Consider the following 55,390-nt stretch of genomic DNA (forward strand, 5'->3'; position numbering starts at 1 on the left):
CTCCTATCCCTGTTACTTCCTAATTCCTTTTTAGTGGGGGAGTGTGAACAGTTACGATTGATTCTGTCTTTGTGCTTGGTTCTACAGCATTGAGTTCAATATTATTTAATAACGTCGTCACAAAGGCAAAAAGTAAAAAAGGTAGAGATAAGAGAACAACAAGACCCACTGTAGCTAAAGCGTATACTGGTCTTTTTGCGCCCATCAGTGCTAAAGCTGAAGCCAAGCTAATGGTAATCGTAATTAACCAGGCAATAATTTGACCGTAAATATCACCAAAAGTTAAGGTACAGACAAACCGATAGTTTTGAATATTATTTTTGTTCATTTTAAACCGAACCTCAATTTTATTCTATATCTTCTACCTTAAATCTATGTTTGCCTTAAGAACAATTTCTCAATATATTTCCAAGGTTTGTAATATTACTTTACAAAAAACTAATTTTCAGTCACATCCTTGAAGAAATTGTCAATTGATATATTTTATGTATAACTATTTATACTGGGAACACGGTTAACAAGAAATTCGTCCTTTTAGGATAACAAATTTATCATTACCAACTCAGCAAAATTGATTATGGGATTGTTAATGTCTGTATCATATTCTACATTTTTTGTTACAAAACTTTATCTTATTTCTGAAAAATCACAAACTTTTCATACCCAATTTTAGGTAATGCTATCACCTCAATAAAGTAATAAATGGTAATATCAATAAAGGTCAAGCATTGATAACGACTGATTTTGACATTTTCTGCCTTACTAATCACAAAAATACTAAATAATTAAACCAAGAGGATATTTAACAATGAAATTGATGTCTAAATCTCTATACTTTCTGACTTTTTTCTTAACTCTATCTTCCCAGATAGGGTTCGTAAAAGCTCAATCTTACCCAAATCTAAAACGAGAGCAAATTAGTCAAAAATTTAAGCCTCGCGTAGATAATAAACGTAATCCGGTAACAGATGGTGGTGCTACTCGCGGAAAATCTTGTTTAACAAAAAAAGAGTTACTAATACCTTTAACTCCACTCAACCTCGTGGGATTAACCGTAGCTAAACATCCCACCTTTTTCTGGAATATGCCTGATTCTATAGCGAAATCTCTCAATTTTACCATATTTGCTGATGGTGAAACTGAACCCCTGTATAAAACTAAGCTGCCCATACGGAATGCAGCGGGAATTATGAGTTTTACCCTTCCTCAAAATGCCCCCCCACTAGAAATTAATCAAACTTACAAATGGTCTGTCAATGTAATTTGTGATCCTGAAGACTCTAGTGCCAATATTCGCATGAGTGCTTGGGTAGAAAGAATAGAAGCAGATACTTCCCTCATCCAAAATCTGAAAAATTCTGATTCCCGTAATCTATCCAATGTTTATGGAGAAGCCGGAATTTGGTATGAAGGACTAAATTCTATCATCCAACAACGCTGTATTCAACCAAATAATTTAGCCGTCAAGATCAAATGGCGACAATTTTTAGAATCAGCAGGATTAAAGGATATTATTTCTCAAAAATTAATCAATTCTTGTCTAGTTAATAATAAATAGTATGCGGCAAAAGCTGACAAAAAAAATCTGGCAATGGCGAGGAATATTAATTGCGATTGCTAATGCTACATTCCTTGTCACTTTATTGAGGTTCACAGGGTTACTACAATTTATTGAATTCACCGCTTTAGATCAATTTTTTCTCCTCCGTCCCCAAGAACCAGTTGATAGCAGAATAGTGATTGTAGAAATCAATGAAACAGACATTGAAAAACAACAACAATGGCCTATTTCTGATGCTGTACTAGCTCAAGTATTAACAAAAATTAAACTGCAAAAACCTAGAGCAATTGGTTTAGATATTTATCGCAATTTACAGGTGAATCCTGGACATGAAGAACTAATCAAGATATTTTCATCTACGCCTAATTTGATTGGTATTGAAAAAGTCTTCAAAAATGAGGATAATTCACCAATTAAACCACCATTAATTTTGAAGAAAAAGCTACAAGTTGGCGGTAACGATTTACCTAGAGATGATGATGGAAAAGTGCGAAGAGGATTACTGTATCTATATTCAGAAAACGGTGATTTTTTAGAAAGCTTATCCTTAAAACTAGCATTATTATATTTAAAAGCAGAGGGAATTACCGAAGAAGCTGCCAAAAATAATCCAGATTATTTACAATTAGGTAAAAGTATTTTTCCTCGATTTATCGGTAATGATGGTGGTTATATTAGAGCAATAGATGGCAGTTATCAAATTATTTTAAATTATCGCGGAAATATAGAAAAATTTTCCCATGTTTCTTTAACAGAAATTTTAGAAAATCGGATTTCTCCAGATTTAATGCGAGGAAAGGTGGTGTTAATTGGTTCTAGCGCAGGAAGTTTAAAAGACCTCTTTTACACTCCTTATACTAATAAAATCTTTGCTAGTCCACAACGAATGCCCGGTGTGGTGATTCATGCAAATTTAATTAGTCAAATCCTCAGTACAGCATTAGATAATCGTCCATTAATTAGGTCTTGGTCTGAACCTTGGGAATATATCTGGATATTTGTTTGGTCAACTATTGGTGCTACTTTGAGTTGGCGACTACGCCATAGTAATCAACTGGTGACAGTTGGTGTTATATTCATGGGGATTATTTTAATTGGTGGTTGCTTTCTCTTGTTTTTATTTGGCTGGTGGATTCCTCTAGTTCCACCATTTTTAACATTAGGAGGTTCAGCAATTTTTATTACTCAATATGTGGCTGGTAGCGCGGCAAATATGCAAAAGACTTTTGGACGCTATTTGGAAGAAGAAGTAGTTAATAGTTTATTAGAAAATCCTGCTGGTTTGAAACTAGGGGGAGAACGCAGAAAGGTAACAATTTTAGTTTCTGATTTAAGAGGGTTTTCGGCTATTTCTGAGGAATTTAGTCCAGAAGATGTGGTCAAAATTCTCAATCTTTATTTAGAATCTATGACTGATATTATTCATCATTATAAAGGGACAATTAATGATTTTATGGGTGATGGAATTTTGGTGATGTTTGGTGCGCCAATTAGTCGAGAAGATGATTCCCAAAGAGCAATTGCTTGTGCTATGGCTATGCAATTAGCAATGAAACAAGTGAATGAAAAAAATCAAGAAATAAATTTACCAATTCTAGAAATGGGAATTGGCATAAATACAGGTGAAGTAGTTGCTGGTAATATTGGCTCTCAAAAACGGGCAGAATATACTGTTATTGGTAGTCATGTAAATTTAGCAGCGCGAATTGAGTCTTATACTGTGGGGGGACAGATTTTTATTTCTGAACATACTTATCAAGATGCGAATATTGATTTGCGAATTGATAGCGAATTACAAGTAGAAGCAAAAGGAATAAAACACCCGATTAATCTTTATGAAGTTGGTGGTATTGGTGGGAAATATCAGTTATTTTTACCCACAGAAGTAGAAAGTATGGTGAGTTTGAGTGAGGAATTATTAATTGAATATATGATTTTGCAAGGTAAGCATATAGACGGAGAATTATTCCCTGGTGCATTGGTGGGACTGTCGGAACATGGTGCAAAACTTTATTCTCAATATCCGTTGGAAAGATTAAGTAATATTAAATTCAAATTATTAACAGATACAGATATATGCGATGAAGAGCCAGATATATATGCAAAGGTAGTGAGAATACCTACTGTTGACCAAAAGTATTTTCTGATTCGATTTACAAGTTTATCACAAAAAGCGAACTGCTTGCAGCAGCGCTTCGCTATCGCTCGACTAAATACAATTCCTGACATAAATCTGTATCAATAAAAGCATTCTCATCTGGTTTTAGCAAATCAAGTTTGTACCTAAGAAGGTACTGCTGTCACCATTAAAGCTAATGGATATTTATTCATAATTAATAAAAACTTATCCCCTCTTTAAGGATATATGATATAAAAGTAAATAAAACTTAATCATTATTTATCCAAATGCTAAATGACTCCCCTCCCTTACCCAAATTTAAAGACTTACTAACCCAAAAAATCCTCTTAGGTAACGAACCTAGTGCTGAGTTAATCGCAATTCTTACCATCTATTTTGTTCAAGGTATACTGACATTATCGCGTTTAGCTGTGAGCTTTTTTCTCAAAGATGAATTACTATTAGGTCCAGTGCAGATGTCAACAATTATGGGAATCTGTACTATACCTTGGATGATTAAGCCATTATATGGGTTTATTTCCGATAGTTTACCCTTATTTGGTTATCATAGAAAACCTTACATAGTTATATCAGGAATTCTAGGCTGTGCAGCTTGGTTATGTTTAGGAACAGTGGTTCATACTAGCACAACAGCCACAATGATGATTGTACTTTCTTCTCTCTCTGTGGCTATTAGTGATGTGATAGTTGATTCCATTGTAGTTGAAAGAGCCAGAAACGAATCAGAAGCAAAAATAGGTTCTTTACAATCTCTTTGTTGGGGTAGTTCCGCCATTGGTGCTTTATGTACAGCTTACTTTAGTGGGTTACTTTTAGAATATTTTACCACCCGCACAGTATTTTTAATAACAGCATTATTTCCTTTAATTATTTCATCTGTAGCTTGGTTAATTGCTGAAAAACCTATTAATAAAGATCACAAAAAAAGCAATAACACAAAAACTCAACTATTAAAAATCCGCCAAGCAATTACTCAAAAAACAATTTGGTTGCCCACATTATTTATATTTATTTGGCACGCTACACCAAAAACCGAATCAGCATTCTTCTATTTCACAACTAATGAACTCCACTTTCAGCCAGAATTTTTAGGAAGAATCAGGTTAGTGACGAGTTTTGCTTCCCTCATTGGGGTTTGGGCTTTTCAGCGTTACTTTAAAAACATTCCCTTTAGAACAATGATTACTTCGGGGATTTTCCTATCCACAGCTTTAGGAATGACGAATTTATTATTAGTAACTCACACCAACAGACTTTTAGGCATAGATGATCATTGGTTTAGCTTAGGTGATAGTTTGATTATTACTGTGATTGGGCAAATTGTATTCATGCCCATATTAGTATTATCAACAAAGCTTTGTCCTCCCGGCATAGAAGCCACATTTTTTGCGTTAATCATGTCTGTATTTAATGTAGCAGGAACAGTTTCCTACGCATTAGGATCAATCATGATGAAATGGTTAGGAATCACAGAATATCAATTTGATTCCCTGTGGTTATTAATTATTCTCACTAACTGTGCTTCTCTGATACCTATATTTTTTATTAAATTGCTACCAGATGCTAGAATTGATAATGATGTAATTAGTTAATAGATAAAAATATCGAAACCAATTAGATTTATGTCTATATTTACATCCCTAATTTCTTGAAAAATTTTACCATAGTCAACAAAAAATGCAAATATTAGAACCTCAAGATCAGCAAAATCTCCAAAAATCCTACACTCTCAAAGATTGGCAAGGAGGATATGAATCTCTTAACCAGGAATTTGATTACTGGATTGATGATATAGAAGGGGAAATACCGCCAGAATTACAAGGGACATTATTTAGAAATGGACCCGGTTTATTCGATATTAATGGGCAAAAATTACATCATCCCTTTGATGGAGATGGGATGATTAGTCGCATTACCTTTACCAATGGCCGCGCCCATTTTCGTAACCAATTTGTGAAAACGTCAGGTTATTTAGCAGAAAAAAAAGCGGGTAAAATTCTTTATCGTGGTGTTTTTGGTACACAAAAACCGGGCGGTTGGTTAGCTAATATTTTCGATTTCAAAATTAAACATATTGCTAATACTAATGTAATTTATTGGGGTAACAAACTATTAGCACTATGGGAAGCATCCGAACCTTATTTACTTAATCCGCACACTCTAGAAACAGTAGGAAATGAATACTTTAACGGTGTTTTATCTAAAGGTGAAGCCTTTAGCGCCCACCCACGAATTGATGCAAATGGTACATTAGTTAATTTTGCTATTACACCAGGACCATCAACCACAATTAAAATATTTGAGTTAAACACCGACGGAGAAATTACCCATAAACAAAATCATAGCGTTGCTGGTTTTTGCTTCATTCATGATTTTGTAATTACCGAAAATTACTGTATTTTCTTCCAAAATCCTGTTAGTTTTAACCCCATACCTTTTGCTTTAGGAATATCTAGCGCTGCCCAATGTATTAAAGTCCAAAAAAATCAACCTACAAAAATTATCATTATTCCTCGCCAAAACCCAACTAAAAAAATCAAAGTTTTAGAAACTCAGGCAGGTTTTATTTTTCATCATGTTAATGCTTTTGAATGTGGTGATGAAATCATCATTGATTCTATTTGCTATGAATCATTAACAGAAGTTGAACCCAATAGCGATTATCGAGAAACAGATTTTGATGCCAATTCTCCTGGGCAACTTTGGCGATTTAATCTCAATTTACAAACCAATACAGTCCAAAATCATTTAATAGATGATCGGGCTTGTGAATTTCCCTCAATTCACCCTCAGAATGTCGGTAGATATTATCGTTATCTATACATGGCGGCGGCTCATCAATCAACTGGAAATGCACCCCTCCAAGCAATTCTCAGGCTTGATTTAGAGTCACAACAAAGACAATTATGGAGTGCTGCACCACGAGGTTTTATCGGTGAACCAATTTTTATTCCTCGTCCAAATTCCCAGACAGAAGATGATGGGTGGTTAATAGCGTTAGTTTATGATGCAGAACATCATCGTTCAGATGTGGTAATTCTAGATGCTGTAAATTTGGAAAAAGGGGCGATCGCACAACTACATCTCAAACATCATATTCCCTATGGTTTACACGGAAGTTTTACTTCCGCAGTATTTATGTAATTTACTTTGGAAAACTCGCTACACCGCAGGTACAAAAAAACTCTTGATGGCTGGTACTTGATTAGCGTTTATCTATTTAGTGCCTAATTTTATTACTACGTAGCTATCACTACCAATTACAGTACCAGGAAGCGATTCCTAGTAGTTCGTCAATCCAAAAATGACGGGTGAAGGCAAGCAGGGGAGCAGGGGAGCAGGGGAGGGAAGAACAAAAGTCATTATCCGTCAAAATGTCTTTGACAGACTACTAGGTCGCGCTTCGCTATCGCACCCTCCACATCCCTAAAAGCGATCGCACCTTCCAAACCCCCAACAGCGAACTGCTTGCAGCAGCGCTTCGCTATCGCACATCCTCACATCTTCCAAAAGCGATCGCATTCCCAACATCCCAAAAGCGATTCCTACGGAGCGCTTCGCTATCGCACTCCCACATCCCAAACAGCGATCGCACCCCATACACCCCCAAAACAGCGATACCTTTGGTCAGCGCTTCGCTATCGCACTCCCTACATCCCAAACAGCGATTCCTACGGATCGCTTACTCTATCGCACTCTCACACCTCCCAAAACAGCTATATCTTCCCTTGACAAAATATTTTCATACAATTAACATGAAATTATCAAATAATTTATTGAAATTATGATGTTTAGCCTAAGCGATATTCACCCCTTATCAGAATTTCAGCGCGGAGCAAAGATGTTTCTGGATAAGTTAAAAGAAACTCAATCTCCCATTGTGCTGACTGTGAATGGTAAGGCTGCTGCTGTGGTTCAAGATGCTGAAAGTTATCAAAAACTTATTGATAGACTGGAATTACTGGAATCTGTTGCTAAGATCCGTCAAAGTATAAATGAGTTTGAACAAGGTGAGGGTATGCCCTTAAATCAAGCATTTGCAGAATTTAAGGAAAAATATGGCATACCGGATTGAGATTTCACCTAGTGCTATTGCTGATATTGAGAGTATTTTCCTGTGGATAAAAGAGGATTCACAGGAAAGAGCTTTTCGTTGGGTGCGGGGATGTTATGAAATTATGCTGACGTTGGAAAATTTCCCCCAACGTTGTTCTTTAGCTATAGAAAGTAAGTATATGGGAATTGACGTTCGACAACTTCTTCACCAAAAACAATTTTTGATTTTATTTACAGTTCAAAACATTGAGGAAGAGGAAGGAGTTGTATATATTCATCGTGTTCGTCATGGTTCTCAGCAGAGATTGGAAAATATACAGGATTTATTGGGAGATGAATTATAAAATTTGACACTCAATAGCGATCGCACCCCACATTCCCAAACGCGATTCCTACGGAGCGCTTCGCTATCGCACTCCCATACCCCAAAAGCGATATAAAATTATGATATAATCAGTGGTACTATTATGTATAGTTCAATTCGGGTAAAAACTATAACTATAAAATAAGCAAAAAATGTATGTCTAATTATCAAGAATTGTTACAACAAGCTAAAAATTTAAGTGCTGAAGAACAACTTAAATTAGTAGGTGAATTAATCTCAGTGGTTCGTAATCGTGTTATAGATAAATCAAAAAAGCGTAGTATCCTAGATTTAGAGGGTTTAGGTAAGGAAATTTGGCAAGGTATTGATGCTCAAGAATATGTTAATCAGGAACGTGGAAAATGCAATGGATAGAACAGTTACAGGGTCAAACGGTTGCTTTAGACACTGCACCACTGATTTACTTTATTGAGCAAAATCCTGAATATATAGAAAGGGTAAGGCTGTTTTTCAGAGCATTAAATAATCGTGAATTTAAGGTAATTACATCTGTTGTAACTTTATTGGAAGTATTAGTTTATCCTTTGCGACGTGGAGATATAATATTATCTCAACAGTATCGTGACATCCTCTTTGAGGATGAGGAAATTTTAAAGGTTATAGAACTTTCTCCAGATATAGCGGAAATAGCAGCACAATTAAGAGCAGTATATAATTTGCATTCTTTAGATGCTATTCAAATGGCCACTGCTATTTATGGGGGTGCGTCTTTTTTCTTGACAAATGATATTCGTTTACCTTCTTTACCAGGATTAACGGTTTTGGTTTTAAATAACTTAATAATTTAATTAAATGCAGCGATCTCACTCCCAACATCCTCAAAAAGCGATTCCTACGGAGCGCTTCGCTATCGCATCCCCACATTCCCAAACAGCGATGACTATCATACAAACTCCTTCGTGTATCAAGAAGGTGAAAGAAAGGTGCTATGCTGGAAAAACGTCAAAAATAAAAACTTAAATTGTATGAAACAGAAAGTTAAACAAACTCATCAAAATGTTGCACAACTTTCTCTGGTATTAGATTACAAAGATGCACTACACCAAATCCGTAACTATTTAGCAGGCCAAATGATAGGTGCTACCCGTGATGAAACTTTACTAGAGGAAGTTATTAAGTGTTTATTTTGCAAGATTTATCTAAAAAAACACCAAAATATAGTAATTAACCCCGATACTAGATTAAGCATTCAACAACAATATCAAAAAACTTTTAGCGAAATTCAGATTTTATTACCTAACTTATTTAATTCTCAAGATAAATTACAGCTAGATAAAAATAGTTTAGAATTTATTGATCAAAAATTAGAAATACTTGATATTCATCAATGGAGTTATGATCCTTTTGGAGATGCTTATGAAGTTTTTACTAGCTCTATTGTTAAGGGAAAAGAAGGACAGTTTTTTACCCCTCAAAATGCTATTGATTTATTAGTTGAATTAATTAATCCACAACCCGGTGAAACAATTATAGATCCTGCTTGTGGTGCTGGAGGTTTTTTAAACTCAGCAGCACGTCATCTTATTAATTTAGGAATTACATCTGAAGAGGTAAATCAATATGTTTTTGGTATAGATAAAGATAATTATTTAGTTCGGCTTGCCTCAGCTAGATTATCATTATTTACTAAAACATCAGCTAATATATTTTGTAGTGATTCTTTGGCTTGGGATGTAGATAAATCATTACAGGATAAACTTGGTACTTTTGATATTGTTTTAGCAAATCCACCTTTTGGCACTCGAATTGTTGCCGCTTCTAGTAACACTCAAAGAACTTTTGAATTAGGTTATAAATGGCATTTAGATAAAAAATCAGATAATTTTATTAAATCCAATGAACTGCAATCCTCTGTACCTCCACAAGTATTATTTATTGAAAGATGTCTTTCTTTAGTTAAACCTGGAGGACGTTTAGGTATAGTAGTTCCAGAAAGTCTAATTTCTAGTAAAACTTATCGCTATGTTATTAATTATATTGAAGAAAAAGCAGATATCAAAGCGGTTATAGGAATGCCAGAAGAATTATTTAAGGTTTCAGGAAAAAGTGGTACTCATACAAAAACTTGTTTATTAGTCTTACATAAGAAAAAAGAAGCAAATATACAGCAGAAGAATAATATTTTTATGGCTGATGCTAAATTATGTGGACATGATAGCAGAGGACGGAAAAATAGTAGGGACGATCTGCCAACTATTGCCTTAAATTATCATAAATATAGACAAAATAACCTAGTTAATTCTAGTTTAGGGTACGAGGTAGAATTTAGTAAAATTACAGATTATATTCTTGCCCCTCGTTATTATAACCCAGAAATAATTAATGAATTGCAAAGATTGCATAATACCCATGATTTGATTCCCATATCTGAATTAATCTCTCAGGGTTTACTAGATGTGACAACAGGTGATGAAGTAGGTAAAGAAAATTATGGAACTGGTGATATTCCATTTGTAAGAACTTCAGATATTTCTAACTGGGAAATAAAAAGAAATCCTAAACATTGTTTAAGTGAAGAAATTTATCGTTCTCTTGCTGCTAAACAAGATGTCAGAGAAGGTGATATTCTCATGGTGAGAGACGGAACATATTTAGTAGGACACTGTGCTTATATTACGAAATATGATAAGAGAATAGTATTTCAAAGTCACATTTATAAATTGAGAATAAAAGATAATTCTAAATTATCTGCATATTTATTAATAGCAGCTTTAAGTTCCGAACCTGTAATTATGCAGATCAAGGCTAAAAGATTCACTCAAGATATTATTGATTCATTGGGTGATAGACTAGGTGAAATTATTTTACCTATTCCTAAAGACTGTGAATTAAAGGAAAAAATTACACAAATAGTAAAAAGATCCATAGATGATAGAATTGAAGCACGAGAATTAGCCAGACAAGCCTGTGTTGAATTAGTTAGTTAAAAGAGTGAAGTTTAATTTTTATAAAAGACCATTATCTTGATAGTTATTAAAAATCTTTTTTAATAACTCTCTAGTTTCATCCACTGAGCGATTTTGCTGAATTTCATTACCTTCTGAACTAATCCAGCAAATATTTTCTCCACGTTGTATTTGCATATCAATTAACCCTTTAGCTTTTCTGGGAACTATATGACCTACTTGAAACTTAGATTCACCATGAGTACAATTCAATAATTCATACTGAAAATCGGTAAATGAAAAATATTCCATTTTTATAGGACATTTACAAGATTCGGGAATAATTTCCCCTTGTTCAATTATTTTTTCTTTTTCAAGACTCTGAATAATATCTACCGGAAATCCTTTAAATTCTAAAATTTGTGTAATTAATTTGTACTCTATTTCTTGACAATCTCTTACAAAAGCAAACTCTATAGAGTCTGGATGCGCTTCCCATCTTAATTCACGATTAGTTTGATAACCCCCAGTTTGACCTCGATCTGTCAAATAAGCTTTAGTTCTTACCTTATTGTAAATCTTTTGAAATAATTTATAGTATTGTGAATTTTTAGTTTTGGTTAATAAGAATTTTTCTAATTTAAGGATTTTTAGAATTGATGGATTATCAAAACTAATAATATTTATGTTTTTAGCATCATGAATGCTACTATTATTGATATTTTTTTGCTGGTAATCAATCCAATAAAACTTACTTCTCTTTTGTCGCAAATGAATAAAATTTACTTTATTATCATCGGTAGATAAAACAGTCACAAAATCGCTTAATATTTTAATAAAAATATCTATACAATCCTTATATATATTATGTCTAGGGTCTGGAAGATTGAAATGCTCAGACCAACGTGTGGCATAATTAGCTGAACCTCCTTTCTTCCAGACAAGTTGAACAAAAAAAGAAAATCTAAAAATGTCAGTTAAACTCGTGGTTACCTGTTTTTCTGTTAACAGTCGAGAAAGTTCTAGACATTTTGATAATATTTGACTGTCTTGTCGTAAAACAGGCAAAACTTTAGTAGAAAGTGAAGCAAGGTTAAACTGCTTTTTCTTAACATTTTTATCAGATTTACTCTTTTCCTTACTGATATCAATTGCTTTCAACTCTTCATCAATAATTGTTTTTACTTGCTCAATAATACTATTCATTATTTTCAATATTATATTCTGAGAAAAGATCAGAAATAGAAATACCTAACGCTTTAGCCAACTTTTCTATATTTTTTAAGGAAGGGTTACGAGTACCTGATTCAATCCCCGAAATATAGTTACGATGAAGACCAGCTTTTTCAGCAAGCTGTTCTTGCGACAAATCTAGTTCTCGCCGTCTTCTCCGAATTGCTTTTCCAAAACGGTATTCAATTTCGTCTTTTATTTTTTCCACATCAACATCTTTAAATACTCAGCAGAGAAAGTCTATACATTATTAATGGAGTTTTGCACACTATAAGTTTATGTAGTATAATTTTTTATAAAAAAAAGGAGCTATCTAAGCTCCTTTCTATTAGTGATAATTTTTTAAGTCTGAGTGATAGATTTTACTCAATTCCCTCAATCCGGTTTTCCACCTCCTGATACAACTCACGTAACCGGTCTAAATTCTCCTCGCTAGTCTCCCAATAACCGCGTCCATTCATTTCCAACAAAGTAGAAACAATCTTGCGGAAAGAATGAGGATTGAGATTCATGAGACGCTTTTGCATTTCCTCATCTTTGATGAAAGTCTCGTTCGTGTCCTCATAAACCCAGTTATCCACAGCGCCAGCAGTCGCACTCCAACCAGTGGTATTTACCAACCGTTTAGAAAGTTCCCGCACACCTTCGTAACCGTGAGATAACATCCCCTCATACCATTTGGGATTTAACAACTTAGTCCGCGCATCTAAACGCACAGTTTCTGATAAACTTCTCACCTGTGCATTCGCAGTAGTTGTATCTGCAATATAAGATGCTGGTTTCTTGCCATCTGCACGCAGACTTGCTACTAACTTAGTCGGATCAGAGTCAAAATAATGGGAAACATCTGTTAAACTGATTTCCGAAGAATCGAGATTCTGGAAAGTTGCATCAGCAGTTTTCAAAGTAGTTTCAAAAATCTCTCTTGACTCATCCATAACCCCAGGATTATCAGAATTGAAAGAGAAAGATTTGCGCTTCAAATACATTTCCTGTAACTCAGCTTCACTATCCCAAGTGCTATTCTCCACCGCAAGGTTAATATTAGAAGAATAAGAACCGGAAGCATTAGAGAAAACGCGAGTTGCAGCTTGACGCAGATTTATGCCCATGTCCTCAGCTTGTTTCAAAGCGTGCTTGCGGACAAAGTTCATTTCCAAAGGTTCATCAGCTTCCGCAGCCATTTTCACACCTTGGTCTAGCAAGTTCATTTGGTTAATGAATAAGTCGCGGAATACACCAGAACAGTTAATTACAACGTCAATTCTGGGACGACCCAACTCTTCTAAAGGTATCAATTCCAACTTGTTCACCCGTCCCAAAGCATCGGGAACTGGACGCACACCAATCATCCACATAATTTGGGCGAGGGATTCACCGTAGGTTTTGATGTTATCTGTACCCCAGAGGACACAGGCGATGGTTTCTGGCCAGTTTCCTTCATTTTCTGACCTGTTCCGTTCCAACAACCTATCCACGACGATTTTCGCAGATTGAACTGCGGCAGAAGTGGGGATAGATTGGGGATCTAAAGCGTGAATATTTTTACCTGTGGGTAATACGTCAGGATTACGGATAGGATCTCCACCGGGACCAGGGAGAATATATTCACCGGCTAAACCTTGGAGAAGTCCACCCAGTTCGTTATCTGCACAAACTTGTTTTAAGCAGAATTCCAAATATTCAAACAGGGGTTTTAACGCAGAGGTATCAACTTTGGTGTAACCTGATTGATGCAGTGATTCTAACCAAGGTTCTTTTCTACCCATGTACAAGAAATTCAACTTGGAAACCGCGATAACTCGACCTTCTGCGTCAATTTGTTCTTGAACTAATGCCGTGACAGCCGCACGGGTAGCGAGGGTGATATCTTGTAATAGTTGCACATCTGCCAAAATGCCGGCATCGTTGTTTCTGTAGATATCCTCAATGGTGCGTCCCAGACTTCTAGCAATAATTCCGGGTAAACCTTGAATTTCTTCCTCTTGTCGGTCTAAACTAGCAATATTGACTAAAGTTGCGATCGCTTCTTCGGCACTAGGAGGTTTACCAATCACGTGCAGTCCACAAGGTAACAAGCGCGATTCAATCTCCATCAACCGCCGATAAACGCTACCAACAATGTTATCCCGTTCTTCCGAGGACATATCCTTAGAATCGGTTTCTGGTAACTCAATATCCTTGTCTAAGTTGACAATGCGGCATTTATCCATGATGGAATTGACAATGGAAACGCCCCGTCCAGTGTCTTTCAAAGTTTGGTAAGAAGCAATTAACTCGCTGAGTTCCTTCAAACCTTTGTATAAACCAGCATTTTCCGCCGGTGGTGTTAGGTAAGAAATTGTTTCTGCATAACTGCGACGTTTGGCAATTGTGGCTTCACTGGGGTTATTAGCTGCGTAATAATACAGGTTAGGAATTGAGCCAATTAGTTGATCTGGGTAACAATCACCAGACATTCCCATTTGCTTACCGGGCATAAATTCCAATGAGCCATGTGTCCCAAAGTGTAACACAGCATCAGCGCCCCAAATCCGTTCTAGGTAGGTGTAGTAAGCTGCAAAACCGTGATGGGGACTTGCGGAACGGGAGAATAACAACCGCATGGGGTCGCCTTCATAACCAAATGTTGGCTGGACTCCAATAAATACATTACCAAATTGTTTCCCGTAAATCAACAGATTTTGTCCGTCGCTGTTGAGGTTTCCGGGAGGTGGTCCCCAGTTCTCTTCTAAGCGTTGGGAGTAGGGTGTCAGTGCTTCATATTCTGGCACAGACATTTTGTAAGCAATGTTGAGTTCAGGACTGTTGTATTGTGCTTGTGCGTCGTGGATGACTTGTTCTAGCAACTCTTGGGGAGTTTCGGGAATGTCCTGCACGTCGTAACCGTTGTTTCTCAGTCCTTTCAGGACTTCATGGATAGAACCGAATACATCTAAATATGCGGCTGTTCCCACGTTACCTTTGTCGGGAGGGAAGCTGAAAACGGTGATAGCGACTTTTTTGATTAATTTAGGTTTGCGGCGCAGAGTTGCCCATTTTAAGGCGCGTTGGGCAACTATTTCTACTCGGTCTTGTAAGGCGATCGCTTTCCCCGTTGCCCCATCTTTACCAGATAGGATAATAGGCTCAATTGCCCCGTCTAGTTCAGGGATAGCAATCTGTAAAGCCACTTGAATGGGATGTAACCCCAAATCGCTATCTAGCCATTCTTCCGTAGTCTGGAAGACCAAAGGTAAGGCAACCATGTAGGGACGGTTGAGGCGTTTTAATGCTTCAATAGCTTTTGGATGGTCTTGTCTCGCGGGTCCACCCACCAAAGCGAAACCAGTTAAGGAAACTACTGCATCTACTAATTGTAATTTAGTTGTGGGTTCATAGAAGTAAGCTTCTATTGGTTTAGAGAAATCCAAACCACCAGCAAACACAGGTAGAACTTTTGCCCCTAATGATTCTAATTCCTGGACAATTGCCACATAATGGGCATCATCGCCGGTTACTAGGTGAGTTCTTTGTAAAACCAAACCTACACATGGTGCAAGGGGGTCTTTGAGGTTTCTGGAAATGTCCCTGCGGACAGCATACCAGTTCAGATATTCCCGCACATCCTCAAACATAGTCGGCGCTAAAGGATGCCAAATTCCCATGTCAGGATAAACAACTGGTGCTTCATACTTAGCAGCAGCAAAGCTTTCTTTTTCCGCGCCTTTCAATACGTATTTATCAGCCAGCATCAGCAAGAAGTTTTCTAGGTTTTCCGCTGAACCACCTAGCCAATACTGAAAACTGAGCATGAAGTTTCTCGCGTCTTGTGCTTTTTCCATGGGGAGGAATTTCAGCACTTGGGGGAGTGTCCGCAACAACTTCAACATTCCGTCTTGGAAACCAGCGCCAGATTTTTCTTTGCGCTTCTTCATGAAGTTGGCGATAACGCCCTTAGATTGTCCTAACTGCGCCAAAGAGAAGCTACCCATTTTATTGAGGCGCATAACTTCGGGCATGGAGGGGAAGACAACCGATACATCTAGGTTATCACGATGGGGTTCAACTGCGGCAACTACTTTTTGTGCTAAGTCTTCAATAAAAATTAGAGAAGCAATGAATATATTAGCGCTTGCTATATCGCGTTGAAATTCGGCAAAGTTTTCTGTTCCGCGCAGTTCTTCAATCATGTATCCACTAATTTCTATCGCTACGCTGGGATGATTAGCGTTAATTTCCCGGACTGCTTGCGATAACGAACTCTGGTATTGAGATTCAAGGACGACATAGACAACCTTGATTAACTTACGTCCCCGTAAATTGTCAGGTGCAATATGCCTAATAGTGGACTTGACTTGGGTAAACATTCAAATAAGCTCCTTTCAGGCGTGTTCTTGTGGAGTTCATCACGGTTGATATGGCCGTTTGTAACTTCAATTATCTTCGGCAATAAGAGTTTTTTAGCAGAAAACTCCGATTCTGTGGGGGTTTTATCCTATATCTGACACAAAATGATATAGAAAACAACATATTTATTCATGAATCTTAACAAAGAATGCAGGTTTTCTCACCTGGGTTTAAATTTTGTTTACATAGCTATGCTGTTATGTAACAAAACGTTAGTGCTGACAGTATTGTGATATTTTGGTTTTGAGTTGGGAGCGATCTATACATTTGTAACAAAATTAAGCTGTTAGCCGGCTGGTTTTTGTCTGTGTTAGTTTGTCCAATTGTCTTATCAACTTTCTACAAGACAAGGAGATTACAAAAATGGGTTTTTGGGATGATTTTGCTGAAGGATTAAAGGATGTTGGAACATCCGCAACAAGGATTGTGACTGATACAGCTATCGATCTCGGTAACGTAGCCACAGGGTTTCAGTTTAATGAGGAAATGGAAGCTGCCAAGAAGGAGATGTCAGATGCTGGGATTCTAAGTCCTGCTGATGCAATAGAGAAAAACCACTATGGTTTTTTGAAAGACATGGAGAAAGAGGCTCGTACTAAGTTCGATATCGTCACCACTCTATATCAGGAGGGACAACGGGTCGAACTGGAACGAGATCGGAAGGCAACTGATCTTGAGGAAATGTTAAACCAGGCTAATATGCTCGCACAAATGAGTTTAGAGGCGCAGAAGCTACTTGAGCAAGCTACAAACATACCGGATTGGCAGAAGTGGGCTGACATCTTGGATATTCCACAGGTTGTCCTAAAAAAAGTCAATGCATCCGTTACAAAATGGGATGAAGTCAGCAAGCAGATTGTCTTATCTGGAATGGGAGTGAACGTTGCTGCAGGAGTCACAGCAGGACTTGCAGGACTCAGCAGTATTACTAAAGCTTCCTCTGCCTTAAAAGCTTCAAAAGTTGCGTCGGTAGGTTCAAAGGCCGGCAAAGCTTCAAAATTCCTCAAGATTGGCAAGCTAGCAGGCAAAGCATCTGTTGTACTGTCTGTAGCCTCAATTGGGCTTGATATTGGTCTATCTGTTGTCGAACTCGAAGCTAAAAAAGACACTCTAGAGCAGAATCTCAGGGAACTCAATGATGGCATTGCTGAAGCCAATCGAGATATAACGTCCCTACGGCGAGAAATACGACAAATACGTCTCAGGATATATGAACTCTTGAATAGTGTTGATCCAGTACAAACTGAAGGATCTTGGAATAGTTGGGTAGAAACGACAAAACGGCAGCTAGAAAAAGCAAGAGAGCGACTAGTCTCGTTTGCAAGCATCCGTGAGAAAGCAATAAAAGTAGCTCAGTTTACAAAGGGGCAAGCTTATGAAGATCGGGTGAGGTTGATCTCTAGCATTGATCCAGAGATATCCGAGGATGAAGCAAAGTCAATTATCGCCGACGTTGATCAGGTCAAAGGTCTTGATTGGATATCAGAAGCAACTGTACCGTCGGTTCATGCTCAGATAAAAAGTTTGAATTGGGAAATCCAAGGTCCGGGAACTACTGCTATCAAACCAGATATCAGTATGGACTCAATTACTTGTAGCTATTCACTGAGCGGTCAAAGTGTCTGGACGAGGCAAACTTGGACTTATTATGCCACCGCTGCCAAGACAGGTTCTTTGGAATTTGATTGGAATTACTCAGGGTTTCATGCTTGGTACAAACCTTTTTTACAGATCAGCGTTTTCGTAGATAGTTCAGATGGCAGGAAATATGTGACGCTTTTGGAAGGTTCGCAAAGAGAAGGTCAAGGTAAGTCATCCATCCAAATCAAACAAGGAGAATCATTTGGTTTTGTTATCAAGGGCAGTAACTACGATCGCGATTCTCGTCTCTTGGGGGATTTGAAAATTAGTTTCAAAAGTTAGATTCTTCATTCTCATTCATTCGTAGTATTCGATAAGTTAATCAACACAACAAGTCATAAATCAAGGAGTAAAACCATGTCATTCGTTGGACTACTAAAAGCAGCTTCAGCAGGTTCCAAAACAGCAAAATTAATAAAGGGGGCTAAGGGTGTCTTTACTATCCTAGAAATTACAGATACGGTAATGGATACTGCCCTACTCGGCGATGAAATCGCACGGGCAATTATGGGAGAAGACTACGATCCTGCTGTGCGTGATTTAAGTCGAGAGGTTTCTGCTGCAGGGAAAATATATGATGAAAAGATGACCCAAGTTGCAGAGGCAAACTTGGATATTACCAACCTCAGTGGTGGTATCAATTCACTGAAGGAAATCTTCATAGATTATGGGGACAAACAAGAGTTGGTAATGAAACAAGCTAAAAAGTTGGACGATCTTAAACAATTGCTAATGAAGACTGTTCCTACAACATATTCATGGTTTGAGACAATAGGGGCAAAAGCTGTAACTAGTGATGTTGACAAAAAGAAACTAGAAGCAATTAAAGAACAGCTTGGTCCTAATTACCTATCAATAGCTTTGTTGAGTGGAGGGCTAGGATTTCGGGCTGTGTCTTTTGGATATGATCAATATAAAAAGCGTAAGCAGGCAAATGAAGAGCTACCTGAAAGAAAACGGAGGAATGCCCAGGCAGATATCTTTGAAGGAATTGATCCAGAAGATGTGAGGAAACTACGGATCGCTGATATAACAGCCAATAAAAGTCTTAAAAGTCGTGCTAAAACAGTAGGAAAAGTGATGTACAAAGGTGTCACTAAACTTATGACGATTGGTTCGTTCGGTATGAATATTTATACCGTCGTTATGAAAGTGCAGGCTCATGATAAAGCAATGGCTGACTTACGTGAGATGCTAAATCGATATAACAAAGAAAACCCGATTTATGATCATGCTCTCAGTGGTTCTCCTGATGAGGCAGCACTTAATTCTCTTGCAGAATTTTTCGCTATTGATATAAGCAGTGAGGATACTAAGTCTGCTTTGAAGAAGGGCTATTATACAATTTTGGGCGAGTATGAGAACACGGTTCAAAACGTACTAAGTGGACCAGAGTATGATGGTATCCGAGGAGGTGGGATCGATGGTGCTTATACTGCCATGATCAATAAATTTCGGGTAACTGCTGTAGAGAATGCAGATACAAGTGTGATCATCAGCCTAGAGAACTCATACAACAATTACAAAAAATTCAAGCAGATCGCATTGGATAAGAGCAAGCAGAGCGAAGCTCGTAAGAGTGAGGGATTGGATAAAATTCGGGATGAGTTTATTTCCTCTGTTAGTAATCAATTGAATCAAATTCTAGCAACACTAAATGTCCAGATAGATGATCACAACAGCTTGAATATATTGATTCAATCTGGCAATAAGTTAAGCAAAAAGGAAGCCGAAATAGAAGAGAAAATAAAAGACTTAAAGACAAAATATCCAGATGTCCCAGATGCTTTGTTGCAGGATCTAGCAAAATCAGATCTCGACAGCTTAAAATCTGCAATAAAAGAGGAAGCGGATAGTGCGTTAATTATACTGAATATCACCAGCTCCAGTCGAAGTAAATTCAAGACTGTAGAAGAAGTAGAAGAAGCCATTCGGCAGATAATTCAGGACTTGAAAACGAAAACTGAAAGCGTTGCTTCAATTATTCCAATTAAAAGTTTAAATTGGGTTATTCAAGGACCTGGAACTACTTCTGTAAAACCAGATGAAAGTACAGATTCAATCACCTGTGACTACTCATTAAGTGGCCGAAGTGTTTGGACTCGGCAAACATGGACTTATTATACAATCTCTTCTAAGACGGGAGATATGGAGTTTGATTGGAACTATTCTGGATTTCATGCTTGGTTCAGACCTTTTGTTCAAGTTAGCGTCTTCGCTGATGGTTCGGATGGGAGAAAATATGTGACCCTCTTAGAAGGTTCTCAAAGAGAAGGTCAAGGTAAGTCAACTATCCAAATCAATAAGGGAGAATCATTTGGTTTTGTTATAAAGGGCAGTAACTACGATCGAGACTCCCGTTTACTGGGGACTTTGAAAATTAACTTTAAGGCTTAGGCACCGTCAATGGCGATCGCTTAAAATTAGGGGGTTGTGAGCGATAGCGAAGCGCTCCGTAGGAATCGCTGTTTGGGGATGTTGGGGTGCGATCGTTTAAAATTAGGGTGGTTGTGTGCGATCGCTGTTTGGGGATGTTGGGAGAGCGATTGCTTAAAATTAGGGGGTTGTGTGCGATCGCTGTTTGGGGATGTGGGGTACGATTTTTTAAAGTTAGGGTTGTGTGCGATCGCTGTTTGGGATGTTGGGGTGCGATAGTTTAAAATTGGGGTTGTGTGCGATCGCTGTTTGGGATGTTGGGGTGCGATAGTTTAAAATTGAGGTGGTTGTGAGCGATCGCTGTTTAGGAATAAGTTGGGAGTGCGATCGTTTAAAATTAGGGGTTGTGTGCGATCGCTGTTTGGGAATGTTGGGTGCGATCTTTTAAAATTAGGGGGGTTGTGTGCGATCGCTGTTTGGGGGTTAAAATTGGGGTTGTGAGCGATCGCGTATACCCAGACCTAGTGCGATCGCCTTAATAATCCCGTAACTTGTGGCATAATCATAATGTAAATTTTAGGAATAGAAAGTTTAAATTTAGTATAATAATGAATAAGTTAGGATTTACTTGGGATTCACAAAAAGCCGAGAGTAATATTCAAAAACATGGAATTTCTTTTGAAGAAGCAAAATCTGCCTTTATTGATGATAATGCTCGTTTAATTTATGATCCCGATCATTCTCAAGATGAAGATAGATTTATTTTATTAGGAATCAGTGTTTATTATCGTCTTTTAGTTGTTTGTCATTGTTATCGAGAAAATGATACAATAATTCGGATTATTTCAGCAAGGAAAGCAAATAAACTAGAACAAAAACAATATCAGGAGTTCCTATGAGAGAAAATTATGATTTTTCTACATCTGTTAAAAATCCCTATTCTAAACAATTAAAAGAACAAGTTACAATTGATTTAGAAAAGGATGTTATTCAATATTTTGAAGCAATAGCTCAAGAAACAGGTATTTCTTATTTGAATTTGATTAATCTTTATTTGCGTGAATGTATGGAAAATAAACGTAAATTATCGTTAATGGAAAGTAACAATTAAATCTGTAATTCCATCTGCGTTAGCGAAGCGCTGCTGCAAGCAGTTCGCTGTTTGGGGATGTTGGGGTGCGATAGCGAAGCGCTCCGCAGGAATTGCACTATGAATGAAATCAATCACCCAGAGTGCGCTACCATTTATTTAGTCATTTTTAGGATCAGAATTGATTGTGACTACATCTCTCAACATCAACGAAGCCTTACTAAATGAGGCGTTGGCACTTGACAATCAGGTGAACATTGATTCTTTAGTAGAAACAGCACTGCGCGAATATATTCAACGTCGTAAGCGGCTCAAAGTATTAGACCTCTTTGGGACTATCGAGTATGACGAAGGCTATAACTATAAGCAGCAACGTCATCAAGCATGAGCATTATTGTTGATACTTCTGTTTGGTCATTGGCTCTACGTCGGAAAACACCATCTGATTCTTCCCCAGCAGTCACAATATTGCAGAATTTAATCACTAATGACCAAGTTGCCTTACTAGGCGCGATTCGTCAAGAAATTCTTTCTGGAATCCGCAATTTTGAACAGTTTACCCGTCTGCGAGATTGCCTCCGAGCTTTCCCTGATTTAGAACTCATGGCTGAAGACTACGAACTTGCCGCCAAGTTTTTTAATACCTGCCGGAGTAAGGGCATTCAGGGTTCAAATACTGATTTTTTGATTTGTGCAGTTGCTCATCGTCGCAGCTACAGCATCCTCTCCACTGACAATGATTTTCAGAATTTTCTGGTACATATCCCTATTATTTTATTGCCTATTGAGGGTTAGTGCGATCGCCGAAAATTAGGGTGGTTGTGTGCGATAGCGAAGCGCTGCTGCAAGCAGTTCGCTGTTTGGGGATGTTGGGAGAGCCTTTAAAATTGGGGTTGTGAGCGATCGCGTTTGGGGATGTTGGGGTGCGATCGTGCCTAAGTTTAAATAAAATAGAATGAGATAACTAAAAAACCTTACTATGACTCCACAACTCGAAAATGCGATCGCTGCTATCCAACAGCTATCATCTACAGAACGTCAACAACTGTTGCAAATATTTACCCAAAGTAATTCATCCTCAAACTCTCAAACCGATCTTAAAAATCTCAGTCATCAGTTTTGGCAAGATACCACGATCAAGGAACTCCTTACTACACAGACCCCTATCACCGTAGATAACCTCAAACATCTTGCTGCTGACTTTTGGCCTGAAGAAGACTCCATCGAAGATTTTCTCATTTTCCTACGACAACAACGCCAAGAAGTGATCTAACCAAACACCATGAGTTTTTACCTCATTGATACTGATATCGCTTCTTTCATCTTCAAAGGTAGTAATTATGCCGACCCTTACTTACCTTATGTAACTGGTCAACAATTAGCAATGTCATTCATGACCGTAGCTGAACTGTTTCAGTGGGCAATTTTGCGTCAATGGGGAGATAGTCGTTTAACACAACTAGAACAATACCTATCTAACTACTTGATTATTCCAGTTGATCAATCACTTTGTCGAGAATGGGCGTATATTCGTGCCAAGCGACAAAGCACAGGACGACCAATATCTCCACAAGATGCTTGGATTGCTGCAACGGCTTTACGCTACGATTTACCGCTAGTTACTCACAACATCAAAGACTTTTTGGATATTCCCAATCTACGGCTTATTATCCCTTCATCCCCATTATGAAGGTCATAAATAAGAACGATCGTTTAAAATTATTTCTCATGTTGTAGATAAACTATTTCGGGGTAGTAGCTTCTACATGGTGAAATTAGATCAACATGAAATGACTGAAATGTTGATAAAATTATTTAGCAGATTTTCCCCAGAAGCAATGAGAGAAATTAAAGAACATGATTTAACTAGAAGAATTGATAAAATTCTTGTATTGGATGCTGTTGCTGGGACATTAAACGATTTAACACCAGAAGAAATAGCGATTTTTGATGCAGCAGTAGCAGGAAAATAAAACCGTGAATTATTTACTGGATTCAAATATCGTTAGTTACATTTTGAAAAAGAATGCCATTGTGGATAATAAACTCCGAGAAGTCAATATTCAGGGAGGAATGGTATTTATTAGCTGCATTACTTATTATGAAATAAGGTATCGCTTACTTTTATCTACAAACTACCAAACAACATTAACCAAATCTGAAGCAGTGATATTTTGATCACAGGTCAATAACTGCACAACTTCGCCTTTACTTGCTAAAACTAACGCAGTTGCCGCAATTTGTCTATCGTGCATTTCATTAATAGCAAATAAACTCATGGTCATTTCAATTAGGTCTTGATCAAGTGGATAAATTACCACACGCGGATCTGATTCTACGGCTAAAATAACATCTTTAGGAGTAGGAATAGATGTTCTACCTCTTTCCACAATCCAAACAGCCTCAGCTAAAGTAGTTGCAGGAATAACTAACTGCGAATTACCATCACAAAGGATAGTTTTAGCATTTGCACCTAACTTGAAATTACCTTCGAGAAACCATATCAGAGCATGAGTATCTAAGACATATTTCATAATTAGTTATGACCAGTCTAAGCTATCTTCACTATCTCCATGAAATTCAGCAATTTCAAAATCTGCTTCCGTTGACGGCTGATTTCCAGAAAACATACCAAACTGCATTATTTGTTTTTTTTGTGGAAGTTTGTCAGACTTTAAAAAAGTAACTATCACAAGACTTTCTGAAATATCTTTTGGTAATTCTCTTAATTCTACTTTACCGTATTTGTAAATACCTTCAATTGCTTGCAACATAGTTTTTGCTATTATTGAATTTTTCTTATGTTCTTACTTTAACTTAACTATACACCATAGATATTCAGAAATAATACAAGTGCGATAGCGAAGCGCTGTTTAGGAATAAATTGGGAGTGCGATTGTCTAAAATTAGGGGGTTGTGTGCGATAGCGAAGCGCTGCTGCAAGCAGTTCGCTGTTTGGGGATGTTGGGAGAGCGATAGCGAAGCGCTGCTGCAAGCAGTTCGTTTAAAATTAGGGGGTTGGGAGCGATCTCTGTTTGGGAATGTTGGGAATGCGATCACTTTTGGGGATGTTGGGAGAGCGATCGCTGTTTGGGGATGTGGAGTGCGATAGCGAAGCGATCCGCAGTAATCGCGCTTATATATTAACTATTATTTCTTTCAAGGCAAAATTTCAAAACAATCACAATGCTGAGGTCGAAATAATCTAAAATCTCGCTGATCTAAAGTCAATATTCTTTTAATATCAAAACGTTCAGCTATAGCCATAACACTTGCATCTACAAAATCAATCCGACTATCTGCATATTCATCCAAAATTTCCGCCACACGGATCACATCTTGATCTGTCAAAGCTACTAAAATAAATCTACTTGCAGATAGTCCTTTTAAGAAAGCGACTAATGTTGCTGAACCTGCATTACGTCCTACTAAATAAGCCACTTCTGCTAATACTGTTTGTGGCAATAAAATTTGTTTTTGTTGTGTATATACTGGTGTTACACTATTGTGCATTGTATCCAAACGATTCAACAATGCTACAACAAAGCCAGTATCCGCTACTGCTGGGGTTTTTTCCATGTCCAACCTGATTTTTCTGTCACTTCATTTTCGAGAATATCTTCAGAATTAATAGCTAAATCAGGTGTGGCTGCAAATAAGCCAATTAACGGATCAGATACAGCATCATTAACTGTTTCTAGTGATTGAATTTCCAGGTATGATCTGACAGCTTCACTAATAATTGATTCCGGTGATTGACCACGTTTACTAGCCAGATTGATCAGTTTTTCGAGTAAAGTCTGTTCTGGATTCCAGTTAAATGTAGATTTCACAAGATAATTTCTCTCTTATTAACCACAAATAATATTATAACAAATAAGTTCAATTTTATTAACTAATTATTTGCTTAGTGTCTTAATGAAGAAGCGCGACCTAGTAATCGCCGAAAATTAGGGTATTTGTGTGCGATAGCGAAGCGCTGATACAAGCAGTTCGCTGTTTGGGGATGTTGGAGAGCGATGGTTTAAAATTGGGGTTGTGAGCGATAGCGAAGCGCTCCGTAGGAATCGCTGTTTGGGTTTGTGGGGTGCGATAGCGAAGCGCTGCTGCAAGCAGTTCGTTTAAAATTGAGGGGGTTGTGTGCGATAGCGAAGCACTCTGTAGGAATCGCTTATGGGGTAGTTGCTATTAATTGGTAACTAATAATATAGAATAGGATATGAGATAGTTAAAATTTCTCCCTGAACATTCAATGAGGATATGACAATGAATGCTTTAACTGTCAATTTAGATTCAGTAATAAAAATGACTGATGACCAGTTTTTTAAACTATGTCAAGCAAACCGTGATTTAAGATTTGAACGTACTGCAAATGGGGAATTAATAATTATGCCACCAACGGGAGGAGAAACAGGAAATAAAAATGCGAGAATCACTCAACAAGTAATGAATTGGACTGATGCTGATGGTACTGGGATAGCTTTTGATTCTTCCACTTGTTTTAAATTACCAAATGGTGCAGATCGTTCTCCTGATGCTTCTTGGATTAAATTAGAAATATGGGATGCTTTAACTGATGAAGAAAAACAAAAGTTTCCTCCTATTTGTCCTGATTTTGTGATTGAGTTACTTTCTCTTAGTGATAGTTTGAAGACTACACAGGAAAAGATGAAGGAATATATAGATAATGGTGTACGTTTGGGTATATTAATTAATCGTAAATCTCGTCAAGTGGAGATTTATAGATCAGGGAAGGAGGTTGAGGTTTTGGATTCTCCTGCTACGGTTTCGGGGGAAGATGTTTTAAAGGGTTTTGTTTTGAATTTGGGGATGATTTGGTAAAATTAGGGGTTGTGTGCGATAGCGTAAGCGCTCCGTAGGAATCGCTATTTAGGAATAAGTTGGGAGAGTGATAGCGAAGCGCTGCTGCAAGCAGTTCGTTTAAAATTGGGGTTGTGTGCGATCACTTTATTTTTGTACTAATTTAAAAAATGTTTCTTTATCAATACCAATATCTTGAATCATTCCCATTAAAGTACCTGGTTTAATGTCTTTTCCTGAATGAATTGGAACAACAACTCTTAAACCATTAGCATTCTTGTAAATAGCATGACTACCTTTTTGTCTGTCAAAATAAAAACCCAATGTTTCGATAACCTTAATAAAATCTTTAGCTTTTATACTTGGTAAATTACTCATATTAAAATGCTTAATGGCTTAACAATTAAATCCTCTTTAGGAACAGGTTGATTATCAGCTATTAAACTTTCAATATATAATTCAATAGCTTCTGTAATATTCTCAATTGCTTCTTCAAAAGAATCTCCTTGAGAATGACAACCTTTGAGAACAGGACAAAAGGCATGATAACCCCCATCTTGTTCCTTTTCCAGAAGTACAGTGTAATTGTAAATTTGTTTACTTTTGTTCACCATATATCTTTACGTTTTTTGAGTTAGTGATTTTTAGCTTTGATTTATTCCATGATAAACGGTTTGGGGAATTTGGGAGAAGTGCATTAGCGTAAGCGCTGACTTGTCAGTTCATTTAAAATTGGGGTGGTTGTGAGCGATGTCTAAATAGCTACTCAATGTGGCTAGATTTAAGAAGATGCTATGATCCAAATCAGATAGCAAAACCTGATGTTTAATATGTCTCTTAGCGAACTTCTACCAACTGTTAGTCAACTAACACATCAAGATAAGCTTCGACTTATACACTTTCTTTTGCTTGCAGTAGCTGAAGAGGAAGGGTGTAGCCTAGATACCGCAAGTAATGAGCATCATGAGGATATGCTGATGAATCAACTAACTCTTACTGAGGCGGTTGTATGGTCACCTCAAGCAGATCATGAAGCTGTTCAAGCCTTGTCTGGGCTTTTGGTAGAGGCACAGGGAGTATAAAATGCTTGGGGGTCATCGCTTTTTATTTACAGAACGCACGGACAGTTCTGGTCGTTCTAGCATCTTGCCATACTTGCCGCTAATCTTGACTAATGGAAAACGTTTAATAGAAGTTATGGCTTTATTGGACACGGGCGCTAGTGTTAATATCTTACCCTACGAAATTGGATTACAGTTAGGAGCAGTCTGGGAGAGTCAAACCGTTCAAATTCCACTTAGTGGAAATCTCGCTCATAGTGAGTCACGAGGGCTAGTTTTAACTGGGACAGTAGCCCCTTTTGCACCTGTTTTACTTGCCTTTGCGTGGACTCAATCAACAGATGTACCTGTGATTTTAGGTCACATGAACTTTTTTGCAGAATTTAATGTATGTTTTTATCGCCACGAATTGGCTTTTGAGGTTTGTCCGATCCAGAAATAAAGTCTGATAGCGATCGCTGAAAATTGGGGTAGTTATGAGCGATAGCGAAGCGCTCCTGCAAGCAGTTCGCTGTTTGGGAATGAGTATTAAAGAATTAATTTATTAAACGATATAATATAAATAAGAATTAGATTTTTCCAAAGCACAAACAGAGTAAACATCATGCAAGAACAATTAACTGACTATCAACAAGAACTAACAGAACGCATTTCTCATGTTGTAGATAAACTATTTCGTGGTAGTAGTTTCTATATGGTGAAATTAGATCAATATGAAATGACTGAAATGTTAATAGAATTATTTGGCAGATTTTCCCCAGAAGAAATGAGAGCAATTAAAGAACATGATTTAACCAGAAGAATTAGTAAAATATTAACATTAGAAGCTGTTGCTGGGACATTAAACGATTTAACACCAGAAGAAATAGCGGTTTTTGATGCAGCAGTAGCGAGAAAATAAACCCATGAATTTTTTACTTGATTCAAATATTGTTAGTTATGCGTTAAAGAAAAATATAACTATAAATAATAAATTGAAGGAGTTAAGCTTTCTCGGTTCAGAAATATTTATTAGTTGTATAACCTACTATGAAATTAAAAGAGGTTTGATATCTCTCAATGCTACTAAACAATTAGTAGATTTTCATGGATTTTGTAATGATTATCCTGTATTATTTTTAGATGATTTAGAAATCATTGAAAAATCCTGTGAAATTCATGCAAAATTAAAATCTAAAGGTACTCCTATCCAAGATGCTGATGTTTTAACGATAGCGAAGCACTCCGCAGGAATCGCTCAAATTAGTGTTATGGTTATTTGTCCCGTTAACCGAGTCGTTTTAGAATCAGCGTTCAAATCGGGTTTGGCTGATTTTGAAGATGCCGTTCAAATTTTTGTGCAGTCGAGCAAGGATTAGACGCTATTGTGACACGCGATGCTCAAGGTTTTTTGAGTTCTTCTATACCTGTGCTATCAATACAGGAATTGTTGCAACGATTAAGAAGATAACTCTTAATTTATGTAATCTAATGTTGGGTTACGCTATCGCTTCACCCAACCGCCAAAGAATTGAAAGCTAATCAATCCACGTTTCTTAGTTTCTTCTCTCACTTAATGGTATATTTTTCCGATTAACGTCTAATTCTTCACGACGAATAGTATCTTCGGCTTCAACTGTATCGTGTTCAACTACTTTCTTGACATTGACTTCCTCCCGCAGCACTGTTTCCTTATGAATATCAGGGATTTCTTCATAAGTTTCCATCCGCGTCACTTCTCCTCGATGGAAATCAGTCTCAGTTGGTGATCCAGTTTGAGTACCCCTTTCTCCATTAGTGTGTTCAATCACTATGCGTTCTCTTTGAACAGGTACAGAGACTGTTACCATTTCAGTGTCTACGTGCTTACTAACGGTTACTTCTCCTGTCTTCACACGAGATTTGGTCGCAACTAAACGTTCTTCGTATAGTTTGAGGTTTTTGTGATCCTGCTCATTCACATTGTAAAGATTGGGTTCTTCTTCATACCTATATGTACGACGATCAGGTGTAACAGGCGTAATCGGAGGAATAACTGGTGCAACTCTTGATCTCTCAGTAGAAACTGGTGGAGCATCTACAGCTATGGGTGACTCTAGCGGTGTTGATGACTCTAAAGGTTCTTGTGCTATTGATGTACGATAAACTCCCCGCACCCGTTCCTCATAGTCGTAATCAATTTCTTTTAAATCTTTAAAATCTGGTAAATTTTTTACCTGTTCCTTTGTCAGCCTAATTGCATACACCCGCTGCTTATCGTAGTCAATTCGAGAACGTCCAATTGGCAACAATACTTGTCTACCAAAGAACCAAAAACCTGTGTCCACAACTAAATAACGCAAACGCCCCGAATCATCTACTAATATGTGTTTGACAGTGCCAACTTTATCATCATCTATGTCTGAATAGACATCAAAGTGCTTAATTTTTTCAACTTCACTGTCATTCAACTCTGGACTATCATAGTTAGAGTCAGCAATAAAGTCTTCAATTTTGTATAAAGCCATATTCGTTTAGCTCCAAACAGCTATACCTACAATTTTAAAAATAAAATTTTTTACTTCTTCTTTCTAAAGGAAGATATTAATATCAATAAATTTTGCCGTTCTGGTCGAAATGTGTCATCAGAATATGCAGCCACAATTACAAAGTTGATATGTTTTTAAATGGGCCAAACGGGGAATGATTAGCTAGAATGATCAAACAACAGGCGAAACAAGCTTTATAATTGTGAGCTTGCGCCGTCCGATGATAGAATCAGCACAGCGCACAACTGGCGTAACTCAAACCAGAGGCGCGTATACTCAAGTTTTGAGTATTAAGTTGCAATCATCTAATTAGGATAAAGGCAAGAAAGGTAATAAAAATTCATCTTACCAATGACAACTGACAACTAACAACTGACAACTGACAAATTTCTGTTAAAAATAGACATATACATAAACCAGATTCGAGATTGCCTACGGCACGCTAAGCGAACAGGACGACCTATAGAATGACCTCAGAACAAGTAATTAGACGTTCCGATATATTAAACACTCAGGTAATCACCCGCGACAACGGTAAGCGGCTAGGTATCGTGAGTCAGATTTGGGTTGATGTTGATCAAAGAGAGGTTGTGGCGCTTAGTCTGCGAGACAGCCTCATCTCTATTTCTAGTTTGCCTCGTAATATGTATCTCAACACCATCAACCAAATTGGTGATGTTGTTTTAGTTGATAACGAGGATGTCATCGAAGATGTAGAAGTGGAGATTCTCAGTAACCTCATGAACTGGGAAGTCATCACAGAAACAGGTGAAGTTTTAGGCAAGGTAAGAGGCTTTAAATTTAATGGTGAAACGGGTAAAATCTACTCTATCGTCATTGCCTCCTTGGGATTACCGCAAATTCCTGACCAGTTTTTGAGTACCTATGAACTATCCATAGATGAAGTAGTCAGCACCGGTCCTAGTCGGTTAATTGTATTTGAAGGTGCTGAAGAAAGAGTCAACCAATTAACTGTGGGCGTTTTAGAACGGCTGGGAATTGGTAAAGCCCCTTGGGAAAGAGACGCAGAAGAAGAATTTGGCTATAGCACCCCCAGGACAGTTGCACCCAGTAATCAATTACCTAGTGGTGTTCCTCTCCAACCACCCCGTCCCAAAGTCCGCATTCCCGAACCCATAGCCCAAGAAGAGGAATGGACGGAAGACTATGTAGAAGAAGAAAGACCCCAGCGTCAAGTCATGAAAGCCCGTTCTTACGAGTCAATTCAGTATGAAGAAGACGAAGAAGATAACTGGAGTGATGCGACGGTCAGGGATAGTTATCAGGAAGCCCCCAGATACGAAGCCAAACCTGCCAAAAAGACCTACGCTGACCAGTATGATGACTATGATGATGATCTGGATGGTGATGCGTGGGATGATGCACCAAAGCCTGTAAATATTCCCAAAAAGGTCAAGGAACGACAAGTGGAATACGAAGAAGAAGGCGGATATTAAGTTTTGTAAACCCCCTCTACTTATAGTAGAGGGGGTTATTTTTTGGCAGTTGCTCTCTACCTGAGTTTCTACTTGGGACGTTTAAGCCCACCTTTGCGTTTAACTTTAAATCCATACATATATATTTCAGGCATATTAATTCTTCCATCAGAACGACTTTCTACAATTCCCAGTTGAAGTAAATATTTCAAAATTTCTTCAGGGTTAATTAGAGGCGGTTGTTTTTCGGGGTTTTCGCTCCAGTTTGTAGATTCTACTGCTTCTAAAAACCTGTCTTTCTCTATTGGGACTACAAGTTCAGCTAAACTTGTTGTAAGAGATGCTAACCAAGGATACTCCTCGTGAGCTAATTCTTTAATTCTCTCTTCTGAAGTCTTCATTAAAGCTTCCTGTAAATCAGAGGGTTGCAAAAGTAGCATATTTTGTTCAACGGTTGAGTGTTGTTCTATTCTACTTTTTGCGGCTAAAACAAATAACTTGAGAAAAGAACGGGGTGCAATTCGACTACCAGCATCCTGAAGGTGATTGGGAATCCAACGATAGGTAATTCCTTTTTTAGCATTAGCCCCCATATACTTACCAATCATTCTTTCGATTAGTTCTTCAAATAATTTTTCATTTGATGTTGCAATCCAGCCCAAACCAGTTTTGTTTTCAATAATCAACTCTGGGATATTTTGCAAATATTCTGTCATTTCAGATCCAGCGTTTGCAAGTCGTTTGACCAAAAGTTGGTAAAGCCATGAAGTTTTCCATTCCAATCGAACTTGATGGCCTTGCAGTTTGGAAGCATCAGGAAAATTCAAAAACTCCTCTCCAAATAGATCAGTACGCAAAAAGATTTTAGGTCGTATTCTATCCCAACGTCGCCATCGATCAAGCCACAAAGCTAAAAGTTCACGAATTGGACTTGCTAAGGCAGTATAGGAAACCACTAATCGATCTAATTCATCATACGTAACAAATAACCAATCATCTGTTTCAATGAGTTTTTGATCTAATTTATCTAAGACAGAATTTAATTTTTCAAGATTTTGATTGACAATAGGTTGCCAAATTGATAAAAGAGATAAGTCATCCCTCAGAATGTTGACTATTTCTGTCTCCATTTGTTCAATTAGAAAATCCTTGAACTTAAAATCTTCTTGCTGTAATAACACGCCTAAAATTAAACCAATCCAGAAGCTACGCCATTCAATATTTGTAGCTTTATCCATTTGCCTTTCTATACTTTCTGGTGCTGGAAATTGCTTTTTGTCCTTGCAAAAGCCAGCTACCCATGTTGTTTTACTCAAAGTGGGTAAGGATCTAATTCCCAAGCTTTCAACTAAAGCTTGCCTTCCTGAAGGAATTGCAAGCAACCGGAATAATTCTGTTTTTCCTACTCCTTTTCCTCCTAATATTAATAATATATTTGGTTCTAAAGCACGACGATAATCTGCTATGGGTAAAAAGTTTTTTAAGAATGTTTCATGATCATTACTTTCATGTTCAGCAATTCCTTCACCAGGGGCGATATTCTCTATTAATTCTAGTAATTTGTGTTTATTAATTTCAGACATAGGTTTTAATCTAATTATTTTTTTGAAATTCACGCCCAAAAAGATTACATAACTTTTCTGCAATCTCCTTATAGGAAGAATCAGTCATGATTTCTACAAGGTTTGATAATCGAGTGAATTCTTCTGAAGTTGAGTTGCGAAGAAATAGAGCTATGTCCCCCCGTAGACTCTCCTGATAAGGTACAACCAGGGGGAAAAATGGTGCTTCTCTATCGTTAGAATCAGGGACAGTTTCATCTACAGAGTAATAGTTTTCTTGAAAAAGGTCGTAGGCTTTTTCCCGAAATTCTCTCAATTCTATGTCTCTTCCTAAGATTCCGATTGCTGGAGCCATCGAATGTACAAGAACCAACGGTAAACGCTCATCAACTCCAGGACTTGCTAAATGTCGAATAACATGAGTTAGTCCAGCCCAACTTTGACGTGATTGAGTACCAAATATCACTGCTGCATGGGAGAGTTTAGCGATCGCCAAGCCACCAATATCATGAAACCCAGCCCGTGCATCCATTAGAATAAAATCTAAAGGTCTGACTGCACTTTCCAATTCTTTTAACATACTTACCATTGTACTTTCCAGTTCACCATTTACAAGGTTCTGAAAGTCTAATCTAGCTAATTTCTCCAAATAATTTTTATCTACTGTTCCAGCCGGAAGTAATTGTATACTCTCACCATTATCATCTAGCAAAATCCGTTCATTAATGCTGATCAAATGAGTACGCAGTTTCCAATCTTGTTCTTGAATTTTCTTTTCCAATAAATAATCAATCACACCTGGATTATTTGAATTATCTGGTGAAAAAATTGTAGCCAATCCTGGTGCTTCTAAATCCAGATCAACAATAGCAACTCGATGACCATTACGGGCTAAAGTCAATGCAGTTGCAACGAGACTACTAGTTCGTCCCACACCTCCCTTAAAAGAGAAAAAAGATATGATCGCAGGTTTATATTTTTGATAAACTACTGTCTCTGGCCAAGGTGGTGTACTTACTTGATTATCTGTCCATGCCTGTTTAGCAATGTGGCGCTCAAGAATATACCAACGAGGCAAAACTGATTCATCATCCCCATGATCCCAAGATGCAAAAACTCTTTCAGCTTCGATACTTTTAATTAAAGCTTTGTAAGCGTCCTTGTCTCTTTTCGGCAACCAAATATCATTCCCATAATACTTTCCAAGTTTTGTAGATAAAAAGTTATTAAGGTCTGTGGTTTCTGATTCTTCAATGTTAGTAGTTTCTGATGGTTTTGGTTCAAGAAAAATTCTAATCTTTCCATTAACGTCACGAATAATAGTGACAGACTTGAGTTTAGGTATAAGTGTATCTACAATGATATTTTCATTAAAGCATTCCTGCACTTTATCAAAGGTTTCACTAAAACTGATCATGATTTATTAAATATCTTTACTGGAAATTAAGCCATCTAGCACTAATTTAGAGATTATTTCTCGGTAAATTTCTTCCGCACGTTGAACAGCAGATTGTACTTCAGCTTCAGTCCAATGTCCAGATTTGAAATATCTCCTAATTGGATGATTTTCAGCTAAAACAGTACCAGCTATTCGTGAAGCAGGGAGTTGTTTATCCAGAACGGGGTAGATAACCCGTAAGCGTTCCATTAACCTTCCATCAAGTTCGGAGAGGTCATGGTTATATTTTGTTGCTGCCCTTTGATCATGCTTAAAATATTGCTCTACAAGTACCTTAAATGAGCATTCTACGACATAACCTGCTAGATAAACTGCATTGTCCCACCGTTGCTCTCCCAAAAGAATTTGAGCATCCTGTAAATGCCTACCTGCTGAATTAGAAAATGAATCTTGCATTGTTGACTACAAATTGCTGTACAATAGGCATAAGTTTTCAAAACCTAACCTAAAATATATCATCAACAATACATTAGCCAAATTACGAGGGTGAGATGATAATGCTTTAATCATGAAAGATTCAATGATGGGTTAGTAGCTAAAATTATTGATATTATCCCTCAATTGTTCATGAATGCGAACTGCTTGCAGCAGCGCTTTGCGATCGCCCCAAACAGAAATCACAGTTTGTCAAAGACGACATATAATTAGTCGCTGTACAACATCACCATTAACTGAACTATCTGTTTAAAAGTGCGGATAAAAGGACTTGAACCTTCACTCCTTTCGGAACTAGAACCTAAATCTAGCGCGTCTGCCAATTTCGCCATATCCGCATTAATAACTTATGTTAGCACAATAAATTATTTATGGCAATAGGTAAAAGACTCAAAATTTAAGTCCCAATTTTAAATTAGGGTATGGGGTATCGGTGATATTTCCCCATGTCCCTAATTATCTACATCACAGCTACACGAGGTAGACGATGCTTGAAACCACAGAGAATTTCCCAAGAAATGGTATTGAGGCAATTTGCCCAATCATCAGCGGATATTTGCTCTTTTCCCTGTTGTCCTAGCAAAGTGACTATTTCCCCTTCTTGCAAATCGGGAATGGAACTCACATCTAACATGATTTGATCCATTGTAATTGCGCCAATTTGCGGTATGCGCTGCCCACGAATTAACACCTGCATTTGGTTGGAAAGACTCCGGGGAACTCCGTCGGCATAACCAATACCAACTACAGCCAGACGCATTTCTTTAGAAGCAATAAAATGATGTCCATAACTAACTCCAGTTCCTGCGGCTATGGTTTTAACTTGGGTAACTCTGGCTTTGAGTTGTAAAACCGGTTGCAGTTTGATTTGATTTTGTAAATGAGTGGCAGGATAAAGACCATAAATAGCTAAACCCACCCGCACCATGTCATAGTGCAGTTCTGGATTTGTCAAGGTAGCGGCGGAATTTGCTAAATGCAAACTGGGAATTTTGATCCCTTTAGCTTTAATGTGTGCAGTTGCTTCTGCAAATCTTCTATGCTGTTCTGTCATCACTGTAGCATCAAGACTATCAGCAGTTGCTAGATGAGAATAGATACTGGCAATATTTAAATGGGGTAATCCTTGTACCAACTGGATAAACTCTGCGGCTTGTTGCCAATTAGTGCCTAATCTAGACATTCCCGTATCCAACTTAATATGTACAGATAAGGAGGAATTATAGTTAATAGTTTCTAAGGTGTTAGAAAATTCTAAAGCTTGTTTAGGGCTACATAGTGTGGGCTGAAGTTGCCAATGAGCGATCGCCTGAATTTGTTCTGGTGTGTTGGTTGCCCCTAAAATCAGAATTGGGGCTTTAATACCATCTTCTCGTAATTGAATACCTTCGGGAACTGTTGCCACACCTAACCAACTAGCACCCGCTTCCAAAGCAGTCCTCGCAACTGTTACTGCCCCATGCCCATAGGCATCAGCTTTAACAACCGCCATTAATTGGGTACGTGGTGATAAAAACTTGACCAACTGCTTGACGTTATGAGACAAAGCCCCTAAATCAATTTCTACCCAAGCCCGCTGAGAAAACCAAGCATAAGTATCACATTCCTGATTGTCAGCAAAAATCGGGGTTTGCTTGCGACTTAACATTACACTTTACTCCTATCACACCACCGAAAAGCTTCTCACATCCCCTAGAAGCTATATCACTTTAATCAGGAAGTTTAACTTTGATCCGGCGATTTATACAAGATAGTAGCACGAGCAATATTAGTGCATCCGCAAACTCAAAAATCTTTTGATTATTGGAAGATAGTTCTTCCTTATCAAGTCTACGATAACAAATATAAAATCAAATGTCAACCCCTAAATGCTCCTTTATGGCGATTTTTTTCAAATTCAGATCCCCGACTTCTTGAAGAAGTCGGGGATCTTTCTTAGTTAAGAACAAAAGTATAAATTATTCTCATATCCCCAGCGGGGTGTATTTGTGCTAATATATGTAAAACTAATACCTTGAGCGCAGATTCATGAGGAAGGTTTTAGTCCTGAACGCCTCTTACGAACCGCTCAACATCACCAGTTGGCGACGTGCCACCGTGTTGTTGATTAAAGGCAAGGCTGAACGCTTAGAATACAACGGTAAATTCCTTTACTCGGATTTTCCGATGCCAACCGTAATTCGGTTGCGTCATTATGTCCGCGTTCCTTATATGGAAATTCCCCTGACTCGTCGAAATATCTTGCATCGTGATAGCCATACTTGTCAATACTGTGGTCACACAGGAGATGGGTTAACTCTCGATCATGTCATGCCAAGATCACGAGGGGGTGAAGATACTTGGGAAAATATCGTCACGGCTTGTGTCCGCTGCAATATCAAGAAAGGTTGTCGGACACCGCAAGAAGCAAGAATGCCTTTGCGCCATTTACCCCGTCAACCTTACAGTAGCCTCTACTTTGAGGTAACAAAGCATCTTAAAAGTGGAATGCACCAGGAGTGGCAAAAGTATGTCATAGGTCTTTGACATTGCACTTAATTAACTACAAAAACTCAGGGCAAATTTCACCTGTAGATATATCTGTTTGACCAAAATAGGTCAATGATAGTGACTACAAGTGGGTGTTTCACTTTTTTTGTCCAGAGCATACTACAGCTTGTGGCAAGTTTCCACTAAGCTGATATTTTCATGACCGCAGTATCCGATTACCTTAATTTCCAGGGGTGGCACTTTATCTGCTAAAAAAACGATATATAGATAGATTTTGTTCTTAACTGATAATTTGTTACAATTACGAGTAGATGATTTGCCACCAAGAAATTGAGAGATCAATTTGGACACGGAATGTCAATAGTAGCACAAGTCAAATAAATATTCAAGATAATTATCAAAGTTTTTCATAAAAATCTGCATATTTGTTTAGACAAAGTCACCAATCATGAGGTTGTATATAACTCAAGAGGTACAGCATACTTGACTTTCAGCATTTTTGTAGCACTTTAGTTAGATGCAATAGATCCTTAGCTTATGCTATTGACAAAAAATCAACTACTTTACACATTGCCAAAAGAATTAATTTTAGATTTTGCCAAGTTTCCTGTAGCTTTATCAGCGCACCGTTGCTTGGATTGTATCTAAATGAATAACCCTATTTTCCCCGCTTAGAAATACAGTTAGTTACTTATGTACGTGAATTATCCACCTTCTCAATTTGAGAGTTTATCATTGACCACAGATCCCCATCCAGAGGAAGTAGAAATAGAGAAAGAGGTAATTGAACTTCCACCGTTAACCCGGACTTCCTTACCATCCTCTAATGGTGATGGAGGCATCTATTTGGTGCAGCGTGGTAATTCTCTAGCATCTCAAAAATCAGAGGAGTTACAGAAGACGCTGCTTGCACATCGTCATGAACGTCAGTTGGTGATTTTACAGGATTTTCCTGATCCTGATGCTCTTTCTTGTGCTTGGTCTTACCAATTAATTGCCCAACAGTATGATATCAAGTGTGATATTGTTTACGCGGGAACTTTAAGTCATCAGGAAAATATTGCTTTAGTTAAGCTAACTAATTTACCTGCTCAACGTTGGACGATACAAACTTTAAAAAATAAAGATTTGTCATCATATCAAGGGTTTGTGTTAATTGACAACCAGGGAACTACGTCTCAATTATTACCAGCAATCCAACAAGCGGGAATTCCCCTGATAGTGCTGGTGGATCATCATAGTTTACAAGGGGAACTCAAGTCAGAATTTGTTGATGTGCGTCCTTATGTGCGAGCTACAGCGACAATTTTTACTCAATACTTACAAGCAGGATTATTAACTTTAGATAATAGCATTAGCCAGCACGTTAAATGTGCTACGGCTTTAATGCACGGGTTACGCTCAGATACAAATCGATTGATGCAGGCACAGGAAGAAGATTTTATGGCTGCTGGGTATTTGAGCAGGTTTTATGATGCTCAGTTACTAAATGCTATTTTGCAAGCAAATCGTTCTAAGCGGGTAATGGATGTGATCGAGCGATCGCTTAAAAACCGCATCGTTCAAAATAACTTTTCCATAGCTGGTGTTGGTTATTTGCGCTATGATGACCGGGATGCAATTCCCCAAGCGGCTGATTTTCTCGTGACTGAGGAAAATGTGCATACAGCAGTAGTTTATGGAATTGTTCATGATGAAGATGACGAATTAGAAGTAGTGATAGGTTCTCTGAGAACCACAAAACTGACATTAGATCCTGATGAATTTATTAAAGAAGCCTTTGGACAAGATAGTGCTGGGCGATTTTTTGGTGGTGGGAGGACGGGTGCTGGAGGCTTTGAAATTCCGATGGGTTTCTTATCTGGTGGCAATGAAAATTCGACTTATGCCAAAATCAAATGGGAAGTTTTCGATGCACAAATTAAACAGAAATTATTGAAATTGGTAAATCCCAGAGATAATCCAATTTAGTCTTCAAACAAATTCAAAGACTTGTTTAATTTAGGGTTTAGCAATGCTCATAGGTATCAACTTAACGTAAAACCCTTAATAAATAAGGAGGAGGACAAGAGCGATGTCGCGGAATGAACTGCTATAGGCGATTACTAGGTCGCGCTTCGCTATCGCTCTTGTTAAAGAGGGTGATATGCCTAGCTCACCGAAGGAATCGCATTTGAACCGAAAAAGAGGATAATAAAATCATGAAAAACACTCACAGGGTCAAAAATTATGACTCAAACAAGAAAAAGAAAAAATGGGAATCCAGATTTGCGTCGTCAGCAACAAACTCCATCGCCATCATTACCACAAATTGAAGAAGAAATAACAAAATATCTACAACCAAGTCTATTTACACCATTAAAATATTTACCAAGAAACAATGATAAACCGATGAGAGATAGATTTCTAAACTTACCAGTAATGGTAGCACTAATGCTCAAGCTTTAATTGGTTTGACAAATTAACCGAGAGTAAAAAATACTTTATTACCAGAATAAAAGAAAAAACAAATTATAAAGTTAAACAAGTATTATCTCAAGGTACTTATTATAAAGATGAAATTATTATCATGGGTAAATATCGTTCAAATCCATGTACAAAATTATCTGAGTTTATCTACGGTTAATTCTTTATTACTGTACATACTACACATACTTTTTCCAAGTTATGAATTATATATCACGAATGGAAGCGATTCAATTGCCCATTATTCCGGTTGTGGGAGAATTAATAAAAAACTCTCCTGGGACAATCTCTTTGGGACAAGGTGTGGTTCATTATCAACCACCAGATACGGCAATGGAATTATTACCAAAATTTCTTGCTGAACCTAAAAATCATCTTTATCAAGCTGTTGTGGGGATTCCTGAATTATTAACAGTATTAGCAGCAAAGTTATCAAGATTTAATGGTATTGATATCAATGAAAAAAATGCTATTGTGGTGACAGCGGGTAGTAATATGGGGTTTATAAATGCTATTTTAGCAATTACTTCTCCTGGTGATGAGATTATCTTGAATACTCCCTATTATTTTAATCATGAAATGGCGATTAAAATGGCAGGTTGTCATCCTGTATTAGTTGGGACAGATGCAAATTATCAATTAATTCCTGAAGCTATAGCCGCTGCAATTACAGATAAAACCCGTGCGGTGGTGACGATTTCTCCGAATAATCCGACTGGTGTTGTTTATTCAGAGACAGCATTAAAACAAGTTAATGAAATTTGTCGAGAAAGGGGAATTTATCATATTAGTGATGAGGCTTATGAATATTTTACTTATGATCATGTAAAACATATTTCTCCGGGGGCATTTGCTGGCAGTAATCAATATACAATTTCTCTGTTTAGTTTGTCGAAAGCTTATGGTTTTGCTAGTTGGCGAATTGGTTATATGGTAATTCCTGAACATTTATTAATTGCTGTGAAAAAAGTTCAAGATACTATTTTAATTTGTCCACCTGTGGTTTCTCAGTATGCAGCTTTGGGGGCTTTACAAGCAAAAGATGATTATTTGAAAGATAATATTGGGAGTATTGCTAAAGTTCGAGAAATAGTGATTAATTCACTACAATTACTTCAAGATTCATGTACAATTACACCAGCTAATGGGGCATTTTATTTTTTATTGAAAGTGCATACAAAAATGAACGATTTGGAATTGGTGAAAAAACTGATTCAAGAATACAAAATAGCGGTGATTCCGGGAACAACCTTTGGAATGGAAGATGGTTGTTATTTGCGGGTTGCTTATGGTGCGTTACCAGCAGATACAGCTAAAGCAGGTATAGAAAGATTAGTCAAAGGTTTGCAAAGTATCGTATTATAACCACATAACAAAAATTAACATTCGGATTTTCCCATGAGTCAAATAGTTTGGATAGCAAGACACGCTAACCGCCTTGATTTCGTATATCCTGATTGGTTTCTAACCGCCGAAAGACGGTATGATCCACCTTTGTCAGATGATGGGATGATTCAGGCGCAGCAGTTAGCACAGCGACTCAAAGGGGAAAGAATCACCCATATTTTTGCTTCTCCGTTTTTGCGAACTATCCAAACTGCTAATGCGATCGCTGAAGTTTTGGATTTACAGATTAAACTAGAAGTAGGTTTGAGTGAATGGCTTAATCCCGAATGGATGACTGAAGAACCCGAAAAACTCTCAACTTCAGCTTTAGTCAAATTATTTCCCAGAATTGATACCAGTTACACATCACGGATAGCCGCAAAATACCCAGAAACTCATGCACAGGTGCGGGAACGTTCGGCGCAAACTGCTAGGTGTTTGTCTACTGAATTTTTCCCCCATGATATCCTATTGGTGGCACATGGCGCGTCTGTCTTGGGTGCAGCAATGGGATTTGTGGGAGACATAGCCAAAAGTGAAGTCAAAGCTTCTCTATGTTCTTTAGTAAAAGTTGTCCGTCAAGATTCAGAATGGTTATTAGCACTCAAGGGCGATACGTCCCATTTGACGAAAATTGAAGAATTGGTGCGATTTGTGTAAATATTTAAGGGGGATTTTCTCTAAATCCCAACTGACGCTAACTCAGCAAAAGTAACCTACTAACTGATAAATTTTATGACATTGCTACTGGCCGGAGACATAGGCGGAACAAAAACTATTTTACGTTTGGTGGAATTTTCGGAAACACTAGGGTTAAAAACTCTGTACGAAGAGAGTTTTCGCAGTGGAGATTTTCCTGATTTAGTCCCCATAGTGCAAAGGTTTTTGACTACAGCTAATTCTAGCACACCAGAAAAAGCTTGTTTTGCGATCGCAGGACCAGTAGTGGAAAACACCGCCAAGTTGACCAATTTAGCCTGGTTTCTCGATACAAATCGGTTAAGTCAAGAATTGGGTATTTTGTCAATTTCCCTGATTAATGACTTTGCGGCTGTTGGTTATGGGATTTTTGGGTTAACAAAACAGGATTTACTCACTTTACAAGTTGGTAAATATCAACCAGCAGCACCAATGGCTGTAATCGGTGCGGGAACTGGGTTAGGACAAGGATTTTTGATTAAACAAGATCATCAATATCAAGTCTTTCCTTCCGAGGGTGGCCACGCAGATTTTGCCCCCCGGAATGAATTAGAATTTCAATTGTTGAAATATCTAGTAGATAAACATGATATTCAACGAGTTTCTGTAGAAAGAGTGGTTTCCGGGTTAGGAATTACCTCCATTTACCAATTTTTACGAGATCGGAAAATAGCCACCGAATCACCAGAAATTGCCCAAGCAGTCAGAACATGGGAACAAGAGGCGGGACAAGCCGAAAAAACCGTTGATCCAGGGGCATTTATTGGCGCTGCTGCACTCCAAAAAAGCGATCGCCTTTCCGAACAAACCATGCAATTATTTATCGAAGCCTACGGTGCAGAAGCCGGGAATTTAGCCCTCAAACTCCTACCCTATGGCGGATTATACATTGCTGGTGGTATCGCCCCCAAAATCCTTCCCTTAATGCAAAATGGTAGCTTCCTCTTGAATTTTACCCAAAAAGGCAGAATGCGTTCTCTACTTGAAGAAATCCCCGTGCATATAATTCTTAATCAACAAGTTGGTTTAATTGGTGCAGCTTTGTCTGCCTCTAGGTTATAACTAGCAACGTAAGGAGTCAGGAGTCAGGAGTCAGAATATTTGATAAATCGGTAGATTATTTATTAAATAGTAATTTCTGAAAACTGATAGCTGAATGCTTATTTCTTAATAACAGTGAAATCTGCATCTACAAATTTTATAACTTATGAATAGCAAAATTTTATTATCCTTCATTGCTGCCGCATTTTTATCCAGTGGTTACGCCGTCGCTGAAGTCCGTTCATCCAAACCCAAAGTTGCCGAAAAAAAACCTATTATTCCCACAGTCATACAACCCAAATGGCGAACATTTACATCCCCAGATGGACATTTCACCGTATTAATGCCAGGAATGCCCAAGCGAAAAACCCAAATTCAAAAAACCCACATGGGCAAAATAAAATTAGAAATATTTTTAATCCAACCACCGCAACAAGAAGCTGCATATATAGTCACATATAATGAATTTCCTGATAGCTATGTCAAAATGACTAACCCCCAAACAATCATGGATCAAGCCCAATATGTAGAACTCACAACCACCAAAAGTAGATTACTAAATCAGCGCAACATTCGCAGTTCTAACTTTCATCCTGGCAAAGAAATTGAATATGTTAATGCTATAGGTAAAATTACTAAAACCAGAATGTTTGTTGCTCATGGTAGATTATATAAAGTTATGGCGATAGTTTCCAAAAAACAGCACGATACTCTCAATAAAACTATTACAGGCTATTTAAATTCCTTTAAATTGGTTGTCAAACCTTAATTGAGAATGAGTAATCTTGGTAAAATATTCAGGAGTCCGAAAAAATGATCATCACTGAAATGCCAACGCAATTACTAACTAACACTTGGATAACAGCAACTTGGGATGAATATATTCAAGTTATTGGAAATAATACTCATCAAAAATTCAAAGGCTATTATCACAATGGAAAAATGAGGATAGAAATGCCGCCAATCGGAAATGATCATGCCAGCGACCATAGTATTATTATTTTTGCTGTTAACCTATTTGCGACTATTAAAGGAATTAAATTTAATAGCAAAGATAATTGTACATACAGAAAAATAGGATTTCAAGAAGTCCAACCAGATGTTTCTTATTACATTGATGAAAAAGCAAATGCTATTCCCTATGGAACTTCCATTGTTAATTTAGATATTTACCCCATACCAGATTTAGTAATTGAAGTTGCGAGTAGTTCCCTAGCTGATGATAAAGGGGAAAAACGTCTGATGTATGAAGATTTAGGTGTAGCCGAATATTGGGTACTCGATGTGCAGAATGTCCAGGTTATCCCTTTTCTGATTGAAAATGGTGGCAGTAAAAGAATTAGTGAATCTCAAGTATTACCAGGGTTACAAATTTCTCTACTAAATGAAGCATTAAGAAAAACTCGACAAATGGATCATAGTCAAGTTTGTGCTTGGTTGTTAACCAAATTTCAGCAATAAATTTATTAGCAACTATAGCAGAAGTCAGAAGTCAGGAGTCAGGAGTCAGGAGTCAGGAGTTAAGAATCTCTTACCCTATGGCTTTTACTACAAATTATGTATCTCATGCAAGTGCATACCGCTATATTATAATTCCTATATATTCTATGTTTGAATAAAGAATAGATATTTTTTTTAATTATGGCAGGACATAGTAAATGGGCAAATATTAAACGTCAAAAAGCCGTAGTAGATGCCAGAAGAGGAAGTATATTCACCCAACTATCACGGGCAATAATTGTGGCTGCAAGGAACGGTATACCAGATCCAGCAGGTAATTTTCAACTCAGAACAGCCATTGATAAAGCCAAAGCAGCAGGTATTCCCAATGATAATATTGATAGGGCGATCGCTAAAGGTGCAGGTACTTTCAGCGATAACAGCATCCTCGAAGAAATTCGCTACGAAGGTTATGGTCCTGGTGGTGTCGCCATTTTAATTGAAGCCCTCACAGATAACCGGAATCGAACTGCGGCAGATTTGCGTGTCTCTTTTAGCAAAAATGGGGGAAACTTGGGAGAAACAGGTTGTGTAAGTTGGATGTTTTCCCAAAAAGGAGTTTGTGTAGTCGAAGGTGTAATTGATGAAGATCAGCTTTTAGAAGCTTCCTTAGAAGGAAATGCCCAATCTTATGAAATCATTGAGGAGGAAACAGTTGAGGTATTTACAGAAATAGCAAACTTAGAGAAACTCAGCCAAACCTTAAAAACAAAAGGTTTTAAAGTCACAAATATAGAATTGCGTTGGCTTCCTGGTAATCAAGTAGAAGTTACAGATCCAGATCAAGCTAAATCTCTCCTCAAATTAATTGATACCCTAGAAGGGTTAGATGATGTCCAAAATGTGACAGCTAATTTTGACATGGCTGATGGTTTAATGGAACTTAGTATAAATTAGGGCTAAATTATTAACCTTCATAAAAAAGGCTTGGCGATTTACCAAGCCCATATATACCAAGTGTTTACCATAGTTGGTTAATTTACCGGAATTAATGCTGAAATTCATCTATCTATGGTATGTGTATCCATATTATTTCTGCCGCAACACCTCAATAAAAAAAGGTTTAGCTTCATACTAAACCCTCATAAAAAGCAGTTATTCGACACACCAGGATTAATGTAAATCTACTTTTATTTCTCTGCATCTTCCTATAGAGTGTGTTTACTTATCTACGGTTATGATATGGCAGCTATCAGCAGTCAGCAACTTGGTAGAATACTAAAAACGGTTGAGACAGTGACTTTTATAAAATCACGAAAACCCCTACCCGGAGTAATTAAGCCGTGTTGAGTATAAAAAGATTATTTTTAGCAGTTTCCCCCCGGATGGTGAAAAAAATACTATAAAATCTGGAATATCAATTTCTGTTATTGTATAAAAGTATGTATCTAGTTCTTGGTAAATACACTATTTTGTAGATATGTCAACATCTAAAAACAATCATCAAGCGAAATTTTTGGGATTTTTTTTAGTTCTAGATCCTTTTTCTAGACTGATTTTTTTGGGACTTGGGTTTGCTAGTTTGAGTGTATTTGTCATCATTATTGGGAATATTGTTAATAATCTTACTCCACCTCACTTGACTCTAGCTGCTGGAGATAAAACAGGAGAAAGTTATATTATCAGTGAAGCAATCAAAAAGGTAATTGAACGCAGAACTAATATCAAACTGCAAGTTGAAGAAACTAGAGGATCAACCCAAAATATAGAAATGTTATCAACCGGAAAAGCTCAGTTAGCAATGGCTCAAGTGGATGTTGCTGCTGAGGAGATTGGTAATATAAATTCTCCGTCAAAAGCAAATGCAAGAACAGTAGCTTTATTGTATAAAGACACCTTTCAGTTAGTTGTAAAAAATCCTCAAATTAATCAATTTGTCCAACTTAAAGGAAAAACAATTGCTTTAACTGCTAGTGGTGGACAATATCAATCTTTTTTGACAGTAGCCAGACATTTTGGTTTGAGTGAAAAGGACTTTAAGATTACAGGTTTAGATAATAGTGGTAAGCCTATTCCGGGTTATAGTGATCAGCTTGCAGATAAAGATTTTCGGGAAAATAAAGCTGATGCTGTATTTCGTGTTCGCGCTATGGGTAATAAATCTATTGCTAATCTTGTCAATAATTATCAAGGGAAATTAATATCAATTCCCCAAGCAGAAGCAATGAAAATTAAGCAACCTGCCTTTGAAGTTACGATAATTCCTCAAGGTGCATATAGAGGTAATTACCCTGTTCCTAATACTAATTTATCTACGATAGCAGTATCAAGATTACTATTAGCCAATGATCAAGTAGATGCCAATATTATTAGAAAATTAGTTCAGACAATTTATGAAAACCGCCAAGAAATAGCTAATGAAATTCCTCTAGATCATGCTGAAGTTAAACCTTTAATTTCTAGTATTAGTCGTCCTCAAGAAAATAGTGGTGTTGATATTTTTTTACATCCTGGTGCTGTGGCTTTTTATGACAAAGATAAACCATCTTTTATCCAGGAATATGCTGACTATATTGGTTTATTATTGACAATTTTTTTATTAACATTTCAATGGATTCATCAACTTAAATTATGGATTGAGAAGAGTAAAAAAGATGAGGCTGATGAATATATTAAATCAGCTATTAGCTTAATGAAAGCAGGACAATATCAACTTGAAGATAGACAAAAAATTCTTGATAAAACCTTTGATGAAGCTGCAAAATCTTTGATTGATGAAAGAATTTCCCAAGAGTCTTTTCGGACATTTAACGAAGCTTATAAAAATACTAGAGAAGCCATAGAAAGGGATAAACAAATCTCTCAACAAGAAATTGAAAAAATCCAAAGAGAAAATGCAGCTAAATATATCAAAATGGTGGTAAAATTATTGCGATATGGTCAACAAAATCAAAGTACAATAGTTCAACAAAAGTTAGATATAATTCTTGAGCAGGTAGTTAGTGATTTAGTTTTGGAAAATATTTCTCAAGAATCATTTCGTACTTTCATTGAAGCATATAAAGCTACCAGGGATTCTATTAAAAGTCAAAATCCATCATTAAATTAACTTTTGATAATCCTAATCAATATCCCCGACTTCTTGGATCAATTTATAATTTATTGCAAAAATAAAAAAGAAGTCGGGGATCTGGGTCTTTTAAATTTATGGTTTAGAATAAATATGGGTAAACTATAAAGTTATGTAAAATACATCTGTGACTACATCTGAAAAAATATTACCACTATATAAAAACCCCGAACGCTTAGAAAATCGTTTGGGAGAAATTCCAGCAGAACCGGGGGTTTATTTGATGCGAGATGGCAGCGATCGCCTAATATATATAGGTAAATCTCGTAAATTGCGATCGCGTGTCCGGTCATATTTCCGCGATTCTACTAATAAGACGGAACGGATTAACACAATGGTTAAGTTGGTGACAGAAATTGAATTTATTGTCACTGATACTGAAGCTGAAGCATTAGCACTAGAAGCCAATTTAATTAAGCAGCATCAGCCATATTTTAACGTTTTACTCAAAGATGATAAAAAATACCCTTACCTGTGTATTACTTGGTCAGATGAATATCCGCGTATTTTCATTACCCGCAAACGTCAATTAGGAAAAGCCAAAGATAAATATTACGGTCCTTATACAGATTCCGGGTTATTACGAGAAATTGTCCATTTGTGTAAAAAGATTTTCCCTTTACGACAAAGACCACAACCTTTATTTAAAGATCGTCCCTGTTTAAATTATGATATTGGTCGTTGTCCTGGAGTTTGTCAAAAATTAGTTTCCCCGGTTGAATATGCGAAAATTGTCCAAAAAGTAGCGATGGTTTTTCAAGGCAGAACGCAGGAACTAATTGATATTTTAACAGCACAAATGGAAACTGCGGCGGAAGAATTGAATTTTGAAACTGCGGCAAAAATTCGTGATCAAATTGGAGCATTAAAATCCCTCAATGCAGCCCAAAAGGTATCCTTACCTGATGATACAGTATCACGGGATGCGATCGCCTTAGCCGCCGATGATCAACACGCCTACATTCAATTATTCCAAATTCGCGCCGGTCAATTAGTGGGACGGTTGGCTTTTGTGGCTGACTCCTACCCTGAACCGGGAGCAATTTTACAACGAGTTTTAGAAGAACATTATCAAACAGCGGAAAGTGTAGAAATTCCCAGCGAAATTTTAGTACAACATGATTTACCAGATAGTGAAATTTTGTCTGATATTTTAACAGAACGCAAAGGCAGAAAAGTGACAATTTTCAATCCATTGCGACAAAGTAAAGCTGAATTAATAGAAATGGTCGAAAAAAATGCCCAATATGAATTACAAAGAATGCAAAAATTGGGTGATAGTAATTTACAAGCAACCCAAGATTTAGCCGCTATTCTCGACTTACCAGATTTACCCAAACGCATTGAAGGATATGATATTTCTCATATTCAAGGGACTAATGCAGTAGGTTCACAAGTCGTATTTATTGATGGTTTACCAGCTAAACAATATTACCGACATTATAAAATTAAAAATCCTGATATTACCATTGGTCATTCCGATGATTTTGCCAGTTTAGCGGAAGTTATTAATAGACGGTTTCGTAAATATATTGAAGATCCTAAATTAGCAAGATTGGGTAATGCTGACTGGCCTGATTTAATTATGATTGATGGTGGTAAAGGTCAATTATCTGCCGTTGTGGGTATTTTAACAGAAATGAATCTATTCACAGATTTGCGGGTTGTCAGTTTAGCAAAAAAGCGAGAAGAAATCTTTTTACCCCACTCATCAAAACCCTTAGAAACAGACTCAGAACAGCCAGGAGTCCAGTTATTACGCAGATTGCGAGATGAAGCTCATAGATTTGCGGTGAGTTTTCATCGTCAGCAAAGAAGTGATAAACTAAAGCGATCGCATTTAGATGAAATTCCCGGTTTAGGACAAAATCGGCAAAAGTTGCTATTAGCGCATTTTCGCTCCCTTGATTATATTCGTCAAGCCACACCTACACAATTAACAGAAGTTCCCGGAATTGGTTCACGATTAGCGCAAGAGATTTATGATTATTTTCATCCTGTTTAAACTAGTTTAAAAATCTCTGACTTCTTAGAAAAGTCCCATATTTAACTCTCTTCTCTCTTCTCCCTTCTTTCTTCTCCTGACTCCTGACTCCTGACTCCTGACTCCTGTTCATAAAACCAAAGTTGTAAATACCATAGTGTTACCAGATGAAAGTTAGTCTGTGCATGATTGTAAAAAATGAAGAAACTACCTTGCCAAAATGTCTAGGAAGTGTTAAGGACTTCGTTGATGAAATTGTAGTTCTGGATACGGGTTCAACCGACAAAACCCCAGAAATTGCTCAACAATTGGGAGCTAAAGTGCATTATTTCACCTGGAATAATAACTTTAGTTCGGCTCGAAATGAAGCTTTAAAATATGTGACAGGTGATTGGATTTTAGTTTTAGATGCTGATGAAACTTTAACAGATGAAATTATCCCCTTACTCAAATCAGTTATTAACAAAGAAGAATATCTAGTAATTAATCTAGTCCGTCAAGAAGTTGGTTCAACACAATCACCTTATTCTCTGGTTTCTCGACTATTTCGCAATCATCCAGATATATATTTTGATCGCCCTTATCATGCTTTAATTGATGATAGTGTCACCGCAATTCTCACTCAAGAACCACATTGGCAAATTGGTTATTTACCAGGAGTAGCAATTCTCCATACAGGTTATCAAAAAGCTGTCATTAATGAGCAGAATAAATCTGCTAAAGCCGCAGCCGCAATGGAAGAGTTTTTTGCTAGTCACCCCAATGATGCTTATGTATGCAGTAAATTGGGAGCTTTGTATATGCAAATGGGGAAAATTGATGCGGGAATGGAGTTATTAAATCGAGGATTAAATCAATTAATTGGTAATCCAGTTCATGAAGATAAAAAACCATTAAATAAATTTAAACATTCCCAGTCACAGAAAGTTGAAGTTGCTTTTGATGAAGATATAAATTATGATATTTTATATGAATTACATTACCATTTAGGCATTGCTTACACAAATTTAAAAAACTTCTCCCTAGCTATTTCTCATTATCAATCTGCGGTGAAATTACCTATTTATCCCCTTTTGAAATTAGGAGGATATAATAACTTAGGAAATTTACTCAAAAATGTGGGAGATTTACCAGCAGCAAAAATCGCTTATGAAACAGCTATAAAAATTGATCCTAATTTTGTAACAGGTTATTATAATTTAGGAATGGTGTGTAAAGCAATGAGGTTATTTACTGAAGCTCTTGATGCCTATAATAATGCCATTAATTTGAATCCTGATTATGCAGAAGCCTATCAAAATTTAGGAGTTGTATTATTGAAAATTGGTGATATTCAAGGTGGTTTAGAAGCTTTTGAATATGCTATTTCTCTCCATGAATTATCTAATCCTGAAGAAGCAAAACGACTTTATCAAGGTTTGAAAGAAATGGGTTTGAATCACGGATTAGACGGATTACACTGATTTCACGGATTTTAGTAACTCTTATCACGGATTAGACGGATTGCACTGATTTCACGGATTTTAGTAGGTCTTATCAACTCCTGCTATATTTACAGGCAGAGTAATAATAAATTCTGAACCTTCTCCATAAACTGAATTAAAATCTAACATTCCGCCGTGTTTATCAATAATGATTTTCTGAACAATAGATAACCCTAAACCTGTACCTTGGCCAATAGGTTTAGTAGTAAATAAATGCTCAAATATCTGAGACTGAGTTTCTGCTGACATTCCCATGCCATTATCTTTTATCCGAATGACAATACAATTATCACACTCTATTAGTCTAGTCTGGATATTAATTAAATTAGGATTTGATTGAATTTCATCAGCACTACGTCCAATATTAAATTCTTCTAAAGCATCAATGGCATTAGCCAATAAATTCATAAAAACTTGATTAATTTGTCCAGGAAAGCATTTTAATAAGGGTATTGTTCCATAATCTTTAATTATTTGAATAGGGGGACGATTTTTATTTCCCTTGAGCCGATACTTAAGAATTATTAATGTATTATCAAGACCTGTATGTAAGTTAAAAGCAGTTTTTTGTTCTGTATCTGCTCTGGAAAAATTTCGCAAACTAGAGCTAATTTGAAAAATGCGATCTGTACCGTCCTTAATTGAAGAAAGCACTTTTAGTAAATCTTCACGTAAATAATTTAGGTCTATATCTTCGATTTTTGTGCGGATTTCTGGAAATGGAGTTGGATATAAATTTTGATAAATATCTATCAATTGCAATAAGCTATTAATATACTCCTCAGCAGGGCCAAGATTACCTAAAATAAAGCCTATTGGGTTATTGATTTCATGTGCTACATCTGCAACTAAATTTCCCAAAACAGACATTTTGTTCTGCATCATTTGCAAATTAATCAATGTCTGCTCTAGTTCTTGACTTCTTTGAGCTAATTTATTTTGTGATTCCTCAAGATCATTAATGACATTCTTCAAAAGAACTTCTTTCTTTTTATTTGTCTCTTCTAACCTAGTTCTATCTATCTCAGAACGTTCTAATTTTTTTTCGAGAATTCTATTAACTTTTCTAAGTTTATTTAATTCTTTCTCGTAATCATCAATTTGCATAAATATTTACTTAGTCCCTAACATTAATGTTACGAAAGTTTCATTATGAAATTCGGTTTCATCGGCGGTATTTAAAGGAGCAATTTCGCCATTTGAGTAAAATCCACAGGCTGGGATAGGATTTGGCAGGCAGTCTTTAGTATTTTGATACTCTTGTAGTGTTTTAGTTCCCAGTAATTGCCGACGAGCCACACAGGAAAAAAATAGGACAGCCGATGGTTCTACACCTGGATAGCTATTTAATGCGGTCATAAACGATGCTTTAGAAGCTGCTAAAATAGCGTCACCATTTGCTACTGCCATTTGCACCATTGCTTGGTGAGGAATGTCTGCAAAAAATGTCACGCTCCCTGTGTCCTGATTATACCCAATGGGCGCTCTCATGTAAAAGTTTTCACTATTTTGAGGAAACACCGCTAGAGGATATTCCATTGAAGGCTCAAGTGTACCCAAAAAATGACTATAGAAGTCTAACGCTGGTTTACCATCTATTTCATAAACAATGTTTTTCTCTACCTTGGTAACTTGACTAGCGTTACCGATAGGATGCCAACCACTGGCTACACCATGAGAAAATAAAATATTGCCAGAAAATAATAGCACGGGGATGGAATCACTGAAGACTTGGTTGTTAAAAAACTGATATGTATTTTCATATCTTGACTGATCAGCCGCTAATCCGCCAAATATGGGTATATTTTTCCCTAGTGCTAGTTTCAATCCTTCTAAAATTGATACACCGCTTGTGGTCAGACTTTCTGGATGGGTTAAGCACATCTGAGGCTCTAAGGTGCTTTTGGCTTTGGCTTGTTCTATGGCTTGTTTGGCGGCGGTAATGGGGTCTTGGGAGGCTTTACATCCTATGCCGGCATGAATTTCGATGTCATCAGCACAAAATAACATCAGGGTAATTGAGTCTTGCTGAAACTCTAATACTGAGGATATTTCTCCATCCGTAGTGCCGCCAATTAACTCAATTGCCGGAAAAATTTCATAGATTTTTTGTAAAATGAGAAGATGGTCAAAGTCAATGGCAGCAAATAAAATTCCTGCTTGTGGTATTTTCTCTGCTAAATCAGTTTGGCATTGCTGAAGCACTTCTTCAACTGCTAACTCTGATTTTGGATCGTTACTATGTCCTACTACTATATGAAACATAAATAGGTTGATAGGAAAAATCTAATTTATTTCCCTATGGTAATATATTTTGTGAATTGCTCCCAAAATTATACTAATTTTTTAAACAATAAAAAACAGCTAAATTAATATTTTTGTTTTAGTGAGATCCAGATCACACAATTTTTGTGATTGTAGTGATGTTAATGTTTGCACTCGTCTTTTTATTTCGCACAAGTTTTGCACAATTAGATTTATAATTTCTATTTGATTTGTGATAAATTCGGGTGAGGCGATCGCAATTCTTGGAGCTAAATCACAGCAGATACTGCAATTTTTATATATTGTTGTTCAAAGTAAATAAGCAAGGGTAAAGCATGAGCTAAACCCCTACAGTTCATGACATCTAAATTCGAGAACGGACAAATTTTTCTAATCTATCCATTCCCTTTTCAATCGTTTCCATATCAGTAGCATAGGAAAGACGAATATTTTTATCAGCACCAAAAGCGACACCGGGAATAAGTGCAACTTGATGGGATTCCAGGATAGCGTTGCAAAATTCCAGGGATTTCAAGCCGGTTTTGCTGATATCAGGGAAGAGGTAAAAAGCACCATCTGGTTTAGCTGTACTCAAACCCGGAATGGCGTTGAGTCTTTCAAACATTACCTGACGACGTTTAGCAAAAGCTTGACGCATTTCCTCTACACAGTCTTGGGAACTTTCCAAAGCGGCGATCGCTCCATATTGAGCAAAGGTACACACATTTGATGTACTATGTCCTTGTATGTTGCTGGCGGCTTTGATAATTTCCACAGGTCCTGCTAAATAACCCAAGCGCCAACCGGTCATGGAGTAACCTTTCGCAAAACCGTTACTAATTAAGGTACGGGAAAAAATTTCCTCACCTAAAGAACCAATGCTGATATGTTCTGCACCATCATAGAGAATTTTCTCGTAAATCTCGTCAGAGACAACATAGATATCTGCATCAACTATTACCTGTGCCAGAGCCTTAATTTCCCCTGGCGTGTAGACCATCCCTGTGGGGTTAGAAGGGGAATTAAGGACAAATAACTTGGTTTTTGGGGTAATAGCTTTTTTTAGCTGTTCTGGGGTGATTTTGTAGCCAGTGGAAGCATCTGTTTCCACAATCACAGACTTACCACCAACTAATGTCACCATTTCGGGATAACTTAGCCAGTAGGGTGAGGGAATAATCACCTCATCACCGGGGTCAATCAATGCCACAATCAAATTATAGAGAGAATGCTTACCGCCATTGGTGACAATGACATTCTCCGCCTTATAATTAAGACCATTATCATTTTTTAGCTTGTGAGCGATCGCTTCCCGTAATTTTGGTTCACCAGCGGCCGGACCATACTTGGTTTTACCTTCATCCAAAGCCTTTGCGGCTGCGGCTTTAATATGCGCTGGGGTGTCAAAATCCGGTTCACCTGCGCTAAAACTACAAACATCTATCCCCTCGGCTTTCATGGCCTTAGCTTTAGCTGCGATGGCTAAGGTGATGGAGGGTGTTACCTGACTTACTCTTGCTGCCAGCTTCATTCTACTTTAATTTCGCCAATATCCTTTCTATCTAAGGATATCCCAGAATCATATCCGATATTTGCCCTTTCTAAATTCTTTTCTCACCAATTGGGTAATAGTGGTTCAATAATTGACCATTCTTCATCCGTTAAACTATTTGAATACATAAGCACATAAAAATACGCTATTTTAATAATATATTAAGATACCAAATGGGTTCTATATCCAGAATTTTCCTATAAAATGCCAACGTTGAGACATTAAACGAAAATATTATGCGTATTATTTTATGGAATAACACTCAAAGAAGCTAATTCAATGGTAGATAAATCGTTATGTTAATAATTTAATCGGTATAAACTACTCTTAACTAATTCAATGGTCAGATGACTGAAGTTTAATACCCAGAACTTGAGTATAAGCGCCTCTAGTGGTCTGTCAGTTTTCTATTTGTG

Annotated in this window: 58 protein-coding genes, 1 tRNA gene and 1 pseudogene; 40 read left to right on the forward strand and 20 right to left on the reverse strand. The window is 37.2% G+C overall.

Annotated features, from left to right (window positions below):
• Positions 1-19: 19 nt before the first annotated feature.
• Positions 20-328: a hypothetical protein gene (locus FJR05_RS23940; RefSeq protein ID WP_168646423.1), complete on the reverse strand. Its 309-nt coding sequence runs from the start codon at positions 326-328 to the stop codon at positions 20-22.
• A gap of 480 nt (positions 329-808) precedes the next feature.
• On the opposite strand from FJR05_RS23940, the gene FJR05_RS23945 reads away from it, so the two are divergent.
• The 4 genes from FJR05_RS23945 to FJR05_RS23960 all read left to right on the forward strand — a co-directional run bounded on the left by FJR05_RS23945 (position 809) and on the right by FJR05_RS23960 (position 6,845).
• On the forward strand, positions 809-1,558 hold the full coding sequence (locus FJR05_RS23945) for a DUF928 domain-containing protein (protein WP_168646424.1): 750 nt from the start codon (positions 809-811) through the stop codon (positions 1,556-1,558).
• Between the two features lies 1 nt (position 1,559).
• Positions 1,560-3,806 carry a CHASE2 domain-containing protein gene (locus FJR05_RS23950; protein ID WP_168646425.1) on the forward strand — a complete coding sequence of 749 codons (2,247 nt, stop codon included), beginning with the start codon at positions 1,560-1,562 and terminating at the stop codon, positions 3,804-3,806.
• A 161-nt stretch (positions 3,807-3,967) separates the two neighbouring features.
• Positions 3,968-5,293: a folate/biopterin family MFS transporter gene (locus tag FJR05_RS23955; RefSeq protein WP_168646426.1), complete on the forward strand. Its 1,326-nt coding sequence runs from the start codon at positions 3,968-3,970 to the stop codon at positions 5,291-5,293.
• An 85-nt stretch (positions 5,294-5,378) separates the two neighbouring features.
• The gene (locus tag FJR05_RS23960) at positions 5,379-6,845 is read left to right on the forward strand and encodes a carotenoid oxygenase family protein (RefSeq protein ID WP_168646427.1); all 1,467 of its coding nucleotides are present in this window, start codon (positions 5,379-5,381) and stop codon (positions 6,843-6,845) included.
• Positions 6,846-7,127: 282 nt separating this feature from the next.
• On the opposite strand, the gene FJR05_RS23965 is transcribed toward FJR05_RS23960, so the two are convergent.
• Positions 7,128-7,301 (reverse strand): hypothetical protein, encoded by a 174-nt coding sequence (locus FJR05_RS23965; protein ID WP_168646428.1) that lies wholly within the window; start codon positions 7,299-7,301, stop codon positions 7,128-7,130.
• Between the two features lie 184 nt (positions 7,302-7,485).
• On the opposite strand from FJR05_RS23965, the gene FJR05_RS23970 reads away from it, so the two are divergent.
• From FJR05_RS23970 to FJR05_RS23990, 5 genes are all read left to right on the forward strand, one after another.
• Complete coding sequence (locus FJR05_RS23970; protein WP_242031650.1) at positions 7,486-7,776, forward strand: type II toxin-antitoxin system Phd/YefM family antitoxin; 291 nt, start codon at positions 7,486-7,488, stop codon at positions 7,774-7,776.
• Positions 7,760-8,101, forward strand: coding sequence for a type II toxin-antitoxin system RelE/ParE family toxin (locus FJR05_RS23975; protein ID WP_168646429.1), 342 nt, complete (start codon positions 7,760-7,762; stop codon positions 8,099-8,101). The genes FJR05_RS23970 and FJR05_RS23975 overlap by 17 nt, the downstream gene beginning before the upstream one ends.
• 176 nt (positions 8,102-8,277) lie before the next feature.
• Positions 8,278-8,496 carry a hypothetical protein gene (locus FJR05_RS23980; protein ID WP_168646430.1) on the forward strand — a complete coding sequence of 73 codons (219 nt, stop codon included), beginning with the start codon at positions 8,278-8,280 and terminating at the stop codon, positions 8,494-8,496.
• A complete protein-coding gene (locus FJR05_RS23985) occupies positions 8,484-8,930 on the forward strand; it encodes a PIN domain-containing protein (RefSeq protein WP_168646431.1) in 447 nt (148 codons plus the stop codon). Before FJR05_RS23980 ends, FJR05_RS23985 begins: the two co-directional genes overlap by 13 nt.
• Positions 8,931-9,107: 177 nt before the next feature.
• On the forward strand, positions 9,108-11,069 hold the full coding sequence (locus FJR05_RS23990) for an N-6 DNA methylase (protein WP_254447072.1): 1,962 nt from the start codon (positions 9,108-9,110) through the stop codon (positions 11,067-11,069).
• An 18-nt stretch (positions 11,070-11,087) separates the two neighbouring features.
• Here the strand turns inward: FJR05_RS23990 and FJR05_RS23995 are convergent, their stop codons facing one another.
• From FJR05_RS23995 to FJR05_RS24005, 3 genes are all read right to left on the reverse strand, one after another.
• On the reverse strand, positions 11,088-12,233 hold the full coding sequence (locus FJR05_RS23995) for a hypothetical protein (RefSeq protein WP_168646432.1): 1,146 nt from the start codon (positions 12,231-12,233) through the stop codon (positions 11,088-11,090).
• Positions 12,226-12,468 carry a helix-turn-helix domain-containing protein gene (locus FJR05_RS24000; RefSeq protein ID WP_015078634.1) on the reverse strand — a complete coding sequence of 81 codons (243 nt, stop codon included), beginning with the start codon at positions 12,466-12,468 and terminating at the stop codon, positions 12,226-12,228. Before FJR05_RS24000 ends, FJR05_RS23995 begins: the two co-directional genes overlap by 8 nt.
• Before the next feature lie 154 nt (positions 12,469-12,622).
• Positions 12,623-16,609 carry a magnesium chelatase subunit H gene (locus FJR05_RS24005; protein WP_168646433.1) on the reverse strand — a complete coding sequence of 1,329 codons (3,987 nt, stop codon included), beginning with the start codon at positions 16,607-16,609 and terminating at the stop codon, positions 12,623-12,625.
• 403 nt (positions 16,610-17,012) lie between these two features.
• Between FJR05_RS24005 and FJR05_RS24010 the strand changes: the two genes are divergently transcribed.
• The 10 genes from FJR05_RS24010 (at position 17,013) to FJR05_RS24055 (ending at position 23,729) form a co-directional block, all read left to right on the forward strand.
• The gene (locus FJR05_RS24010) at positions 17,013-18,572 is read left to right on the forward strand and encodes a hypothetical protein (RefSeq protein ID WP_168646434.1); all 1,560 of its coding nucleotides are present in this window, start codon (positions 17,013-17,015) and stop codon (positions 18,570-18,572) included.
• A 75-nt stretch (positions 18,573-18,647) separates the two neighbouring features.
• Entirely contained in the window at positions 18,648-20,687 is a 2,040-nt protein-coding gene (locus tag FJR05_RS24015) for a hypothetical protein (RefSeq protein WP_168646435.1), read from the forward strand.
• A 36-nt stretch (positions 20,688-20,723) separates the two neighbouring features.
• Positions 20,724-20,945, forward strand: coding sequence for a hypothetical protein (locus FJR05_RS24020; RefSeq protein ID WP_168646436.1), 222 nt, complete (start codon positions 20,724-20,726; stop codon positions 20,943-20,945).
• Between the two features lie 329 nt (positions 20,946-21,274).
• Positions 21,275-21,565, forward strand: a complete 291-nt coding sequence (locus FJR05_RS24025; protein ID WP_168646437.1) for a BrnT family toxin — start codon at positions 21,275-21,277, stop codon at positions 21,563-21,565.
• The gene (locus tag FJR05_RS24030) at positions 21,562-21,777 is read left to right on the forward strand and encodes an antitoxin (RefSeq protein ID WP_168646438.1); all 216 of its coding nucleotides are present in this window, start codon (positions 21,562-21,564) and stop codon (positions 21,775-21,777) included. Before FJR05_RS24025 ends, FJR05_RS24030 begins: the two co-directional genes overlap by 4 nt.
• Before the next feature lie 166 nt (positions 21,778-21,943).
• On the forward strand, positions 21,944-22,144 hold the full coding sequence (locus tag FJR05_RS24035; RefSeq protein WP_168632249.1) for a type II toxin-antitoxin system VapB family antitoxin: 201 nt from the start codon (positions 21,944-21,946) through the stop codon (positions 22,142-22,144).
• Positions 22,141-22,551 (forward strand): PIN domain-containing protein, encoded by a 411-nt coding sequence (locus FJR05_RS24040; protein ID WP_168646439.1) that lies wholly within the window; start codon positions 22,141-22,143, stop codon positions 22,549-22,551. The genes FJR05_RS24035 and FJR05_RS24040 overlap by 4 nt, the downstream gene beginning before the upstream one ends.
• A gap of 184 nt (positions 22,552-22,735) precedes the next feature.
• Positions 22,736-23,029 (forward strand): hypothetical protein, encoded by a 294-nt coding sequence (locus tag FJR05_RS24045; RefSeq protein ID WP_168646440.1) that lies wholly within the window; start codon positions 22,736-22,738, stop codon positions 23,027-23,029.
• A 9-nt stretch (positions 23,030-23,038) separates the two neighbouring features.
• Positions 23,039-23,446, forward strand: a complete 408-nt coding sequence (locus FJR05_RS24050) for a type II toxin-antitoxin system VapC family toxin (protein WP_168646441.1) — start codon at positions 23,039-23,041, stop codon at positions 23,444-23,446.
• Between the two features lie 76 nt (positions 23,447-23,522).
• On the forward strand, positions 23,523-23,729 hold the full coding sequence (locus FJR05_RS24055; RefSeq protein WP_371416938.1) for a hypothetical protein: 207 nt from the start codon (positions 23,523-23,525) through the stop codon (positions 23,727-23,729).
• Between the two features lie 162 nt (positions 23,730-23,891).
• Here the strand turns inward: FJR05_RS24055 and FJR05_RS24065 are convergent, their stop codons facing one another.
• Positions 23,892-24,290: a type II toxin-antitoxin system VapC family toxin gene (locus FJR05_RS24065; RefSeq protein WP_168646442.1), complete on the reverse strand. Its 399-nt coding sequence runs from the start codon at positions 24,288-24,290 to the stop codon at positions 23,892-23,894.
• Positions 24,291-24,296: 6 nt separating this feature from the next.
• A complete protein-coding gene (locus tag FJR05_RS24070) occupies positions 24,297-24,530 on the reverse strand; it encodes a hypothetical protein (RefSeq protein WP_071187683.1) in 234 nt (77 codons plus the stop codon).
• A 122-nt stretch (positions 24,531-24,652) separates the two neighbouring features.
• Between FJR05_RS24070 and FJR05_RS24075 the strand changes: the two genes are divergently transcribed.
• Complete coding sequence (locus tag FJR05_RS24075) at positions 24,653-24,868, forward strand: hypothetical protein (protein WP_168646443.1); 216 nt, start codon at positions 24,653-24,655, stop codon at positions 24,866-24,868.
• A 47-nt stretch (positions 24,869-24,915) separates the two neighbouring features.
• Here the strand turns inward: FJR05_RS24075 and FJR05_RS24080 are convergent, their stop codons facing one another.
• Together FJR05_RS24080 and FJR05_RS24085 are read right to left on the reverse strand one after the other, a co-directional pair.
• Positions 24,916-25,335: a type II toxin-antitoxin system VapC family toxin gene (locus tag FJR05_RS24080; RefSeq protein WP_168646444.1), complete on the reverse strand. Its 420-nt coding sequence runs from the start codon at positions 25,333-25,335 to the stop codon at positions 24,916-24,918.
• Positions 25,314-25,589 carry a hypothetical protein gene (locus tag FJR05_RS24085; RefSeq protein ID WP_168646445.1) on the reverse strand — a complete coding sequence of 92 codons (276 nt, stop codon included), beginning with the start codon at positions 25,587-25,589 and terminating at the stop codon, positions 25,314-25,316. The genes FJR05_RS24080 and FJR05_RS24085 overlap by 22 nt, the downstream gene beginning before the upstream one ends.
• Before the next feature lie 433 nt (positions 25,590-26,022).
• Here FJR05_RS24085 and FJR05_RS24090 point away from each other — a divergent pair, with 433 nt between their 5' ends.
• On the forward strand, positions 26,023-26,598 hold the full coding sequence (locus tag FJR05_RS24090) for a Uma2 family endonuclease (RefSeq protein WP_168646446.1): 576 nt from the start codon (positions 26,023-26,025) through the stop codon (positions 26,596-26,598).
• A gap of 126 nt (positions 26,599-26,724) precedes the next feature.
• On the opposite strand, the gene FJR05_RS24095 is transcribed toward FJR05_RS24090, so the two are convergent.
• Positions 26,725-26,955 (reverse strand): type II toxin-antitoxin system HicA family toxin, encoded by a 231-nt coding sequence (locus FJR05_RS24095; protein ID WP_168646447.1) that lies wholly within the window; start codon positions 26,953-26,955, stop codon positions 26,725-26,727.
• Positions 26,952-27,191, reverse strand: a complete 240-nt coding sequence (locus FJR05_RS24100) for a type II toxin-antitoxin system HicB family antitoxin (RefSeq protein ID WP_168646448.1) — start codon at positions 27,189-27,191, stop codon at positions 26,952-26,954. Before FJR05_RS24100 ends, FJR05_RS24095 begins: the two co-directional genes overlap by 4 nt.
• Before the next feature lie 216 nt (positions 27,192-27,407).
• Between FJR05_RS24100 and FJR05_RS24105 the strand changes: the two genes are divergently transcribed.
• From FJR05_RS24105 to FJR05_RS26780, 4 genes are all read left to right on the forward strand, one after another.
• Positions 27,408-27,659 (forward strand): hypothetical protein, encoded by a 252-nt coding sequence (locus FJR05_RS24105; protein WP_168646449.1) that lies wholly within the window; start codon positions 27,408-27,410, stop codon positions 27,657-27,659.
• Between the two features lies 1 nt (position 27,660).
• Positions 27,661-28,080 (forward strand): hypothetical protein, encoded by a 420-nt coding sequence (locus tag FJR05_RS24110; protein ID WP_168646450.1) that lies wholly within the window; start codon positions 27,661-27,663, stop codon positions 28,078-28,080.
• Positions 28,081-28,242: 162 nt separating this feature from the next.
• Positions 28,243-28,539 carry a hypothetical protein gene (locus FJR05_RS24115; RefSeq protein WP_168646451.1) on the forward strand — a complete coding sequence of 99 codons (297 nt, stop codon included), beginning with the start codon at positions 28,243-28,245 and terminating at the stop codon, positions 28,537-28,539.
• Positions 28,540-28,543: 4 nt separating this feature from the next.
• Entirely contained in the window at positions 28,544-28,996 is a 453-nt protein-coding gene (locus FJR05_RS26780; protein WP_254447074.1) for a hypothetical protein, read from the forward strand.
• A 177-nt stretch (positions 28,997-29,173) separates the two neighbouring features.
• Here FJR05_RS26780 and FJR05_RS24125 read toward each other — a convergent pair whose 3' ends face one another.
• Positions 29,174-30,124 (reverse strand): DUF2382 domain-containing protein, encoded by a 951-nt coding sequence (locus FJR05_RS24125; RefSeq protein ID WP_168646452.1) that lies wholly within the window; start codon positions 30,122-30,124, stop codon positions 29,174-29,176.
• A gap of 140 nt (positions 30,125-30,264) precedes the next feature.
• On the opposite strand from FJR05_RS24125, the pseudogene FJR05_RS24130 reads away from it, so the two are divergent.
• Both FJR05_RS24130 and FJR05_RS24135 read left to right on the forward strand, forming a co-directional pair.
• Positions 30,265-30,458, forward strand: a pseudogene (locus FJR05_RS24130) (hypothetical protein); the annotation flags it as partial.
• 154 nt (positions 30,459-30,612) lie between these two features.
• On the forward strand, positions 30,613-31,602 hold the full coding sequence (locus FJR05_RS24135; RefSeq protein WP_168646453.1) for a PRC-barrel domain-containing protein: 990 nt from the start codon (positions 30,613-30,615) through the stop codon (positions 31,600-31,602).
• A gap of 68 nt (positions 31,603-31,670) precedes the next feature.
• On the opposite strand, the gene FJR05_RS24140 is transcribed toward FJR05_RS24135, so the two are convergent.
• The 5 genes from FJR05_RS24140 to alr all read right to left on the reverse strand — a co-directional run bounded on the left by FJR05_RS24140 (position 31,671) and on the right by alr (position 36,685).
• The gene (locus FJR05_RS24140) at positions 31,671-33,164 is read right to left on the reverse strand and encodes a P-loop ATPase, Sll1717 family (protein ID WP_168646454.1); all 1,494 of its coding nucleotides are present in this window, start codon (positions 33,162-33,164) and stop codon (positions 31,671-31,673) included.
• A 10-nt stretch (positions 33,165-33,174) separates the two neighbouring features.
• The gene (locus FJR05_RS24145; RefSeq protein ID WP_168646455.1) at positions 33,175-34,560 is read right to left on the reverse strand and encodes a KGGVGR-motif variant AAA ATPase; all 1,386 of its coding nucleotides are present in this window, start codon (positions 34,558-34,560) and stop codon (positions 33,175-33,177) included.
• A gap of 6 nt (positions 34,561-34,566) precedes the next feature.
• Positions 34,567-34,998 carry a HEPN domain-containing protein gene (locus tag FJR05_RS24150; protein ID WP_168646456.1) on the reverse strand — a complete coding sequence of 144 codons (432 nt, stop codon included), beginning with the start codon at positions 34,996-34,998 and terminating at the stop codon, positions 34,567-34,569.
• A 295-nt stretch (positions 34,999-35,293) separates the two neighbouring features.
• Positions 35,294-35,375, reverse strand: a tRNA-Leu gene (locus FJR05_RS24155).
• A 122-nt stretch (positions 35,376-35,497) separates the two neighbouring features.
• Positions 35,498-36,685, reverse strand: a complete 1,188-nt coding sequence (alr, locus tag FJR05_RS24160) for an alanine racemase (protein ID WP_168646457.1) — start codon at positions 36,683-36,685, stop codon at positions 35,498-35,500.
• A gap of 380 nt (positions 36,686-37,065) precedes the next feature.
• Here alr and FJR05_RS24165 point away from each other — a divergent pair, with 380 nt between their 5' ends.
• From FJR05_RS24165 to FJR05_RS24225, 13 genes are all read left to right on the forward strand, one after another.
• Positions 37,066-37,563, forward strand: a complete 498-nt coding sequence (locus tag FJR05_RS24165; RefSeq protein WP_039203468.1) for an HNH endonuclease — start codon at positions 37,066-37,068, stop codon at positions 37,561-37,563.
• 657 nt (positions 37,564-38,220) lie between these two features.
• Positions 38,221-39,498 (forward strand): bifunctional oligoribonuclease/PAP phosphatase NrnA, encoded by a 1,278-nt coding sequence (locus FJR05_RS24170; protein WP_168646458.1) that lies wholly within the window; start codon positions 38,221-38,223, stop codon positions 39,496-39,498.
• A 258-nt stretch (positions 39,499-39,756) separates the two neighbouring features.
• Positions 39,757-39,975: a hypothetical protein gene (locus FJR05_RS24175; protein WP_168646459.1), complete on the forward strand. Its 219-nt coding sequence runs from the start codon at positions 39,757-39,759 to the stop codon at positions 39,973-39,975.
• A gap of 219 nt (positions 39,976-40,194) precedes the next feature.
• Positions 40,195-41,358, forward strand: coding sequence for a pyridoxal phosphate-dependent aminotransferase (locus tag FJR05_RS24180; RefSeq protein WP_168646460.1), 1,164 nt, complete (start codon positions 40,195-40,197; stop codon positions 41,356-41,358).
• Positions 41,359-41,391: 33 nt separating this feature from the next.
• Positions 41,392-42,039 (forward strand): histidine phosphatase family protein, encoded by a 648-nt coding sequence (locus FJR05_RS24185; protein ID WP_168646461.1) that lies wholly within the window; start codon positions 41,392-41,394, stop codon positions 42,037-42,039.
• 75 nt (positions 42,040-42,114) lie between these two features.
• Positions 42,115-43,140, forward strand: coding sequence for a glucokinase (locus tag FJR05_RS24190; protein WP_168646462.1), 1,026 nt, complete (start codon positions 42,115-42,117; stop codon positions 43,138-43,140).
• A 145-nt stretch (positions 43,141-43,285) separates the two neighbouring features.
• Positions 43,286-43,888, forward strand: coding sequence for a hypothetical protein (locus tag FJR05_RS24195; protein WP_168646463.1), 603 nt, complete (start codon positions 43,286-43,288; stop codon positions 43,886-43,888).
• 44 nt (positions 43,889-43,932) lie between these two features.
• Positions 43,933-44,580: a Uma2 family endonuclease gene (locus FJR05_RS24200; protein WP_168646464.1), complete on the forward strand. Its 648-nt coding sequence runs from the start codon at positions 43,933-43,935 to the stop codon at positions 44,578-44,580.
• Positions 44,553-44,738: a hypothetical protein gene (locus tag FJR05_RS24205; protein WP_168646465.1), complete on the forward strand. Its 186-nt coding sequence runs from the start codon at positions 44,553-44,555 to the stop codon at positions 44,736-44,738. The genes FJR05_RS24200 and FJR05_RS24205 overlap by 28 nt, the downstream gene beginning before the upstream one ends.
• Before the next feature lie 22 nt (positions 44,739-44,760).
• Positions 44,761-45,516 carry a YebC/PmpR family DNA-binding transcriptional regulator gene (locus FJR05_RS24210; protein WP_168646466.1) on the forward strand — a complete coding sequence of 252 codons (756 nt, stop codon included), beginning with the start codon at positions 44,761-44,763 and terminating at the stop codon, positions 45,514-45,516.
• Between the two features lie 523 nt (positions 45,517-46,039).
• Positions 46,040-47,668 carry a TAXI family TRAP transporter solute-binding subunit gene (locus tag FJR05_RS24215; RefSeq protein WP_168646467.1) on the forward strand — a complete coding sequence of 543 codons (1,629 nt, stop codon included), beginning with the start codon at positions 46,040-46,042 and terminating at the stop codon, positions 47,666-47,668.
• 148 nt (positions 47,669-47,816) lie between these two features.
• A complete protein-coding gene (uvrC, locus tag FJR05_RS24220) occupies positions 47,817-49,694 on the forward strand; it encodes an excinuclease ABC subunit UvrC (protein WP_168646468.1) in 1,878 nt (625 codons plus the stop codon).
• 146 nt (positions 49,695-49,840) lie between these two features.
• On the forward strand, positions 49,841-51,136 hold the full coding sequence (locus tag FJR05_RS24225; RefSeq protein WP_168646469.1) for a glycosyltransferase: 1,296 nt from the start codon (positions 49,841-49,843) through the stop codon (positions 51,134-51,136).
• A gap of 60 nt (positions 51,137-51,196) precedes the next feature.
• Here FJR05_RS24225 and FJR05_RS24230 read toward each other — a convergent pair whose 3' ends face one another.
• From FJR05_RS24230 to FJR05_RS24240, 3 genes are all read right to left on the reverse strand, one after another.
• Entirely contained in the window at positions 51,197-52,264 is a 1,068-nt protein-coding gene (locus tag FJR05_RS24230) for a sensor histidine kinase (RefSeq protein WP_168646470.1), read from the reverse strand.
• Positions 52,265-52,270: 6 nt separating this feature from the next.
• Positions 52,271-53,422, reverse strand: coding sequence for an FIST signal transduction protein (locus FJR05_RS24235; RefSeq protein WP_168646471.1), 1,152 nt, complete (start codon positions 53,420-53,422; stop codon positions 52,271-52,273).
• 364 nt (positions 53,423-53,786) lie between these two features.
• A complete protein-coding gene (locus FJR05_RS24240; RefSeq protein WP_168646472.1) occupies positions 53,787-54,953 on the reverse strand; it encodes a pyridoxal phosphate-dependent aminotransferase in 1,167 nt (388 codons plus the stop codon).
• Between the last annotated feature and the right edge of the window lie 437 nt (positions 54,954-55,390).

Source organism: Dolichospermum sp. UHCC 0259 (genome assembly GCF_009711935.1).
Taxonomy (GTDB): domain Bacteria; phylum Cyanobacteriota; class Cyanobacteriia; order Cyanobacteriales; family Nostocaceae; genus Dolichospermum.

What these genes read in the sequence shown, in the direction of transcription:
- FJR05_RS23940 (WP_168646423.1), bottom strand. Translation starts at nt 328, where the DNA reads ATGAACAAAAATAATATTCAAAACTATCGGTTTGTCTGTACCTTAACT.
- FJR05_RS23945 (WP_168646424.1), top strand. Translation starts at nt 809, where the DNA reads ATGAAATTGATGTCTAAATCTCTATACTTTCTGACTTTTTTCTTAACT.
- FJR05_RS23950 (WP_168646425.1), top strand. Translation starts at nt 1,560, where the DNA reads ATGCGGCAAAAGCTGACAAAAAAAATCTGGCAATGGCGAGGAATATTA.
- FJR05_RS23955 (WP_168646426.1), top strand. Translation starts at nt 3,968, where the DNA reads ATGCTAAATGACTCCCCTCCCTTACCCAAATTTAAAGACTTACTAACC.
- FJR05_RS23960 (WP_168646427.1), top strand. Translation starts at nt 5,379, where the DNA reads ATGCAAATATTAGAACCTCAAGATCAGCAAAATCTCCAAAAATCCTAC.
- FJR05_RS23965 (WP_168646428.1), bottom strand. Translation starts at nt 7,301, where the DNA reads ATGGGGTGCGATCGCTGTTTGGGATGTGGGAGTGCGATAGCGAAGCGC.
- FJR05_RS23970 (WP_242031650.1), top strand. Translation starts at nt 7,486, where the DNA reads ATGATGTTTAGCCTAAGCGATATTCACCCCTTATCAGAATTTCAGCGC.
- FJR05_RS23975 (WP_168646429.1), top strand. Translation starts at nt 7,760, where the DNA reads ATGGCATACCGGATTGAGATTTCACCTAGTGCTATTGCTGATATTGAG.
- FJR05_RS23980 (WP_168646430.1), top strand. Translation starts at nt 8,278, where the DNA reads ATGTCTAATTATCAAGAATTGTTACAACAAGCTAAAAATTTAAGTGCT.
- FJR05_RS23985 (WP_168646431.1), top strand. Translation starts at nt 8,484, where the DNA reads ATGCAATGGATAGAACAGTTACAGGGTCAAACGGTTGCTTTAGACACT.
- FJR05_RS23990 (WP_254447072.1), top strand. Translation starts at nt 9,108, where the DNA reads ATGAAACAGAAAGTTAAACAAACTCATCAAAATGTTGCACAACTTTCT.
- FJR05_RS23995 (WP_168646432.1), bottom strand. Translation starts at nt 12,233, where the DNA reads ATGAATAGTATTATTGAGCAAGTAAAAACAATTATTGATGAAGAGTTG.
- FJR05_RS24005 (WP_168646433.1), bottom strand. Translation starts at nt 16,609, where the DNA reads ATGTTTACCCAAGTCAAGTCCACTATTAGGCATATTGCACCTGACAAT.
- FJR05_RS24010 (WP_168646434.1), top strand. Translation starts at nt 17,013, where the DNA reads ATGGGTTTTTGGGATGATTTTGCTGAAGGATTAAAGGATGTTGGAACA.
- FJR05_RS24015 (WP_168646435.1), top strand. Translation starts at nt 18,648, where the DNA reads ATGTCATTCGTTGGACTACTAAAAGCAGCTTCAGCAGGTTCCAAAACA.
- FJR05_RS24025 (WP_168646437.1), top strand. Translation starts at nt 21,275, where the DNA reads ATGAATAAGTTAGGATTTACTTGGGATTCACAAAAAGCCGAGAGTAAT.
- FJR05_RS24030 (WP_168646438.1), top strand. Translation starts at nt 21,562, where the DNA reads ATGAGAGAAAATTATGATTTTTCTACATCTGTTAAAAATCCCTATTCT.
- FJR05_RS24040 (WP_168646439.1), top strand. Translation starts at nt 22,141, where the DNA reads ATGAGCATTATTGTTGATACTTCTGTTTGGTCATTGGCTCTACGTCGG.
- FJR05_RS24045 (WP_168646440.1), top strand. Translation starts at nt 22,736, where the DNA reads ATGACTCCACAACTCGAAAATGCGATCGCTGCTATCCAACAGCTATCA.
- FJR05_RS24050 (WP_168646441.1), top strand. Translation starts at nt 23,039, where the DNA reads ATGAGTTTTTACCTCATTGATACTGATATCGCTTCTTTCATCTTCAAA.
- FJR05_RS24055 (WP_371416938.1), top strand. Translation starts at nt 23,523, where the DNA reads ATGGTGAAATTAGATCAACATGAAATGACTGAAATGTTGATAAAATTA.
- FJR05_RS24065 (WP_168646442.1), bottom strand. Translation starts at nt 24,290, where the DNA reads ATGAAATATGTCTTAGATACTCATGCTCTGATATGGTTTCTCGAAGGT.
- FJR05_RS24070 (WP_071187683.1), bottom strand. Translation starts at nt 24,530, where the DNA reads ATGTTGCAAGCAATTGAAGGTATTTACAAATACGGTAAAGTAGAATTA.
- FJR05_RS24080 (WP_168646444.1), bottom strand. Translation starts at nt 25,335, where the DNA reads ATGGAAAAAACCCCAGCAGTAGCGGATACTGGCTTTGTTGTAGCATTG.
- FJR05_RS24090 (WP_168646446.1), top strand. Translation starts at nt 26,023, where the DNA reads ATGAATGCTTTAACTGTCAATTTAGATTCAGTAATAAAAATGACTGAT.
- FJR05_RS24095 (WP_168646447.1), bottom strand. Translation starts at nt 26,955, where the DNA reads ATGAGTAATTTACCAAGTATAAAAGCTAAAGATTTTATTAAGGTTATC.
- FJR05_RS24100 (WP_168646448.1), bottom strand. Translation starts at nt 27,191, where the DNA reads ATGGTGAACAAAAGTAAACAAATTTACAATTACACTGTACTTCTGGAA.
- FJR05_RS24105 (WP_168646449.1), top strand. Translation starts at nt 27,408, where the DNA reads ATGTCTCTTAGCGAACTTCTACCAACTGTTAGTCAACTAACACATCAA.
- FJR05_RS24110 (WP_168646450.1), top strand. Translation starts at nt 27,661, where the DNA reads ATGCTTGGGGGTCATCGCTTTTTATTTACAGAACGCACGGACAGTTCT.
- FJR05_RS24115 (WP_168646451.1), top strand. Translation starts at nt 28,243, where the DNA reads ATGCAAGAACAATTAACTGACTATCAACAAGAACTAACAGAACGCATT.
- FJR05_RS26780 (WP_254447074.1), top strand. Translation starts at nt 28,544, where the DNA reads ATGAATTTTTTACTTGATTCAAATATTGTTAGTTATGCGTTAAAGAAA.
- FJR05_RS24125 (WP_168646452.1), bottom strand. Translation starts at nt 30,124, where the DNA reads ATGGCTTTATACAAAATTGAAGACTTTATTGCTGACTCTAACTATGAT.
- FJR05_RS24135 (WP_168646453.1), top strand. Translation starts at nt 30,613, where the DNA reads ATGACCTCAGAACAAGTAATTAGACGTTCCGATATATTAAACACTCAG.
- FJR05_RS24140 (WP_168646454.1), bottom strand. Translation starts at nt 33,164, where the DNA reads ATGTCTGAAATTAATAAACACAAATTACTAGAATTAATAGAGAATATC.
- FJR05_RS24145 (WP_168646455.1), bottom strand. Translation starts at nt 34,560, where the DNA reads ATGATCAGTTTTAGTGAAACCTTTGATAAAGTGCAGGAATGCTTTAAT.
- FJR05_RS24150 (WP_168646456.1), bottom strand. Translation starts at nt 34,998, where the DNA reads ATGCAAGATTCATTTTCTAATTCAGCAGGTAGGCATTTACAGGATGCT.
- alr (WP_168646457.1), bottom strand. Translation starts at nt 36,685, where the DNA reads ATGTTAAGTCGCAAGCAAACCCCGATTTTTGCTGACAATCAGGAATGT.
- FJR05_RS24165 (WP_039203468.1), top strand. Translation starts at nt 37,066, where the DNA reads ATGAGGAAGGTTTTAGTCCTGAACGCCTCTTACGAACCGCTCAACATC.
- FJR05_RS24170 (WP_168646458.1), top strand. Translation starts at nt 38,221, where the DNA reads ATGTACGTGAATTATCCACCTTCTCAATTTGAGAGTTTATCATTGACC.
- FJR05_RS24175 (WP_168646459.1), top strand. Translation starts at nt 39,757, where the DNA reads ATGACTCAAACAAGAAAAAGAAAAAATGGGAATCCAGATTTGCGTCGT.
- FJR05_RS24180 (WP_168646460.1), top strand. Translation starts at nt 40,195, where the DNA reads ATGAATTATATATCACGAATGGAAGCGATTCAATTGCCCATTATTCCG.
- FJR05_RS24185 (WP_168646461.1), top strand. Translation starts at nt 41,392, where the DNA reads ATGAGTCAAATAGTTTGGATAGCAAGACACGCTAACCGCCTTGATTTC.
- FJR05_RS24190 (WP_168646462.1), top strand. Translation starts at nt 42,115, where the DNA reads ATGACATTGCTACTGGCCGGAGACATAGGCGGAACAAAAACTATTTTA.
- FJR05_RS24195 (WP_168646463.1), top strand. Translation starts at nt 43,286, where the DNA reads ATGAATAGCAAAATTTTATTATCCTTCATTGCTGCCGCATTTTTATCC.
- FJR05_RS24200 (WP_168646464.1), top strand. Translation starts at nt 43,933, where the DNA reads ATGATCATCACTGAAATGCCAACGCAATTACTAACTAACACTTGGATA.
- FJR05_RS24210 (WP_168646466.1), top strand. Translation starts at nt 44,761, where the DNA reads ATGGCAGGACATAGTAAATGGGCAAATATTAAACGTCAAAAAGCCGTA.
- FJR05_RS24215 (WP_168646467.1), top strand. Translation starts at nt 46,040, where the DNA reads ATGTCAACATCTAAAAACAATCATCAAGCGAAATTTTTGGGATTTTTT.
- FJR05_RS24225 (WP_168646469.1), top strand. Translation starts at nt 49,841, where the DNA reads ATGAAAGTTAGTCTGTGCATGATTGTAAAAAATGAAGAAACTACCTTG.
- FJR05_RS24230 (WP_168646470.1), bottom strand. Translation starts at nt 52,264, where the DNA reads ATGCAAATTGATGATTACGAGAAAGAATTAAATAAACTTAGAAAAGTT.
- FJR05_RS24235 (WP_168646471.1), bottom strand. Translation starts at nt 53,422, where the DNA reads ATGTTTCATATAGTAGTAGGACATAGTAACGATCCAAAATCAGAGTTA.
- FJR05_RS24240 (WP_168646472.1), bottom strand. Translation starts at nt 54,953, where the DNA reads ATGAAGCTGGCAGCAAGAGTAAGTCAGGTAACACCCTCCATCACCTTA.